A 57,671-nucleotide genomic window follows, 5' to 3' on the forward strand; every position below is an offset into this window, starting at 1 on the left:
TGAGCTGTACGATTTTGTTCTTGATGATGCTCTTGAGATCGGTCTGAAAAGGCAGGTGCAGCACGTACTCTTCGTTAACCGGCTTATCCGCCTCCGCCATCGCCCGGCGATAGCCGTTCGCGCGGCTCGGGGAGATCGGGCTTTCGACGCTCAGCAGCAGGATGTCCGAATGTCCGTTCTGCAGCAAATGCTTGGTCGCCAGATAAGCGCCCATCTCGTCGTCCATAACTACGGAATCGATGTCGGCGTAACCCGTGCGGTACATCTGGACGAGCGCGATATTCTGCTTCTTGAGGTTGCGAATAAACGAAGCGTGCTTAGACGTCGTCGGGGTGAAAATAATGCCGTCCACCCGCGACGAGGCGAGCAGGCTCAAATCCTCCAGCTCCTGCTCGGCATTCTCGTTGCTGTAGGACAGCAGCAGTCGGTAGCCGAGCCGCTTCAGCTCCGACTCGATGATTCTCGTAATAATCGAATAGAAAGGATTGTCGATATCGGAGATGACGAGCCCGATAATCCGGCTCTTCTGGCTCTTGAGACTGCGCGCCATGAGATTGGGCGTGTAGCCGAGCTTCTCCGCGGCGGCCAGAATGCGCTCCCGGACTTCGCGGCTGATGTATACGTCGTCCCGGAACGCCCTGGACACGCTGGATACGGAGACACCGGCCAGCTCCGCTACTTCGCGACTTGTCGCCATGAGTTCATCTTCCTTTGCTATGACTTCAGAGTAAATAATGCCGAACCGTCGGAGGTGTACAAGCCCAGTCCGCCGCCGCGTATATCCCGCAGGGGAACGGTCATCGTCACGCCGTTCACGAATACCTCCAGAATATTGTCCTGCAAAAATACAAGGAGGTCGGTGTCCCCGGCAGCAAGGCCCGGAACCGGTCTCTCGCACAAAATCCGCTCCCCGTCGAGCGCGGAGCCGTGAAACGCCCGAACTGCGCGATACCGCTCAAGCCGGAGCGTCCCCGCCCCGTAATCGAGGCCGAGCAAATAAGCGTTGTCCAGACGGTCGGAGGCGCGGAGCACGATGCCCGCGGTCCCCGTTCTCTCTTCCTTGCTTACGGTCAGACGCAGGGAAATATGCTCCTTCGCCTCCTTCTGCACAAGGGCGGCGAAGCCCGTCTCCCTAAGCGACGCAATCGATCCGTTCGGTTCTTCGTTCCATTCTCCGCATAAAGCGATGCATTCATTATAATCCAAATGATGGGATTTTGTAACGGAGGACGCATAGATGTCCGGACAAGCCAGCCTCAGCTCCCCGTTCTCCGCGCGAACGATCTTTCGCGGCGTGACGAAAGTGCCTCCCCACATCGCGCGCGGAGCGTCTTTGCCCTCTGCCAAATCCCCACACCAGCCGAACAAATAGCGATCGGCGCCGTCAAAGCAAGATTTGGCCGCATAGAAGAAATAATCTCCCGCATCGAAGTACGGATTGGCCGGTCTTGTCCAAGGCCCGTAAGGGGAATCCGCCATCCGGTATTCCGTGCGTCCGAATTGGGAAAACAACAGATACCATGTATCGCCCATCCGGAACAGATCCGGGCATTCAAGCGACGGATAGGCGTCCGGAGCATAGATCGGCGCTTCGAACCGCCAATTGCGCAGATCGTCCGAGACGGCCAGACCGATTACCCCGCGTCGGTTGCCGTTGACCGGATGGCGGCAGCCCGCGGTGAACAGCATCCAATACCGTCCTTCCTCCTCGTTGCGAAACACGAACGGATCGCGGAAGTCCTCATCGTAGCCGTAATGCTCCGAGCCGACCCGCAGAATCGGATTCGCCGGATTTTTCGCGAAAGCGATCCCGTCGGAGGACGTAGCGTGCATGATCTGCTCGCGCCCGTCCGGATGGCCGGGACTGAAGCCGGTATAAAAAATATGAACCGTCTCGCCTTCGCGATAGACCGAGCCGGTAAAGCAAGCTCCTCCGTCCGGCTCGGCCTGCGTTCCGGTTTCGAGCGCGTTCGGCAGCTCCTCCCACGCCATAAGATCCTTGCTGCGCAAATGCGCCCAAGGCGTATGATGCCGGGCCCAGCCCGTACCCTCCTGGAATCCTTTCAAGTAATAAGCGTGATAATATCCTTCATCGTAGAACGGAATCAAATCCGCTACCATGCGACCCGGTTCGGGCATATAGCGCAGCGCCATGTGCGGGCTACCTCCTCGTTTCTCTCAGCTGAGCGAATCCAATGTGACAACGTTGTCACTATAATCCGAATTATAACGAGTGATTGTCACAGTGTAAAGAGGCATAGAGTTTTATTTCCGCATTAGATGTAGCTAAATATTTCATGATAAATATAACGTTTTCCTCGTTGACACGGATTCGCGAGCGGGCTTATAATCGCCTCAGGAAATGTGACAACGTAGTCACAAACCAATCAGAAAAACAAACGGAGGGTTTCACGTATGAACAAAGTATGGAAAAGCGGGTCCGCCGGTCTGCTGCTTACGGCAATGCTTGTTGTGAGCGCTTGCAGCAGCAACGGCAACGAGGCGGGTTCCGCCTCGCCTTCGGCCGCCCCATCGACTCCGAGCGCAAGCGAGACCGGAAGCGCAGCTCCGTCCGCCGCCCCGCTCAAAGGCAAGATCAATCTGGTCATGTGGCACCAGCCGACGATCGACGCGGTCAACGCGGAGATCGAAAACTACAAGAAGCTTCATCCCGAGGTCGACATCGAGATCATCTTCTCCGCGTTCGACCAGTATTACACAACAATCCAGACCCAGCTGATCGGCGGCGGCGCTCCCGTCGGCATCGGCGTCAGCCCGGAGACGACCCAGATGCTCGCCAAGTACCTTGAGCCTCTGACTCCGTACTTTGAGGAAGAAAATCCGTACACGAAGCAGTCGTGGAAGCAGGATTACGTCCCCAACGCGTTCGAGATCGGCAAGAGCGGCACGAACGACGTCTGGATGGTCGGCGTAGCCGGCGCAGTCAACACGGGCGTCTGGTATAACAAAAAGATACTCGACGAAGCCGGAGTAGCCGTTCCGACGACATGGGAAGAGCTTATGGCCGCACAGAAAACGATCAAGGACAGCGGACAGATCGCCTGGAGCGAGCAGCTCGTCGCGAACTTTAAGGGCGATTGGTACAATTGGCAGTTGAACTACGGCTTTAACCTCGACGACTGGATGAAGCTGGACACGCTTGTTCCGGACGGACGGGTTTCGCAGATGGAAGTCGTGCGCGGCATCAAGAAGGGCGAGATCGACTTGAAGAGCGAGAAGGTCAAAGCGATGTTCGCGGAATGGAAAAAGTGGGTCGAAGCCGGCTGGCCGGAAAACTTCAGCTCCGACTGGGGCTGGTACGACGCGTTCGTCTCCGGTAAAGCCGCCTTCTTCCTGGGCGGAAGCTGGGACACTCCGGGCTTCGTTCAGAACATCAAGGATTTCGAATTCGGTCATTTCTCGCTTCCGAACCCCGGCAACCCGTCGGACCCGATCGACATGGCCAATCTCGGCGGAGCCTGGGGGCTGAACAAAGCGGCGACGCCCGAGCAGAAAGCGATCTTCATCGACTTCATGCGCTTCCTTTCCCAGCCGGACGTGCATAAGCGCGCCGTCGAGGCGCAGGGCATGCTGCCCGTCGTTCAGGGAGTCGAGCTGAGCGATCCCGTCATGAATGCCTGGGCGCAGGACGCCAAGTTCAACGTCTCCAAAATTCAGGCGATCTCTCTGGACAATGAGCTGGCCTCCAAATTCCTGAGCTATTCCCAAGCTTTTCTGACAGGCGGGGATTTGGACGGATTCGTCGACAAATACGCCTCCATCTATCAGGAAGCGGCGGAACGGCTCATCACGCAAAACAAATGGGACACGACTCAGTGGTAACGCAATAGCGGCTTAGAATGTGCACAGGCTCCTTGTCCGTCAGGGAGCCTGTGCATAAGCATCGATGAAGGGGTGGTCCCATGCAAGGCACTCGCGGCTTCTCGGCCGATGGCCTGCTGCGCAAGCTGGCCAAGAGCGGCAAAGGTTATTTGCTTATTCTGCCTACGTTCGCTCTGATTCTCGTTTTTTCCTATTATCCGTTCCTGCAGGCGCTGCACAAGTCGTTCTTCCATTGGGACGGCCAGTCTACGAGCTTCGCGGGGCTGGACAACTACAAGCGCATGTTTACCGGCGACGCCGAGCTCGGCAAAGCGGCGCGCAATCAAATCGTCATCACCGTCGTATCGATTCTGAAGATCGTAACACTCCCTCTGCTCGTCGCCAGACTGATGTTCGCGCTGACTTCGGGCTGGGCGACTCGAACCTACCGGATCATGCTGCTGCTGCCAATGACGGTTCCCTGGATCGTGATGGGCTACGTATGGAAAAACATGTACGCTCCGAAAGGTGTATTCAACACGCTGTTCGCCCAGCTCGGACTGGAATCGTGGGCGCACAACTGGCTGGGTGATCCGTCGATGGCGCTCGGCTCGGTGCTGTTTATCGGCTTTCCCTGGGCAGGCGGAATCGCCTTCCTGATCTATCTGGCCGGCTTTCAGGGCATCGACTCGTCCCTGCTTGAATCGGCCAGATTGGACGGCGCGGGGTTCTGGCGGCGTTTTCTCTCGATCGAGCTGCCGCTTGTCCAGACGCAGACGCGCATCCTGCTCGTGCTGACCGTACTCGACTCGCTGAAGAGCTACGGGTTTCTGATCTTCCTGACGAACGGCGGTCCCGCTTACGCCACTTTGTCTCCCGGGGTATGGATCTACCAAAACTCGTTTGTCTTCCTGCGGTTCGGCTACGCCTCCGCCATCGGCGTCGTGCTGCTGCTCGTATCCGCTCTGCTGTCCTGGCTCATGATCCGGCTGACGAAAAGGGGGGATCTCCATGACTAACCTGACCAAGCGACTGCTGCTCGGCGCCAACCACCTGACGCTGTGGATCATCTGTCTGCTCAGCGTATATCCTTTCGTATTTCTGTTCGTTTCCTCGTATAAGTCCGACGTGCAAATTTTCAGCAGCTGGTGGTCCGTTTTCCCCGGAGAATATTACTGGAGCAATTACAGCCATGCCTGGGACGTGATTGACAAATACATGGTCAATTCCGTACTGATCACGCTGCTGTCGGTCGTCGGAGTCGTCATCCTGTCCACGCTGACCGGATACGCCTTCGCGAAAATGTATTTCTGGGGCAAGGAGGTTCTGTTCGTTCTCCTGTTCCTGCTGATGCTGATTCCCGATATTTTGACGCTGGCCCCTTCCTTCGTGCTCTACAAATCGCTCGGGCTGCTTAACAACTGGCTCGTGCTTCTGATCCCGTATATCACCGGAGGACAGATCATCGGCATCTTCATCATGCGCAACTATATCGAGGGCATGCCTCGGGAGATTTTCGAATCGGCGCGCATTGACGGAGCATCCGAGCTTCAAGTGTTCTGGTCGATCATCCTGCCACTCACCCGCTCCATGGCCGTGACGGTTGCAATCTTGACCGCTGTCGGTGTGTGGAACGACTACGTCTGGCCGCTGATTACGATCAGCGAGGACGGCTTGCGCACGGTGGCGATCGGGCTGCAATATTTTACGACCCAGTATCAAACCAAAGTCGGCTATCTGATGGCGGGAAACGTCATTTCGGCTATCCCGATCTTGCTGCTGTTCGTATTCGGAACCAAGTATTTCGTCCAGGGCGTTATGTCCGGTTCGGTGAAGGGGTGACAGCATGAAAGCGCGTTTCGGCGCTTGCGGCGTTGCCTTGGCGCTCTTCACCTTTCTTTTGTCGGCCTGCAGCAGCGATACCAACGAAAACAAGAATTGCGACTCGGGGGACAAAACGCCCTTCCTCTTAGGCTCTCCCGCCTGGAAGTGGGAACGGCTCGGAGGAAGCTGGACAGAGCGGCAAGACGGCTCGTTCGGTCAGTCCGACTCGTCCGGTACGGCGATCTCGGTTGCCGGGGAGGAGATATGGGCGGACTACGAGCTCCGCTCCTCCGTCGCGCTGACCGGCGGCGAGTTTCAAGCCGGGATTCTGTTTCGCTACGCTTCGCCCGAAGATTACTACTATTTGATCGTCCGCAGCGAATCTTTCGTCTATCCGTCTCCCACGCTGGAGCTGTTTCGCAAGGTTCAAGGCATCGCAGCGTCCATCGGTTTCGCCGAGCTGAACGTACCTGATAGAGAAGCGCTGCCCCTCCGCATCGAAGCGGCCGGCGATCGCATTCGCGTGTATGCGGGCGACGGGGAGCAACCTCTCATCGAAACGAGAGACGCAGCCATTACACAAGGAAAAGCGGGGGTGCTCACATTGATGTCTGAAGCCGAATTCGGCCCGACCGAGGTTTCGCCGATCGTTCCGTTCTATACCGCTCCGCAGCCTGGAGAGGAAGCTGACGGAAAGCTCTGGAGCGTATCCCGATCCGGCGACGTCTACGATCGTTCTTTCACGGCTCCTTCGTCCGGGGAGCTCGACATTGCCGGAGATGCCGCCCTGCTGACGCATGGGAGCGCAGGTTCCTTCATTAAGATCAGCGTACTGTTGAACGATCAAATCGTATGGCCTTTAGCGGGGATGGAGGCCGCATGGCACGGCGAACAGTCGGAGCCCGAGGCTTGCGCGGTCCGGTTCCGACTGCCGGTCGAGGCCGGAGATCGCGTCACGTTCCGGATCGAGGGCGATTCCCCGGAGAAGAGCGTCTCATGGACTCCCTCTCTTTCTTACGGAGAGCTGCCAACCGTTCCGCTCCATTTCAGGCATTCCGAGCATGAGATCGGAGACGTCCATCCCTACTTCGCCGAGGACGGTACGCTAAACATGTACTATCTCCAGCCCGGGGGCGGCTACGAAGCGGCGCTGCTCACCTCGCGCGACATGCTGCGTTATGAGGAGGCTTCGCTGACGTTGAAAAGAGACGCTGCTGTCTCTCCGGTCAAGCCGTGGTTCGTTCTTGGCGTCTTCTACGACGAGCAGGCGGGCGTCTACCGCAGCTACTCCGGCACGGACGGCAATGTGATGCGCAGCGCCTACAGCACGGATCTGCAAACCTGGTACGCTGCCGGCTCGGAGTACGACATTCCTCCTCAGCCGGGATACGCGGTTCAACGCGATCCGTTCGTGTTCCGCAACGAGGACGACGGCCAATACTGGGCCGTCATGACCTGCCGCAAAGGCGGCGATCAGAACGGACCCGAAGGCTCCGTCTGCTATGCGGTGTCTCCCGATCTGAAGAGCTGGACCGGGATGGGCGATCTGTACGCTCCGGGAAATATCGGAGACCCGGAAGTGCCGCAGATGTTCAAGCATGAAGGAAAGTGGTACTTGATCTTCAGCGTATACGATCACCGAGTCGGTCCGACGACCAGCCTTGTCGCCGATTCGCCTCACGGTCCTTGGCTGGAGGCGGACAAGCAGCTGCTGGACGGAGAGGATTTGGCCGCCGCCCAGATCGCGTTTCCGAAGGGCGGCCATCCGCTGCTGTTCGGCTGGATTCCGCTGCGGGACGTCGAAACGATCGGCTACCAGCATTGGGGAGGCGACATTGCCCTTCCCCGAGAGCTCGTGCGACGTCCGGACGGTTTGTTCGACGTCAGGCTCCCCGATTCCGTCGGCCAAGCCATTCGCGGCGGACGCTTGCCGCTTCCTGCGACGCTAGATACGGCTCCCTCGGCCATTGGAAATTTGGAGGCCGCTTTTCCGGGGCGTTACGACCGCTTCGATCTCTCGTTTGAGTGGCAGCCATCGGACTCAGATGCCGTTGGAGGCGTGCGTATTGTGAGCGACGGCTCCGAGCGGCCGGTCACGGTCGAATTGGACCCGGCCGACGGAAAGCTGCGCATCCGCAGCGACGACGTCGTGCACAGCGAGCTGCAGCTTGAACTTGGTTCAACTGAAGCTGTACGGGCGCGGCTCATCGTGGAAAACGACATCGCGGAGCTGTTCGTCAACGAACGCTACGCTTTGGCCGCCCGGTTGATGGAGCCTGTTCGCCAAGCCACGCTCTCTCTTTTCGATTCCGGAGATGCGGCCGTCTCGCCTTCCGGGTCCGTTTTTAGCGCCGCCAAGCTTTACAGATTGCTAGGCCGGCAAGAGTTGGCCCAATAAATCGAAGATTCGGAGGAACGAATATGTTCGGTTACCGGAAAGCCATCAAGCTTCTTCTAGTTGCAGGTTTGGGCTTCTCCCTCGCTTCCTTCGCGCCCGAGCGCGTATCGGCAAGCGGATGGACGGGTCAAAGCTTTACGGCTTCGGATGCGTTCAGAACCGGAGTGCAGGGCGTTGACGGATGGATTTACGAGGATTGGAACGGGAGCGACTACGCTCCGATGGCTTACGAGGACGCAAGCTTTCGCGCCTGGCAGGGACGAAGCGGCTACAGCCTGATCGGGTGGAACAGCCCGGACACGCTGCATCCCGGCACGGCCACCGATACGGCGCTCACCTTCGAAGCGCCCGCCGACGGCCAGGTGTCGATCGCAGGCAAAGTGCGCAAGCGCGACCTGAACGGCGGGGATGGCGTGCAAGCGCGAATCTTGAAGAACGGGACGCAGATCTGGCCGACTTCGGGCTGGCAGAGCATCGCCTATAACGACGCCGTCGGCGTCAACCATTCGCTTAGTGTCCAGGTGACCCGCGGAGATCGGCTGCGCTTCGTGCTGAATCGCAACGGCAACATCAATAATGACAGCACCTATTGGGACCCTAACGTTGCCTATTCGTCCTCCGACGCTCCGGATCGTCCCGTAGTAACCGGCGTGGCAGACGGCGGCGCATATCCTTCTGCGGCCCCTTCCTGGACCGATCCGAACGGAACGACTTCGTACGCTACGTTGGCCAAGGATGGCGGCGCTCCCGCCGCCTTCACCAGCGGCTCTTCGATTACGGCGTCCGGAAGATATGTGCTGGAGATCGTCGCCGAACGAACGGTATCGGGGAACGTGTTCTCGTCTTCGGCCAAAATCCGCTTCAGCATCGGCACAGGGCTGAAAAGCCGGTTCGTCGCTTCCGAAGGTTATTCGTCCTCAATGCAAGGAACCGACCACTGGTTTTACCGAGATTGGGATGGCTCGACCTATGCGCCCATGACCTATGATTCTTCAGGTTTTCATGCCTGGCTCGGCCGCAGCTCCTACGCCTTGATCGGCTGGAACGGCGCGGACACCGTTCATCCCGGATCGTCCACCGATACGGTTCGCGCATTCGTCAGCCCGATGGAAGGGACCGTAAACATCACGGGAGCGATACGCAAACGCGACCTGAGCGGAGGGGACGGGGTGCAAGCCCGGATTCTAAAAAACGGGACGCAGATCTGGCCGGCCTCCGGCTGGCAAAGTATCTCCTACAAGGATAGCGTCGGGATCAATCCTGGGGTGTTGACCTATGTGCAGCCCGGAGATGAAATCCGCTTCGTGCTGAACCGCAAGTCGTCGATCGACAACGACTCGACGTATTGGGACCCCCAGATCGATTATCGATCGGGAGGTTCGGGAATCAAGCTGCATTACAAGCACCCCTCCCACTATATCGGAGACGTTCATCCTTTCTGGGAAAACGGAACGCTGTATCTCTATTATTTGAAGCCCGGCGCCTTCGAGCCTGCGCTGGTGACGACGACCGACTATAAAAGCTGGCAGCCGGTTGCCTTGACCCATTCGGGTTCCGCTCCCTACCAGAACTACTATGCGCTTGGCGTGTTCAAGGACGGCAGCGTCTATCGCAGCTATTACGGCAACGGTACCGAAATGAAGGGAAGCGAAAGCTTGGATCTGACGGAGTGGAGCAATGCTTCCTCAGCGTATGATATCGCCAACTCCATGACGCCTTATACGGCCGGAGCCCGCGATCCTTATGTGTTCTGGGACGCCGACGCCGGCGTCTACCGGATGGTCAGCTCGGTGTATCGCTCCAACCAGGATTGGGGCATAGGCTCGGGCATGGACGTGTCCATCGCACTGACCAGCTCCGTCGGCAGCTCGCTCACGAGCTGGGGAACCCAGACCGATCTGATCCGGTTCCCGAATACCGGCATCCCTGTCGGCTCGGCTCAGGAGCCCGAGGTCGCACAAATGTTCAAGCTGGGCAACCGATGGTACTTGATGGCCAGCATCGCCCGTCAGACCCCGCATTGGGTCGGCGGCCCGACGTACTGGATCGGCGATCCGAATACCGCCATCGACGCCGACGACTGGGCGTCCAAAACCGCCCATACCCTAGAAGGCGAAGACTTGGCGGCGGCGCAGGTGTTCTACGACGGCGCGAAATGGATTATGCTCGGCTGGATTCCGCAGCAGGCGACCGGCAACGCTTGGGGCGGACATATCGGCTTTCCGAGGGAGCTGTACGCCCTTCCGGGAGGCATGCTGGGCGTCAAGCTGGAAACGACCTTCTCTTCCGCGATCCGCGGCGGAGAGCTATACGGAGGCGTAAGCAGCCCTTCTGCGGAAACGGGAAGCTGGACGTTCGGCTCCGGCGCGTTCTCCTCCTCCGGCTCCGGTTTTTCCATTGCCAAGCTTCCGGGGGATTACAGCCGCTTCGACGCAGAGATGACGTTGTCCATGTCAGGCAGCGCCGACCGCGCCGGCCTTCTGATCGACAAAGGCGCGACGTCGCCTTACGGCTTTGAAATCTCCCTGGATAAGGCCAACAGCCTGATCAGGGTACGACGCGATACGACCGGAACGGGCAATTGGACGAACTTCAGCCAGATCCCGGTCGCAGCCGGAGACTTGGACGGCACGAATACGCTGCGCCTGATCTCCGAAGGCGACATCCTGGAAGTGTTCGTGAACGACAAGTACGCGCTGGCGGCCCGCATCTCCAAATCGCTCGACAGCTCCGATATCCGGCTGTTCTCTTCCGGCGGGGGAGCGACGTTCGGCAATGTCAAAGTCTATGAGCTGAATGAGTAAAAACGAGTCTCGCATATAAAAAAAGCTGTCTTTGAAGCGATCGCTTTCGCTTCGAGACAGCTTTTTTCGTCTAGGGCGTGTATGCAAACCCGCTCAGGGGCATCTTTCACCTCCCCTGCTTCGTCACTTTTGCTTGACGTACCCCGGTACGCCTTCACAAAAGTCCCTTGCATGGAACGAAAATTCGGCCAAATCTACTATCCTCGGAGTATGCATACACGCCCTAGAAAAATCGACAAATTTTTCTCCGAGAGCAGCTTGGCTATAGTAAAATAAACCAGTGACGCGCAAAAGCAGTCTATTCTATCTCGACAGGGGGAAAATCGTTAAATGAGAAAACGAAGTCCTTATGCGCTGACGATGGCGCTCATTTTACTGTTTACGCTCGCTTTTCCGACCTCGGCCTTTGCCATGCAAGTGTTCGTCAAGACGCTGACGGGAAAGACGATAGCCATTGAGACTGAGTCGAGTGATTCGATTCAGCAAGTGAAACAAAAAATCCAGGATAAGGAGGGCATACCAACCGATCGGCAACGGTTGATTTTCGCGGGCAAGGAGCTTGTAGACGGCCGTACTCTGGCCGACTATAATATCCAGAAGGAATCGACGCTTCATCTGGTGCTCCGGCCTAGTGTCGCGAATACGGAATTCGAGACGGAGAGGAACACGGATCTCGTCTTCCTGGCATCCGATTTTACGGCTCACTACGCTTCATCACTCACGCCCGCTATGGATCGAGTCCGGTTCGCAACGGTAACCGACGCGGTGTATGGAACGCTGTACTTAGACAGCGTAGCCGTTCAACTTAACCAAATAATTCCCGTTTCGGAGCTGGACGGGCTGATCTATCGTCCGGCTGCCGATACAAGCGACACCGCGACTTTCGAATGGTTCGGCGGAAACGGTTCGGCCGAGGAAGTGCCGGTGACATTCACCGTTCGTACGCTCCCCCCTCAACCAAGCTCCAATGCGGATCTGGAGAGCTTAACGCTGTCGTCCGGCGAACTCGTTCCCGCATTCTCGCCCTCTATCAAGGAATACGAAGCGACAGTTGCTTGCGCAACGAATTCTCTGATACTGACAGCCGCTACGGCCGATACCGGCGCCACCTTGGTGATCAACGGAAGATCGGCGACCAGCGGAGCCGAGGTATCCATCACCTTGACGAGCGAGTCTGTCGATATCCCTATCGTCGTCACGGCCGCGAACGGGGTCAAGACAAGCCAATATCACATCAAGGTTCGCAAAAACTGCGATGCACCCGTCTGGCCGGTTGGCTCTGTGCTCAGCTTCTCCGATATATCGAAGAACGGGGTTTCTTTAAGTTGGCCGGAAGCTGCCGATTCTTCTCCGATTGTCGGCTATCGGATTTACAAGGGCGAGTCGCTCGAAACGTCCGTAACCGGCAGCGTATATCGCTATAATGCCACGGGACTTACCGAGAGTACCGAATATGCCTTTGCCGTTGTCGCCTACGATAGTTACGGCAACGATAGCGCCGAGCTTAGAGGCACTGTCCGCACCAGCAGCAGTTCCTCGTCATCTCCTTCCGACGGCGGGACCTCTCCGTCGCCGGGAAGCGAACAACCGACAGAGACGGAACAACCCTCGACTTCCAAGCCCGAGAAGCCAAGTGAACCCGGCACGCCCGAACAACCTGGCGATCCCGGCTCTTCCGCGAAAACATTTTCGGATATTGCCGGACATTGGGCAGAAGTCGAAATTAAGCTAGCTGCGGCAATGGGCATTGTCCAGGGCTATCCGGACGGCTCTTTCCGCCCGGATCGTCTGATCTCGCGGGCCGAATTCATTGTTATGCTGATCAACGCCCTCGCTGCAGAGCTTCCCGAGCCGAGCCGCGACTCGCCGGCGTTCAAAGACCGGCAGCTGTTCGGCACCTGGGCGCTCACGGCTATCGACCGCGCCTACCTTGTCCGGCTGATCGAAGGCTATCCTAGCGGCAACTTCCGGCCTCGGCGCGAGATGACCCAGACCGAAATCGCCGCCGTAGTCGCCAGAGCTTTCCGGTTCCCGGCGAGTTCCGCCTCCGATACCGGATTCGCAGAGACGGCTCGAATTCCGGATTGGGCCCGCGATGCCGTACTGGCCGTCCTCCGCGAAGGCATCCGAATCGAACGAAACGGGACTACATTCGACCCTGACGGGAATGCAACCCGGGCCGAAGCCGTGGTTATGCTGTTGAATCTGCTGAATCGGCTAACGGAAAAAGCGAGCGAATAACTACTCATAATTCAGAACTTTACTCTGAAGGAAAAGGGGCTGTCTCATAGGGAACTTTTACTGCGGATCTATCTATTGCACACAAAAGTTTACGCAGGGAAATTAGCCGGAAAATCGTACAAAGTAACTTGAATCAGACTTAAAACGAGAATGTTTGTTCGGAAAATCGTACAAAGTAGCTTGAATCGGACTCAAATTGTGGAGGTTTGTAGGGAAAACGGTACAAAGTTGACCAAATTCAAGGGTTGTATGTCGCTTAAGCGTCGTCGATGATTATACGGATCACTACACTGCCTCATACGCTCCTGAAATCACATTGTAACGGGTTTACCCATTCAAATTTCAGGAGCGTATAGCATCAGAGGGAGGTTTATTATCGATTATCTTGCAGAGCAACTTAAAGTGCCTATGAGACAGCCCTTTACCTGATCTCTATTTCGTCCATAAAGCTCCAGGCGCCAGCGCTGTCGACTTCTATCCTGACGTAGCGGCCGGCAGTGTTGGACATACCTTGCAGCTTGTATTCGTAAGTCTGCGAATCCGTAGAGGCGTTGTCCGGCTTCGCAAGCTCTCCGATTTTCGTGAAGCTGGCGTTATCGTCCGAGACGAAGTAAGCGACCGATTGCGGTAGAATGATCCCTACCGGAAGATCCTGCAGAAACCCGACGCTCACCTCCGTCAAGCTCCTGAGGCTTCCCAAATCGACGGTGACGGAATACGGCTCGGCCAAGTATCTTCCCTGCCATGCGGCATGAGCGTAAGTGCTGTCGGCCCGAATGCCGTCAGTCAACTCCATGGCGTCCGTGTCCGGATAGTTGGCATGAGCCGGCTCGCTTGCCGAATAAGGCCGATTCGCCGCCAGATTCTCCAGACGCTGCGGCGTCGTTACGATTAAGCCGTCGGAGCGTTCCGATTCGTTGCCTGCCGCATCGACGGAACTCACTTGATACGTGTATTCGGTCTGCGGCTCCGCCGATCTGTCGGCAAAGAAGGTCGTCTGGTTCAAGGATGCGTTAAGCAGGACATCGTTACGGTATATTCGATAGCCGACTACCCCCGGATCTTGAACCGGAGACCATTCTAGCCTTACGGTCGCCGAGTTGTCCGTTAACGCCGACAGGTCTGCAGGGGCGGGAGGCGCTTCGAATTCCACAAGGCCGGTCCGAACGTAATTGACGTATGCCCGATGGTAGGCAGCCTTGCCGACGTTAGGGCTGTAATAATGGCTGTAAGCGAAAGTGATAATGCCGTCGACATAGGGCTGCACCCCCTTCAGTTGGTCCACGAAACGGGAGATCGGCGCGCTTGACCAGTCGCGATGATCGAATGTCTCCGCGTCGGACCAGAACTTCAGTCCTTTCTTCGTATTAACAGCTTGACGCAGCGCTTTGAACCATTCCGTAAAATTGTCCATGTTTAATCCGCCGGCCCCAACGCTGTCCTGCGGAGCGAAGATGTCGCCCTTGCGAAAATCCGTCATCTTGAACATGTTGATCCACATCTGCTTGTAGGCTTCCGGTTCCCCGATGGCGGCGTTCATGAAGGGACACAGCATGAAGGGCAGACGAGCGTTCAATTGGTTCACATGACGCAAATTGAGGTTGATCGCATCCGCCAGCGCCCGCTGATCCGCGCTCGTCGGGAAATTCAAATTGTCGACTTCCCACACCCAGTACCAGCCGTAGAACGCCTTCCGGTATTTACGGTAATATTTTTTGTACAGCTCGTCGGCAATCAGATTGCCCTCTTCCATTTTGGCGTTCAGCCATTGAGGGTCTCGCGCCGATTTGCTCCACCAGTCCCCGTCGAAGTTCAGCCCAAGGAAAACCTTGAAGCCCGCTTTCTCCGCGTTCCGCAAAATATTGTCGACCAGATCGGGATACCCCGGCTCCATTTCGAACCGATCGGACGGATAGATCGTCTGCGTCGGTCCGCCGCCTGAGCTGTAGCCGGTAGGCGCCAAAATGATATAGCGCATTCCCGCTTCCTTCAGATACTTGAACTCGCTTTGCCATCGGGCGTCATCCCACGTTCTGACCAGCTCTTTCTGAATGAACGTGCCTTGCGCGATCGGCCTGCCTTTCTTGCTTCCGGCGCTCGCGTATGAAGCATCGAAAAAAGACAGCGAAAGCAGAATCAATGTCAACATCGCCAAGATTGCTTTTTTCACGGACCTTCTCCCCCATCTCTTATCCTTGAATAAGTTTTGGTAAAGCCGCCATGCGCTTCGCTAGCCGTGCGATCGATCCTTCCGTGAACGTACCCATGCTCGTGATAATTTTGTCGCCAAAAGGCGCCAGCCAGCGTTGATCCAGCCCGTCGGGCCCGAAATAAGCGCCCAGAATCGATCCGGCCGTCGCGCCGAAGCTATCCGTATCGTTGCCCTGGCTAACCTGCTTGCAGATGCCGTCCCCGATGCTCTCTGCAAAGCGCAGCGTATTAATCAGCGTCCCGATTTCCTGATAAACGCAGCAGGCCGAATATTCCTTGTATTTGTTATGAACTCGGTAATAACCGTCTGTCCAGTCGGTCGCCCGGCCGATTTCCTCCAGCGAATCCGCGGCGATTTTGTAGAACCGGCTCCGCTGCGGCACGAACTTGAGGGCCGTCTCGAAAATACCGAGACGATCGGATACGACCGGCGCTGCCGCGATCGCCGCCGCGACGAACATCGTCCCGTAGATGCCCGTGCGCCGGTGCGTCCAGCTGGCGTCCCGCCAGGCCAATTCGGCGGCCAGCTCCGGCTTGCCCAAGCAGGCATAGCCGTAGGCGTCGGCCCTAATAAGCGCACCGCATAACTCTTCGCCGGGGTTCAGGAAATCGGGCCAATCTTCGACGTTCAGCTCCGGCTGAGGCTGCAAGGATTCGAGCCCCGCCTTCAGCAGCATGCCCCGCTCCGGTCCCCAGGTTTGATGGATCGGCAAATAGTCGAGCCACAGCTTACGGATGTCATCCTTGGAGAAACCGGTTCCGTGTTTTTCCAGCAGTAGCATGCCCATGATCGTATACGTAATGTCGTCGTCCGGCGCGACGAAGGCAATTCGCTCGCGGACGGTCTCCGTCCACGAGATGTTGCGGCGGCCATAGACGTCCAGCATGCGTTCGGAAATATAATCGTTCAGCGGCCATTCGCCGATCTCCTCCAGCGCTTGGCGGACATCGTCCAGCGTGGCGAACGGATATTCTTCGATCGGCTTGCCCAGCATGCAGCCGCACAAAGACGATAGAAATGCCGTCTCCGCGCGAGCCGCTCGCTCGGTCTCCGTCAATGAACCGATTTCCATGGGGCGCGACGGATCCGATTCGGCCCGGATCTTGTCCAGATCGCTCGGCTCCGAGTAGGGCCAATCCTCGCGAAGAGGGAGCTTGACGAGCTGCGCGGCGAATTCCGCCAATGCGTCGTAGCTGTCCGGCAGAGCCGCCAGACGGTCCAGCAGCCCTTCGACTTGGTGGCCTTGCTGCTGCTTGTTCGAGATAACGCCCTGTAGTTGGCCTCGCAGTATGGGGTAAGACGGAAGCATAGAGTCATCCTCAACCTTTCTCGGTTTATTTCGCAAGCGCACCGTTGATTTCCTTAAGCACGGCATCGACTTTAGGTTGTACGGATTTTTTCCAATCCGCCCATTGCGTATCGATATCTTTTTTCTCCAGAATCATCTGCGTGATCGCGTCGTCGATCGAAATATTAAATTTGTCCTTGTTCGGAGCGGACAAGAACATGACGTCGTAATCCGGCGGAATCAAGTCCGTAATCTTCTCTTTTACTCGGAACATCTTGACCGCCGTGTCCCTTACGCCGTCCGCCAAGGAAGGGTCGCGGGCCGACCAGTCGTCGGGCAGCACGATCTTCGTGTAGAAGAAGTAATAGGAAGGGTACAAGTCGCCCATATACTTGAAGTTGCCTTGTTCGTCCTTCTCCCGGGTAATGACCAGCTTATCTCCTTCCATCTTGTAGTCCTTGCCTTCTACGCCGGCAAAGATCAGGCGCTGTCCTTCATCCGTCGCGATGTAGTCGAGAATCGACAAGATCCGGTCGAATGTCTCGTCGTCAATCTTCGGATTAAACACTTCTCCCGCCCAGTAGTTCAGAATATTTTGCTGACCGTGGAATTTGCCGTCGGGCCCAACAATGGTCGCGAGTCCGATCGCTTCCTCCGGATTCGCGCCGGGATTGGCTTTCGCGAACGCTTGGTATCTTTCGTTGACATTCGCCGCAGAAGCCCCATCGATGAACATGCCGCTGATGCCGGTATCGAATTTGTCGTAATGCTCCTTGCTCTTGAACGTGTAGTAATCCTTATCGATGAATCCCTGTTTGAAATATTGGGCGAAGCTCTTGATTCCTTCGAACGTGGAATCCTCCGCGCTTCCCCATACATATTGACCGCTGTCGACTTTGTGAAACTGGTTGTAATAGGAGTTGTGCGTCTGAACGAAAGCGCTGTAAAGCTGGTACGGTTGAGACGAGAGCCCGATCGTGCGTCCCGCTCCGTTGCCGCCCGAATCTTGCTGGACGAATGCGTTGCCGAGCTCGGCGATTTGCTCCGCCGTGACGGTGTCGCCGAGCTGAATGCCCGCTTGCTGCGCCCAATCCTTGCGATAATACAGCACCTTCGCGTCCAGCACGAGGTCGGTCGTCTCCGTCACCGGCGTATTGTAGATGACGTTCGGAACCATATAGACCCTGCCTTCCGGGTCAAGCGTCTTCAGGTAATCCGAAAGGCCCGTCTTGGCCATGGCGCTGGCCAGATTCGGATATTTCCGCTCGTAATCGGCCGGCAGAGGCTTGATCAGTCCTTGCTTGGAGAAATTGACATAGTCCTTAAAATCGAAGTTCCAGAACATCATGTCGGGCATATCCCCGGAGTTGATCCAGATCCGGTCGCGTTCGACCCAATTATCCCAGCTAAGCGGAATGAGCTTGTACTCGAAATTAAACTTGGCGTCGAAAGCCTTGTAAATTTCGTCGTTCATATAGTTTCCGTCGTCGCTCAAATCGACGGACGTTGCGGAGAACGTAATCCTTTTCTCGAATTTGCCCGCGGCGTTCCCGTTGCCCGAACTGCCGGAAGACGTCGGCGTTCCCGTCGCCGAAGGGGATGACGACGCGTTCGGCTTGTCGGACGAACACGCTGACAAGATCGCGGCGAATGCGGTAACCGCGCAGCACATCACAGCCCATTTCCTGTAACTCTTCATCGATGTTGCCTCCTAGTGTTTTTGTCTCTCGGACTCACGATTTGACCGACCCGATCAAAATTCCCTTTATGAAGTACTTCTGTAAGAAAGGATACGTGAACATGATGGGTGCCATCGTAATAAACACGGCCGCCATCTTCACGCCGTCCTCGAACACCGTCTTGCGAATGGAAACGTTGCGGCTTCCGATATCGTCGATCGTGGACATGACGATGCTTCTAAGCACCAGCTGCAGCGGCCATTTCTCTCCTTCTCGAAGGAACAGCATCGCGTTGAACCATTCGTTCCAGCGGTCGACCGAGAAGAACAGGGTAACCGTCGCGACGATCGGCAAAGCCAGCGGCAACATAATCCGCAGCAGAATGACCAGATCGTTGGCCCCGTCGATTTTGGCCGATTCCTCCAGCGCTGCGGGGATTTCCAGGAAGTAGCTGCGCATAAGCAGCAGATAGAACGTATTGGCTCCGTATACAAGGATAACGGAAGCCAGGCTGTTCATCAGACCGAGATCCCTGACCAACAAGTACAGCGGGATCAGTCCTCCGCTGAAGTACATCGTGAACACGACAAGCGCCGTAATGGCTTTCTTTCCCGGAAAGCGGTCCCGCGACAGCGCATAAGCAGTGAAGGCGGTTGTCAGCATATTGAAGGGAACGCCGATCAGTAAAATGAGCAGCGTATTCCGATACCCGTGATAGATGCGCGAGCTGTTGAAAATATAGGTATACGCGTCGAACGTTATATTTTTGGGAAACAGCATAAACGGCGTCATCATATATTCCTTCTGCGACACCAGCGAAATAAGAATCGCATTGTAGAACGGATATAGAATGGTCAACGCCCACAGGCTTAATACCACGATGTTCAGGATGTAGAACCAGTTGATTTTTCTGACCTGCCCGCCGGACAATGGCGTATCGTTCACTTTCGTACCTCCTTATCGTCAGAAAATGCCTCGTTCGCCGACCGCCTTGGCCAGACGATCGAACACAATCAGCAGCACGAAGTTAATAAGCGATTTGAACAATCCGACAGCGGTGCTGAATCCGAAGTCCCCGGACGTCTGGAAGGTAATTCTGTAAATATACGTGTCCAGAATGTCGCTTACCGGCAAAACGGCGGGATTGTACATATTGAAAATCTGATCGAAGCCCGCGTTCATCGTATTGCCGACGGACAGCAGCAGCATCAATACAACGGCGGAGCGGATGCCCGGCCAGGTGATATACAACATCCGCTGGAAACGGTTGGCCCCGTCCATGTAAGAGGCCTCGTACAGCTCCGGACTGATCGAGGCGATCGTAGCCAGGTAGATGATCGCCGTCCAGCCTGCGCTTTTCCAGATATCCGAAATGTAAATCAGCGGACGAAACAAATCCTGGTTGGCCATAAACATCTGCTCAGACACGCCGAACAAGGACAGAAAATGATTGACAGCGCCTTCAGATCCGAAAACGTTCAGCACCATGCCCGAAACGATAACCCAGGAAAGAAAGTTCGGGAACGTAAAAATCGTTTGCAGCGTCTTTTTGTATTTTCCTTCCCTTAACTCGTTCAGCAGCAGCGCCAGTACGATCGGCACCGGGAATTGAAACAAAATCCGGCTGAAGCTGATGATGATCGTATTTTTGAACGCCCGCCAAAAATCCTGATCCTGAAAAATATACTCGTAATGCTTCAGCCCCACGAAAGGGCTTCCCCAAATGCCCGCGCTTGCCCGAAAATCCTTGAACGCGAGCTGGATGCCGTACATCGGCGCATAGTTGAACACCGCGTAATACAGCAGGCCGGGAAGCAATATCAAATAGATATACTTGTTCCTCGCGATTTCCCGGCCAAGCGATTTCATCGAACCTGGGGCGGCCAGCGCCCGTCCCGCTCTTTTCAACCCGTTACCCTCCCTTCTATCTCGTATAGACCGACTATAGCGCCCCCCAATTCCAACGCGAAAGTCTCTATATTTGCCTGCCACGGCGCGCAAAACACGAAACATCGGTACAAAAAAGGATAAGGCTGCACTTCATTGCAGATCCTTATCCTCTTCCTCTTCTTCTTTCTTGACTGGCTGTCCGCCATGCAGTCTGTAATCGTTTCTGTATTTGCCCGGAGGGACGCCCGTAATCTGCTTGAACACGCGGGTGAAGTTCTGGCTGGTCGTATATCTAAGCTTGTCGGAAATTTCCTTGATCGACATCTCCGTATACACCAGCCATTCCTTCGCTTTCGAAATCCGGAAATGGACGACGTAGTCGACGAAATTGACGTTCATCGCCTGCTTGAAGAAACGACTGAGCTGCGAGGAAGACACTCCGAACTCTCCCGCAAGCTGCTGCAGAGAAAAATCCTGATCGTAATGCTCATGGATATACTTCAAGGTTTCGTCGGCAATCCGGCGGCTTTTGTCCTTCGTCATCCGGTCAATATGCTGTTTGATCGTTGGAAAGAAGCGATTGGCGAACCACTTATGCGCGCTGCCCAGGGAATTCTGCTGATACAGCTCCGTGTACGGGTTCCAGCCGAGCAGATCCTGAAGCGTCAGCCCTTGCACATCGCACACCAGCTGATCGATCTCCTCCAGGAAGTAAGTCAGAATTCCCTTGATCATCCTGAAGTCGGGCAGATGTCCGGGCAGCGCGGCGAACATCTGGTTGAACTGCTTCTCGGCCAGCGCGATGTCTCCCTCCGACATGCTGGTCAGAATCCGCTTGTACCATTTCGCCGTAATCCGGTCGGCCGGCTGTATCCGGTCCGACTGCACGACATCCTTGCGGGTAATCGTCACGTCGCTGCCGAGCAGATGCCGAAAGCCCAAGTATTCCTGCGCCAATTGGTAGCTCCTGCCGATTTCGTGCAAATAACGGACAGGCGGCGCAATCGCAGCCGTGACGGTAAACTTGAACTGCTCGCGCGTCTTTCGGCGGATTTCCGAGCCGATAGCTCCAATCGCCTCCTCCGTAGCCGTATCCGTCCTTCCCGTCAATACGATAAAAGCGATCCGGCCCGGCTGAGGATTGACTGTAATGCATGTATAGTTCGCTTCGAATACTCCGCGAAGCATCGCCTGCAGTTCGTTCAGCATTGAGGTTCGGTCTTTCTGCTTGTACATTTGCATGAATTCGTGCAGCGAATCGATCTCGACAATCCCCGTGAAAAACCATTCTCCTTGAAAAGCCATATCCAATTGCTTCATTCGTTCCAGCAATTCGGACTCGGACAGATTGTCGTGGAGCAATTGGAGAATTACGCTTTCCTGCATCAGCGGCAGCTGCTCCAGCAGTTGGCCGCTGAGCCGCTGGTTCGTCTCCAGCATGTCGCTGACGTACGAATCGATAATGCGGACGCTGTCTTTCTTGGTCCCCGCCACAGGCGTCAGCTTCATGGAGATTCGCCGGATCGGAGAATACATGCGGAGGTAGCCCACGAACGCGATGCATCCCCATACGGCGACGATTACCGCCACCATCGTCCAGGTCAGACGCTCCATTTTCCAGGCTTTGGCGTTCAACTCCCGGCTCGGCGTCATGGCCACGTACGTCCATGCGTTCTGGTCGGACTTAAACGACGTTACGCTGTACTTTTCTCCCCGAAGCTCGGAAATCCCGGAGGTCGCTTCCGGACTGGTCCAGTACGCATATAGACTTGAAGTGCTCGATAGCCGCGCTCCAATCTCTTCCGCGTGCGGGCTGAGTACGATACGTCCTTGTCCGTCCACGACCAGTACGACCGTGCTGCCGATGTCGATCCGGCGAAGATATTCATAAAACTTGGTAATATCCACATGCAGGACCACGATGCCGTCAATCGCGTTCTCGATCGATACCGGCTTGAGGATCAGCAGGTCTTTTTGATTCTCGTACGTATAGGGCGAAATGATCGTAATTCCCATGTAGCCGGGGTCGATCACTTTCATAATCGAGCTGTAGTACCGGGCATCGATTCCCGACAAACCGGTTTGCGTAGAATAGGCCTGGCGATGGTTCGGATACAGAAGCGTGACGCCGAACGGAATTCGGGTCACGCTCCGATATTTTTTCAACGTATCGATCATGCTCATCGTAGGACGGAAGGCGCTATGGGAGATGCCGGCCAGAAAAGAATCGCGCACAATCAAATCCTCGGATATTTGCAAGGTGGACACCTTCAGATCGGAAAGAAAGGCGTTCAACTGATACTCGATTTGCTCGAGAATGATTCGGTGGTTGTTGTCCACTTCCTCCTGAACGCTTCGGACCGACAAATAAGAGGATGCATAGCCCAGAAGCAAGACCGGAAACAGACTGAGAAACAAAGTGACGGTCAGCAGCTTGGTTTGATAGCTCATGCTGCGGAAGAAACGAAGCTTCCCGAACACCCGAAGCCCCCCTTCCATTTCTCTATTTTTCGCTTGGATTGGAAACGATTGCAAAATTGTCCGTACAGCCTTGCTCTCACGTTACATGCTCTATTGTAGCTATCCGGCTTTTCCCGGTCCAATCCGAATGTTTCCAGCAGCTCAGGCGCAAGCCGACAAGCTGACCGACACTCCTCGATCCTGCGTACCCGCGTCACAACAAGCTTATCGACCGGAAGGGTTAATGAGAAGTTTCAAAATTTATGGCCCGATCCGTCATAGGAGGAAACATCGATGCAAACGAGGATACAGGGCAGGGCAAACATGAATGCTTGGATGACGTGAAGTGTGCTTCGAAAGCTGCCAAAACAGGCCAAACGCGCCTTTTGTATGACCCTCTTCTGCAGCCCCGTATGACATTTTCCATATCCCCCCTATTGACATCGGATAACCTTCGTCTTACAATGTCTTTTGTGATTATGAGAATCATTCTCAATTTAAGACTGAGCTATACTAGGAATAGGTTGTAGCTCATACCCCTTATGTTCCGAAGAAATTTGTCATAGAAAAGGGAGAGATCCATTCGATGAAAAAAATGTTCGTTCCGTTGGCAGTAGCCTTGATGCTTGTTATTAGCGCATGCGGAGGCAAAGCAGCCGAGTCGGGAAGTTCATCCAGCCCTTCCGCGCAGCCGTCCTCCGTCGCCCCGTCGGAGTCCGCATCCGCTTCTCCTTCCGACTCGGCTCCTGTCGAATCGGGAACGATTACTTACCAATCCGAAAACGGCCCCATCGATGTTCCCGCTAACCCGCAGCGCGTCATCGTGCTGTCCTCGTTCGCGGGCAACGTTATGTCGCTTGGCGTGACGCTTGTCGGCGTAGACGAATGGTCCAAGAAAAACCCCCGCTTCGACGCCACGCTTAACAACGTCGAAGCGGTTACCGACGAGGATCTGGAGAAGATCATCGAGCTGGAGCCCGATCTGATCATCGGTCTCTCGGACATCAAGAACGTCGACAAGCTGAAGGAAATCGCCCCTACCGTCACTTACACCTACGGCAAGGTCGACTATTTGACGCAGCAGCTCGAAATTGGAAAGCTGCTGAACAAAGAAGCCGAAGCCAAAGCATGGGTGGACGACTTCAAAGTCCGCGCGGCCAAAGCCGGCGAGGACATTAAGGCGAAGATCGGAGCGGAGGCGACCGTATCGGTCATCGAAGCATTCGATAAGCAAATTTACGTATACGGCGACAACTGGGGACGGGGAACCGAAATTCTCTTCCAGGAGATGAAGCTCGCCATGCCGCAGAAGGTCAAAGACACAGCGCTGAAAGAAGGCTATTATGCGCTCTCGTCCGAGGTCGTGCCCGAATTCGCGGGCGACTATATCATTTTCAGCAAGTTCCCGGGTTCGGACTTGTCGTTCACGGAAACGGAGACATACAAGAACATTCCGGCGGTTAAGAACAACCGAGTATTCGAGGTCAACGCCGAGGAGTTTTACTTCAACGATCCGCTGACGCTGGACTTCCAGCTAGATTTCTTTATCAAGAGCTTCTTGGGATAAACAAAGGATGAGAGACCGATGACCAAAACGCATACGTCCGCATTCGCCTACAAGCTTGGGGGCAGCATCGTCTTTTTTGTTCTGTGCTTCGCGGTCTCATTGCTATTCGGCGCTGCGGATACGACCTATCCCGATTTGTGGCATGCGATCACCGGCCGCGATATGGGAGATAAAGCGCTCATGCTGCGTGAAATCCGCATTCCCCGAGAGGTCGGCGCGATTCTCGTCGGCTCAGCCTTCGCCGTGTCCGGCGCCGTTATGCAGGGAGTTACTCGCAATCCGTTGGCCGATCCCGGTCTGCTCGGACTGTCTTCAGGCGCCTATCTCGCGCTGGCGGTCGGCATTGCGTTCATCCCCGGCTTGAACTACTTCGGGATTATGACAGCCTGTTTTATCGGAGCCGCCTGCGGGGCCGCTCTCGTTATCACGCTCGGCTCTATGCGGCGGGGCAGCCTGTCCCCGATTCGCCTCGTGCTGGCCGGAGCAGCGGTCTCTGCCTTCTTGTACGCTATTGCGGACGGCCTTGGACTTCTATTCAAAATATCCAAGGACGTTTCCATGTGGACGGCGGGAGGTTTAGTCGGCACGACGTGGGGGCAGCTTCAGGCAATTGCTCCGGTTATTCTCGTCGCTCTCATCGTGACCTTGTTTATGTCCAACCAAGTGACGCTGCTCAGCCTAAGCGACGAAGTCGCCACCGGCCTCGGGCAGAAGCTCGTGCAGATCAAAGCGATCATGTTCGTCCTGATCGTCCTGCTAACCGGCGCCTCTGTCGCGCTCGTCGGCAATATGGCGTTCGTCGGGCTTATGATCCCGCATATCGTTCGCAGATTCGTAGGCACGGACTACCGCTACATTCTTCCCTTTTCGGTATTCGCGGGAGCTTCGTTCATGCTGCTTGCCGATACGATCGGCCGCACGCTTAATTCCCCGTACGAGACACCCGTGGTCGCCGTCGTTGCGATGTTGGGCTTGCCCTTCTTCTTGTTCGTCGTACGCAAAGGAGGCAAAGCTCTCTCATGACCGCTTCTACGCATCCCGTCCGCAGGCTGATTCGCATTCTGCTGATCGGCGCGGCGCTCATCGCCGTTACAGCCGCTATCGGCATGGGGATCGGACGCTCATCCGTATCCTTCGACCGATTGCTTCCCACTCTGTTCGGACAAGGAACGTTTAAGGAACATTTCGTCGTATTTTCTCTTCGAATGCCGCGCGTCGCGATCACCCTGCTAGCCGGAATGGCGCTGGCGCTGTCCGGTTCTATTCTGCAGAGCGTTACCCGCAACGAGCTGGCCGATCCGGGCGTGATCGGGATCAACTCGGGGGCAGGCATCGGCGTCGCCCTCTTCTTCCTGTACTCCCCGATCGACGTCGGTTCGTTCGTCTATATGCTGCCGCTGGTAGCCTTCTTATCCGCGGTCATTACCGCGATTCTTATTTACGCATTCTCCTACAGTCGCTCGCGAGGTCTTGATCCGATCCGGCTCGTGCTTGTCGGCGTCGGCTTCTCCTTGGCCCTGTCCGGGATGATGATCGTGCTGATCTCCTCCACGGACCGGCAGAAGGTCGACTTCATCGCCAAGTGGCTTGCCGGCAACATTTGGGGCACGGACTGGCCGTTCGTATGGGCGCTGCTTCCGTGGCTCGTCCTGCTCATCCCGTTCACTTTGTTCAAGTCGGTTCGGCTGAACCTGCTCGGACTAAGCGACTCGTCGGCCATCGGCGTGGGGCTGCGGCTGGAGCGAGAGCGCATCGTGCTTCTGCTGGCAGCCGTCGCTTCCGCCGCAGCGGCCGTGTCGGTCACCGGCGGCATCGCGTTCATTGGTTTGATGGCTCCGCACATTGCCAAGGCGCTGGTCGGTCCGCGCAACCAGTTTTTTATCCCCGTGGCCGTTCTGCTGGGCGGGTGGCTGCTGTTGTTAGCGGATACGATCGGACGCAATCTTGTCGATCCTGCCGGCTTGCCCGCAGGCATCATCGTGTCGCTGATCGGAGTGCCGTACTTCGCTTATCTGCTGCTTAGAAAATGAGGAAGAATCGCAAGGAGCCGAGAGGCTCCTTTTTTTCATGCGCGACGCAAAAAGTGTACCGGAAATCCTTAAAATAGTAGACCCGCTCTCTTCTATAATGAGGCTATGAACGCCAAGAGGCCCATTTTACAGAGAAAGAGCGTGACAGTACTCATGAAATCCATATGCGTAATCGGAAGCTTGAACTTGGACATAGTCGCGGCCGTCGAACGGTTCCCGCAGCCGGGCGAAACGCTGACCGCAGACGGTTATTCCGTTTTCTTCGGCGGCAAAGGAGGCAATCAAGCGATCGCTCTGGGCCGGCTGGGCGCCAGGGTGAAAATGGCGGGCAAAGTCGGGGACGACATTCATGGGCACGATTACATCCGTCATCTGCGCATGAACGGAGTCGACGTCAGCGGAATCAGCGTTGAAAAAGGAGCCGCGACGGGAACGGCCATGATCTGGGTCGACCGGCAGGGAGAAAATCAGATCGTCGTCTCGGCGGGAGCCAACGGTCTCCTGCAGCCCTCCGATATCGATGCCATGTGGGAGGAACTCGTCCATTCGGATATTTTTCTGTTCCAGTTGGAGATCCCGATCGGGACGGTCGCTTATGCAGTCAAACGCTTGAAGCAGGCCGGAAAAACGATCGTGCTCGATCCGGCTCCCGCTTCGTTATTGCCGGACGCTATTTTTCGCTATATCGATTATATGACGCCTAACGAAACGGAAATCCGCTACTATGCCGGCAGACAGGAGCGCTACGTTTACCAGTTGAAGGAAGCCGCCGGTTCCCTGCTGCGCAAAGGAGTCGGGACGATCGTCGCCAAAGCCGGAGAAGAAGGCGCTTATTGGATTCGAGAAGCGGAGATGACGCATATCGAGGCTTTCCCTGTGCAGGCGGTCGATACGACGGGAGCCGGGGATTCCTTTAACGCCGGGTTCGCCTACGCGTTGGCTTCGGGGCTGGATGTCGAGGATGCGGTGCGCATCGGTAACGCCGTAGGGGCGCTGTCGGTGCGGCAGGTGGGGGCCCAGTCGGCCATGCCTACGCGCGAGGAATTGGAAAGATTTCTGGAAACTCATCAAAGGGGGATTACGCTATGAGCAGGAGTGAAAAGCTGATTTACCAGCCTTCGGACACGCCCGTGCCGATTCTGCTGGACACCGACATCGGTCCCGATTGCGACGATGCCGGAGCCGTTGCCGTGCTGCACGCGTTGGAGAAGTCGGGTCGAGCCCGCATCGTCGGCATGACGCATTGCACGGCCAGCCGTTGGGGCGCGGGTTGTCTCGATGCGCTTAACGTTTATTACGGGCGGGGGGACATTCCGGTCGGCACTTTGCGGCGCTTGCCCGGTTTTCTCGACGATGACGACGTGTTCGGCAAGTACAACAAGCTCGTCGCGCAGCAGTATCCGAACCGCTACGAGCATGGAGAGATGGCCCCCGATGCGACGGAGCTGACGCGCGAGCTTCTCGCCGCGGCGGAAGACGGCTCGATCGTGTTCGTGGCGATCGGACCGCTGGTCAACTTTATGCATTTGCTGCAATCCGAGCCCGACCGGCATTCGGACTTGAATGGAAGAGAGCTGGTCGCGCGCAAGGCCAAGCATCTGGTCATTATGGGAGGGTTGTTCCCCGAGGGCAAAGAGTGGAATTTTGAGATGCACCCTCAAGCAGCCGCCTACGTGACAAAGCACTGGCCGACCGACATTACCTTTACCGGCTACGAGATCGGAGCGGAAATCCGCACCGGACGCCGGCTTCACATTGATGCCCCTGCCGACCATCCGGTGAGACGAAGCTACAACGCCTGGTACGGCGGCGAAGGCGGCATTCGCGAGAGCTGGGATCTGACGGCCGTGTTGTACGCTGCGGAAGGAGCCGCCGACTACTGGGACATCGTCCGCGGCACGATTGAGGTGGATACCGAGAGCGGCGCCAACCGCTGGCTCCCGGATACGGACGGACGCCACGCCTACCTCTCGCGCAAAATGGACCCCGAGAAGCTGACCGAGCTTCTGGATGAGCTTCTCGTTCGCTATTGAGGCTTAAGGTGGGGGGGCTTTGGCCGGGCGCGAGCGCAGCTCGTTCTCGTGCATCAGCTTACCCACCGTACGCTCAGAGACGATCCAGCCCTCCTGTCGGAGAAGCTTGGTGATAGTGGGGCTGCCGTAACGTTTGTCGGCGTCTAAAAATAGCCATGTAATCCGTTCCAATAGGGCATAGCGGCGCTTTTGGTAGTTGTTTTCATTCGTTTTTTCTTGGCACCACTTGTAATAGCCGCTCTGGGATACATCCAATAATTCGCACATCTTCTCCATTCGAAACTCGGAGCGATGATTTTCGATGAACTGGAACCTCAGTTTTTTTCTTTGCCGAAGATGTGCATAGCCTTTTTTAGAATGGCGATCTCCTCTTTGAGATCCTTGATAGTGCGCTCTTGTTCCTGCAACTGACGATCCCTTTGACGTATCGTTTCGCGATCTACGAGCGGCTCATTCTCAACCTTGCGGAACCTCGTCTGCCATTGGCGTATCGTACCTTCTGGCACTTTAAATTCTTCTGAGATCTGTGACAGTGTCTTCGTCTGCTCCTGAATGTAACGAACGACTTGCTCTTTAAATTCTTCGCTGTAACGCTGTCTCTTGTTACCCAAGCCAGACACCTCTTTTTCTTGTTGTCTTCATTATCTACCCTCGCTTGTGAGAGTTGTCTACTTTTTAATCTAGCTCCAGCAGGGCCGTTAGAGCGGGCTACTTTGCCCGAAACTGGCTTCTTACGGTCTGCCGGACCGTTAGAGCGAGCTACTCCGCCCATATCTGGCTTCTTACGGTCTGCCGGACCGTTAGAGCGGGCTACGCCGCCCATATCTGGCCTCTTACGGTCTGCCGGACCGTTAGAGCAAGCTACTCCGCTCATATCTGGCTTCTTACGGTCTGCCGAACCGTTAGAGCGGGCTACGCCGCCCATAACTGGCTTCTTACGGTCTGCCGGACCGTTAGAGCAAGCTACTCCGCCCATATCTGGCTTCTTACGGTCTGCCGGACCGTTAGAGCGGGCTACTTTGCCCGAAACTGGCCTCTTAAGGTTCCCCCGACCGTAAGAGATTGTGCGGCTTTTCCCTCACCCCTCAACCTGACGCTGGCGAAAATCCGCCGGAGTGAAGCCCGTCTCCTTCTTAAACACTTTATAAAAATACTTCGTATTCTCGTATCCGATCATGACCGAAATGCGGTCGACCCGATATTTGGTTGTAAGCAACAGATGCTTAGCCCGCTCCATGCGAATTCGGCGCAAGTAGTCCTGAAACGTCTCTCCCGTCTTCTCCTTGAACATGACGCTCAAGTAGACCGGATGAAGGAAAAAGCGATCCGCCACCTCCTCCAGCGTCAGCTGTTGGGCGAAATGGCGATCGATATAGTGCTTGATCTGCTGCGCCAGCTCCGCCCCTTTGGCCGTTCGGCTCGGCACTTGGGCGACCGTGTCGCGCACGAGCTGCAGGAAGTGCCTCTCCAATGCTTGGGCATCCGGCTCGTAGCTCAGCAGAGACAGCGTCTCCAGACCGGAATCCGGAGTGATCCGATGCACCTCGCCCAAGTGCTCGACGATGCGATGGTATAGCGTCCGGCAGATCTTCCTGACCCGCCGCATCGTAAAAACCTCCATGCTGCGGAATTCGGCGAACAGCTCCCCTGCAAGACGAAGCGCCTGTGCTTCGTTGCCCTCCTCCAGTTCATAGAGGAAATCTTCGACACTGGACCAGCGCCATTCCGCTCCTCCATCCGCTTCCTTCCCGCCATCTCCCCGCCCCACCTCCGCTCGTTGGATGCCTGCCGTTCTTCCAAATGGCAAGCTTTCTAGCAGTGACACCGCCTCGCGATAGGCTCTGGGCAGAGCTTGGACGGACGAGCACTCGCTGCTAATGGCGGCAACGACGCCCTCTTCACCCGCTAAGCAGGCATACAGCTTGGAGGAGGCCGCTTGCCTTCCGACAGAAATGTCCGAGCAGACGAGAACAATCGTGCCAGGCATGTCCGGGTGGAGAAACCGAACACAGCCTTCCGGCACCCGAACGGCAGCCGCGACAGAGCCAATCGCGACGGCAGCTGCGACAGAGCCTGCCGATAGCAGACGCCGCATGGGCTCGGACGAATAGGCTTCCATACGCAAAGACGTCTCGTCGTCGGAATTCCGGCACAGCCAGGTTGCGAAGCGTACAAGATCAAGCTCCAATTCGATGCCCGTCGCGTTTCTTCGGCTCAGACGGGTCTGCTCGATCCGTTCGATCGCCTTCGTCAACGCCTGACGCAGCTCGCCGTCGTCAAAAGGCTTCAGAATGTAACCCGCCGCGCTGGAGACGATTGCCTCTCTCGTGTATTCGAAATCCGAATAGCCGCTAATGACGATAAGCTGCGCTTCCGAGCGTCTCTCGGTAACGGCTTGAAGAAACTGAACGCCGTCCATCACCGGCATGCGCATATCGGTCAGGACGATGTCGGGTTTCTCCCGCTCGACCAGCATCAGCCCCTCCTCCCCGTCCTCGGCTTCTCCGACCCAGGCCAGCGGCAGCTCGAGGGAGGAAATTTTTTTAATGATCGCTTTGCGAATAAGCATCTCATCGTCGATGACCACATATCTGTACATAGCTATGATGCCCCTTTCGGAAAGTGATCGGATGAGCCGCTTCGCTCTGCGGGGAGCCTGCCGACGCCAGACTCCGGCCCGGGCAGCCGGATCAGCACGGCCGTTCCCCGGTGCTCCTCGCTGTCTACCTCTATCCCGTAGTCGGGCCCGTAGTACAGCGCGATTCGCGCATGAACATTGTACAGCCCGATGGATCGAACGTCGTTCGTCCCAGGATTCAGCTCCTCGAACTCGGCCGTACGACCAAGCATGGCCCGCACCTCCTCCAGCCTGTCCGCCGGAATGCCGACCCCGTCGTCTCGCACCTCCACGCGAATGCCGTCCTCCTGCTCCCAGGCCCGGATACTTACCGTGCCGTAACCTTTCTTTTTCTCGATCCCGTGGTACACCGCATTCTCTACGATCGGTTGAAGAATCAGCTTCAGTACTTTACACTCTTCCAGTTCCTTAGGGATGTCCGTTTCCAGACGTATTTTATCGCCGTAGCGGAACGATTGGATCGTCATATAGTTGTGAACGTGGCCAAGCTCCTCGCTCAGCGCAACCAGATCGCGGTTGATTTTGATGCTGTAGCGGAACATGTCGCCGAGCGCCTTGGACATGACAGAGAGGCTGTGCACTTCCTCCAGCACGGCGATACTGTTCATCGTGGCCAGCGTGTTGAACAGGAAGTGCGAGTTGATCTGGGCCTCAAGCGCCTTCATTTTGGAGGACATGGCGATAAATTGATTGTGATATTTTTCCCGGATTAATGTATCGATCTCCTGCAGCATCGTAAAATAACGATTATACAAAATGCCGACTTCGTCCGTTCTTCGTTCGTACCGCTCCTGCCTCGGGGGCAGATGACCTGTCGGATAACGCTTCATCATCTGTGCCATCCGGTTCACCGGCTTGGAGAAGGCGTTCGCGATCCATAGCGACAAACCGACGGCTAGAACCGCCCAGATGATCCCCAGCCACAAGGCAAAGCGCGAGGTGTCGCGAATCTCTCCGGTGACCGCATCAAGCGAAACCGCGATGACCATGTGCCAGTCGTATTCCGAAAATGTATTATGAAGAACAAGCATATTGGTCCTGGAATCTACCCGGCTGCCGATGCCGACGGCCGACGCCGCCCATTCCTCATCCAGCTCGCCTTCGCCGTACAGCCGATTGCCGATTCCGTTGAGCAAGTAGATCCGCTGCTCCGCCAGCATCCCCTCGCTCAATTCGTCGAACAGGCTCAGACTGCAATTGATAAGCAGCACGCCGATTCTTCGGTTCGTCGACGGCTCGTACAGCGCCCGCGAGAAGGCGATAGACGGATTGCCGGACAGCAGGAAATCCTGCTGCTGAACCTCTCCGACGATCATCTTGCCCTGAGTGCGAATCGTGTCCCGATACCACGCCGAGGAAAGGGGAACATAGTCGGGCTTAAGCTCGGAGCCCTTCGTATTGGCGAACACCGTGCCGTCTTCCGCGAAAACGTACAACCCCTCAATATAGTCGTGATTCAGCAGCAAGCTTTCCGTCGCCTTTTTGAACTCGCGAGTATGACTCAGCCGGTCGTATGTGTCGACGCTCCCGTTCTCCGCATGTTGGCCGAGAAACGACAAAATCGTATCGGTATCGGACATTTGCTGGTAGGCCAAATAAGCGGATACGCGGCCGATCTCCTCCAGGCGGTTCGTCATCCTCAAGGAGGAACGGTCCAGCAGGTTCATGGACACTTCCCGCACCTGATTCTCTACGAGGGCGCCGTAATTCCGGTTCGTCACGACAACGACGATCGCGATCGGAATCAGAGACAGCAGCAAGAGCGCGACGAGCAAACGATTTTTGAGTCCCCAAGCAAACTTCATTCGCATCTTCTCCGAGATCGCGTTTTTATTTATAATAGTAGCATACTTCAACTGGGCCGAGGTGACACGATGAAGCGAATAAGACGGATGGGTCCCCCTTTACTTCTGGCGCTGATCGTCGTTTCGGGCTGTGCAAGGCCCTTCGCCGCGGTACAACCGACGCCGGACCCCGTAACTTTGAAATATATGCATATGGGTGTAGCTTCCGACGGCAGGGATCATAACCGCTACGTCATGCAAGCGTTTCCAAATTTGGTTGAAGAACGCTATCCGGACATTCGCATCAAGACGGAAATGCTGCCCGAAGACGCCTATACCAAATCTATGCTCATGCAGCTTTCCGCCGGCGAAGGCCCCGATTTCTTCGAATGGTGGCCGATGCGGCAGCTGGAGGAGCTTGTCAGAGCCGGGTACTTGCAGGACCTTACCGGCATGGATATTCTAGATTCCTTCTCTCCCGAAGCTCTCGAAGGGTTTACCGTGAACGGCCGGGTATACGGTCTCCCCAAAGGCTTCAGCATGATGGGAGCCTGGTACAACAAGGACATGCTAGAACAGCATGGCTACCGAGAATGGCCGCAGGACTGGAACGGATTTCTTGAGCTGTGCGAAACACTGAAACGCGAAGGAGTAACGCCGATCGTCATGCCGGGTAAAGACTGGTGGTTCCTGCAATTCGGACTGTACCCGCTGGCGGCGTCGGTGGTCTATCCCGAGGATCCCGACTTCGACAAACGTCTTCTGGAAGGTACAGCAACATTCGCCGGATCGAAATGGCGCGACGTACTGCACATGTACAAGCTGCTGTACGACCAAGGCTATATCGCTCCCGATTCCTTGGAGACCGGGGCGGCGCAAGCGGCTGCTTGGTTTAACGACGGGCGCGCGGCTATCGTCTTTGGAGGCAACTGGGATTACGACAGCTTAACCGTATCGGACCGCTCCTCATTCGAACGAGACTTCATGCCCTTACCGGGCAACGCTCCGGGAGAGCCTTTGTTCCTATCCGTAGGGCCCGCCGGAGGAACGGTCATCAGCAAAAATACCCGCAATCTGCCGGAGACGCTGGACGCGCTGGCTTACCAGTTTGATCCTTCTACTCCCCTGTACGAGGAGTTCAAGCGGCAATACCGCGTGTTTCCGATGTTTGCGGGAGAAGAATTAGGCATAGCCGAGTTCGCCGAATATACGTCGCTCATGCGCAACGGACGGTCCGTTCCGTTCAGCAACCAGGCTTGGCCGGTGGGCGTCGCGGAAGCGCTGTGTACCGGCCTTCAGGACTGGCTTGCGGGCAAGGGAGACGCCGATGCAATTCTTGCGGCGATGGACCGGGCGTTGCTCAGAGCACGCTGAGAACGACCTTTGGAAAGTATACTTCAACTCCTTAAAAGAATAGACTCCCCGCCTTCTATAATGATGACCATAAACACATCGACGTGTTTACGGTCATCTTTCCGTTAGACGGGGTCACAACCATTCCACAAAACACAATGGAGGTAACGGTATGAAAGGACAAAAGATTCGCGGCATGGCAACGGCATCTCTGGCATTCCTGCTCGTATTCTCGACCGCATGCTCGCAGAAGGAGAACGGTGCGTCCACAGAGCCGTCCGCGGCGGCGCAAACCGGAAGCGCTTCCCCAAGCGCGGAGCAATCGCAACAAACGAATGAGGATCCGTTCGGCAAATACGATCCTCCGATCGAGGTGTCGGTCGTCAGCTCGACGGGCACGAACGTGCTGTTCGCGGACGGCGAGAGCATCAACGACAACATCATGACTCGCACCTACAAAGATATCCTCGGTATTCAGTTCGTGAACAAGTGGGTGTCCGACGCTTCCCAGACCGTCGAGAAGATGAACCTGTCCATCAACACCAACAATCTTCCCGACATCTCCAAGGTCGATCTGAACCAGTTGCACCGCATGATCAAGCAGGATCAGTTGGCCGACCTGACCGAGGTTTACGAGAAGTACGCTTCTCCCCTGCTGCGCAAGGCGATGGAATACGGCGGCGGAGAAGGCTTTGAAGCTGCGAGCCTGAACGGCAAAATCTTCGGAATGCCCGTTCCGGTCGACTATTACGAGAACGTAGCGATCATGTACATTCGTCAAGACTGGCTGGATAAGCTGAAACTCCAGGCGCCGAAGACGATCGACGAGCTGGTGAATGTCGCTACCGCCTTCGCTCAGCAGGATCCCGATGGCAACGGCAAACCGGACACGTACGGCATTGCGCTGGATAATGCGCTGGGCATGGGCTTCGACGGCATATCGGCCGCCTTCAAGGCATACAAAGGCCTCTGGATCAAGGATAGCTCCGGCAAGCTGGCCTATGGCAGCGTTCAGCCGGAGATGAAGGACGCTCTAGCCAAGCTGCAGGAGCTCTATAAGACGAAGGCGATCGATCCCGAATTCGGAGCCAAGGATTGGGGCAAGACGGCCGACGATATCGGCGCGGGCAAGGGCGGCATCTACTTCGGAGCTTTCTGGCAGCCGCTATATCCGCTATCTACGACGATGACTCATACGCCGAATTCCGATTGGAAGGCTTACCCGATTCCTGTCGGAGCGGACGGCACCGTCGTGCCGAAGCGAGCGACAAACGTCTACAACTGGATGGTCGCCCGCAAGGATATGGAACACCCGGAAGCACTCATTAAATCGATGAATTTATGGGCGGAAATGTGGATTGAAGGCGGCAAGTACAACGATCTGTTCTACAAAGAAATTCAAGGCAGCGAGAAATACAAAGGCAAGGAAATTCACCAATACGCCAAGCCTTACTTCTTCGACGATCCGGGCAAAAACATGGTCATCGGCAAACAGTTCAAAGCAGCCTTGGAAAAGGACGATGGCTCGCTCGTTACTCATCCGGACGGACAATGGAAGTGGGAAGCGTATAAGAACAACGAGCCGAACGGCTGGGCGTTCATGAAGTACTTGTCCGAATCCGAATCGGTGCTGGAGCAATACGGAGAAAATTACGTCCATCAAGCGTTCCTCGGAGCGCCGACGGACACGATGGTCAAGCGGCTCGCCAATCTGAACAAGATCGAGTCGGAGACGTTTACGAAGATTATTATGGGCAATGCGGGCATCGACGAATTCGATAAGTTCGTCAAGCAGTGGAACCAGCTTGGCGGTGAGAACATCACGGAGGAAGTCAACGCCTGGGCGGCATCCAAGTAACAGGGTCAAAGCGCGGAGCTTCGCCTGACAGGCAAGTTCCGCGCCTCTCTGGCGGAGGTACGGAAACATGAAAATTACGAGGAAAGACCGGACATTCTTCCATCTGCTGCTGGCGCCGGGCATGCTGATTCTGCTCTTGTTCGCCTATCTGCCGATGATCGGCATCGTTATCGCTTTCCAGGAGTTTAATCCGATGCAAGGCTTCTTCAAATCGGAATGGGTCGGATTGGAGCATGTACGCTTCCTGTTCGAGCTTCCGGATACGATGCAAACCGTACGCAATACGGTTGAAATTTCTCTGATGAAAATCGTAGCCGGACTGGTCGTCCCGATCTCATTCGCGCTGCTGCTTAACGAGGCCCGCATCGTGTGGTTCAAACGCACGGTGCAAAGCCTCGTCTATTTGCCCCATTTTCTATCCTGGGTCATTCTCGGCGGCATTCTGATCGACGTCCTCTCCATTAACGGAGGCGTATTTAATCAGATCGCGGCCTCGCTTGGCCTCGACCCGATCTTCTTCTTCGGAGATGAAACATGGTTCAGAGTCATGCTGATCGTTACCGACGTCTGGAAGGAATTCGGCTTCTCGACAATTGTTTATTTGGCGGCTTTGACGGGTATTAATCCCGCGCTGTACGAGGCGGCCTCAATCGATGGAGCGAGCCGCTGGCAGCGGGTCGTCTACATTACGCTGCCCGGCATCCTGCCCGTCGTCGTACTGATGTCTACCTTAAGCCTCGGCAACGTGCTCAACGCCGGCTTCGACCAGATTTTCAACCTGTACAATCCGATGGTCATCGGCACCGCGGATATTATCGACACTTATATTTATCGCATGGGTCTCATTCAGGCGCAATACGGGCTCGCCACGGCTATCGGACTGATGAAATCGATAATCGGGTTCGCGCTGATCGTCACCTCGTATCGGCTGGCTTACCGCTATGCGAATTACCGCATTTTCTAAAGGACGGAGCGACGCTATATGAGAATACGCCTGCACCGCTTCCAGGCTTTCGACCTCTTGAATTACGTCTTGCTGGCCGCCGTGTCTCTGCTCTGTCTCGTTCCGATCTGGCACATCGCCATGGTCTCCTTGAGCGGGGAGGGGCCGGCCAATCAATACATCGTCGGATTGCTCCCGATCGAATTCAACTTCAACTCGTATGTCAGCATTTTGCGGCTGGACAAATTTTGGGACGCATTCGGCGTGTCGACGACGCGGGTGCTGCTGGGCGGCTTGATCAATTTTCTGCTGACCGTTATGATGGCTTACCCGCTATCCAAGGAAAGCAGCTACTTCCGAAGCCGCAGCATCTACATCTGGGCGCTTGTCTTCACGATGCTGTTCAGCGGCGGACTCATTCCGGCGTACATGGTAATCAACGAGCTGCATCTTATCGATACGATCTGGGCGCTTGTTCTTCCCGGGGCCGTTCCCGTGTTCAACGTCATTCTGATGATCAACTTCATGCGGCAGCTGCCCAAAGAGCTTGAGGAAGCCTGTCTCGTCGACGGAGCGTCGCAATGGGCGATCATGACGCGGATCTATGTGCCGCTGTCGCTGCCTGTCATCGCGACCGTTACTCTGTTCAGCGTGGTCGGCCACTGGAACTCCTGGTTCGACGGGCTGATCTACATGAATCAGACGTCGAACTATCCGCTGCAAACTTATTTGCACGTCGTGCTTGCTTCCCGCAATCTGGTGAACGCCGACCAGAATTCGGTCATGGCTTCGCTGACGAACCGGTCCGCGATCTCGGCGCAGATCATCTTGGCATCGCTGCCGATTTTGATCGTTTACCCGTTCCTCCAGCGCTTTTTTATCCATGGAATCGTGATGGGCTCGGTGAAGGAATAGAACCTTCCGCGGCTCGGACGCCTCATTAGGGGGTTGTCCGGGCCTGCTCGCTTTTGGCCGTTATGATATGGTATGTGCCGCTCTTCTCCTCATATATCAATCGGCGGTTCCGATTGAAGAGGCAGCGCAAGAAATGAATGGCAATCGCCAGGTTGAAAATGAACAGAACTAGCGCGAACAGCATCATGAGGATCGGCGAGATCGCATGTACGCCCGACCGAATAAACGCGACGTTGGCTCCTCCCGCCAATAAGTAGAGGAGTCCGTACCTCGCTGTCAGCTCCCGCAAGGAGATCCGGTCCCCTTGACCCTTCAGCCGAATCCGCACCAGCCACTTTCCCGCCGTCAACCCGTTGGTCATATAAGGAAGCACAATAAAGTACGAGACGACAATTAGAACGTAGGAATAGGGCACGTGCACAACGGACAGCACGGCAAAGGGCGGAAGCAGAATGGCCCAATCAAACAGGAAGGCGATCCCCCTCTGTGTGTAGGAGACCCGTTTCTGGGACAGGTTCGTATGCTCGTCCAGCTTGTCGATCCGAGGCAGCCACCTGCCGAGCCACTCGGCAAACACGAAGCCGATCATTCCCCCCAGCGCATTCATCATCAGATCATCGACGTCGAACAAGCGGTACGGGTAGTCATAAATCCCGTAAATTCCGGTAACCTGAGTAATTTCGAAAAACAGCGACAGCCCAAACGTGCACAGCAGACAAACCGCCCAGCGCGTGCGAAAATAATGCCGCATGAACATGCCGAACGGAACCGTCAGCAGCACGTTGAATACGACCTGGAGGAAGGCTCTCTCCTTCAGCAGATGAATATAGGTGCTGGGACTGGCCAGCCTCACCGCGGTTTCCCTGACAATATCCGTGACAAAATGGAACGGAATCCACTGCGCATACGATTCCGCCTTCGGCGGGGAGTTGTGGATCGATTCGGGAAGGGGCAGAATAATCAGGTAAAAGGCGTTCATCAGATACAGCAAAAACAAATACAGAATCAACGCTCTGTATTTATGGATGTACCCGTGACGCCGGTATTGCACGATCAGAAAAGGCAGCGTGAACAGCGCCGCCGCGATCGGAAACGTATAGAACGCATAGGAAATCGGAAACAAGTAAAAATCCAGCATCGACACAAGCTCCTGCCATAAGGAATAGGGAATCTTTCTACTAATCTACCTTTTCCAAATTATGAGGAAGCTATGCGACTTTTGCAAATGGATTTGAGCGCAGAAAAACAAGAGGCTGTCTCATAAGTAGGGTCGTACAAGATGATCGCTCAAGAAAAAGTGCATGTATCTTCTGGGGGGGTGTGGGGGGCCAAAAATGTGCCTCGGCGGGCCGGCGGCGGATACGGGGAGACCATTCTTATGAGACAGCCCCCGAGGGCTCAATACACTCTTACGCCGGATTTGAACGTATGCTCGATTTCCGCGCGTCCGTCAAGCGAACGGCGAAGCAGTACCAGATCGGCCGGGGCGCCGGGGGTCAGTCCGAAGGCGGAAGGCAGACCCATCAGCGCGGCGGGGCGAACCGATGCCATATTCCAGACTTCCGGCCATTCGGCGAGACCGCCGTTCGTCAGATGGGCGACGCCGGCCGTCAGCATCGAGGCCGAGCCGGCCAGCATCAACGGATTGCCGGCCAAATGCAGCCTGCCTTCCGGCGTCAGAACGACTCGGCCGCCTACGGGCGTCTCGTAGCCTCCCGGCTCCATGCCCGCCAATGCCACGGCATCGCTGACGAGCAGCGCTTTATGTCCCTTGACTCTCAGCGCAACCTTCAAAAACTGCTCCGGCAGATGGAATCCGTCGGCGATCAAGCAGCACCACAGGCGATCATCCGCCAATTGCTCCCATAGGTAATTGGGATGGCGAGGCAGCATCAAGTGTGCCCCGTTGCCCAGATGTGTCGACATCCGCGCTCCGGCTTCGACCGCTTCCCGGATTTGCTCCGACGTCGCCGACGTGTGGCCGATGGACGCGATGACCCCGCTTGCCGCGCAGCGGCGAATAAACTCCCGGCTCTCCGGCCATTCGGGCGATAGGGTGACGATCTTGATCCGGCCGCCCGAGGCTCGCTGCCAACGGCTGAACAGCTCCCAATCCGGCGGGCGGACATGCCGGCGGTCATGCGCTCCCCTCGCCCCGTCCTCCGGGGAGATAAACGGACCCTCCAGATGGATGCCCGCGATGCAGCCGTTCATCAACGGGTCGCTATCGCATGCGTCCGCAATCGCCGCCATCGCTTGTTCGATCGCATCGGCATCATTCGTGATGACCGTCGGATAACAGGCCGTTACCCCTTGCGCCCATAACAGACGAATACACTCGGAGACGGAGGCGGCGGATAGCGGGAGTTGGTTGAAGTCCCGCCCTTGGTAGCCGTTGATCTGCAGATCGACCAAACCGGGGGCGGCTATCGGCAGCTCCTCCGGTGCGTCCGCTCCGCCTTCGGGGACGGCTTCTATGGCCGTGATGACGCCGCCCTTCAGCCGGATCTCGATCGCTTCGCCCGTCGCATAGTGGATCGCCCTTATCATTGCGGCGCCCCACCGTAGGAATCAAGGTCCAAATAAAGCGTACAATCTGTATGCCTCCGAAGCACCGATGACGGGCATTCGACCGTCATCGGGCCGTTCAGCGTTTGCTCAACCGCCCCCCGCTTGGTCGGACCCGGCACAATGCAATAGAGGTGCGAAGCGGACAGAAGTATCGGAATCGTCAGCGTCAGCGCATGAGTCGGCACGTCGCCGATCTCCGCGAAGCAGCCGTCGTTCACCTGCTGTCGGCGACAGGCTTCGTCCAGTTCGACCGCTTTGATCGTATACGAATCTCCGAAGTCCGCGACCGGAGGATCGTTAAAGGCCAAATGCCCGTTCTCCCCGATGCCCAGGCAGACGATGTCGATCGGCGCCTCGCGAAGGAGCTCCCCGTATCTCTCGCATTCCCTCTCGATCCCGCCGGAGCTGTCGATCAGATGAACGGCCTTGAACCCGACCCGGTCGAACAGCCTCTCGGACAAATAACGGCCGAACGCTTGCGGCGCTTCCTTCGGCAGACCGATATACTCGTCCATATGAAAAGCCGAAATCCGCGACCAATCGATAGAAGGGTCGCCCGTCAAGCCGGCCAGCAGCTCGTTCTGCGAAGGAGCGGCGGCGAAGATCATCCGCAGCTCCGTCTTCGAAGCCAGCAATTGCTTGATTTTCTTGGCAACGGCCTTGGCCGCTGCAGTGCCCATCGCTTCCCGATTGTTGTACACCCGCACTCGAAGCTTGTCAACCGTCGCGCTATGACGCAAAGCGGACTCGCTCACGGCAAATTCCTCCTTCTCTTAGCCGAGCTTCACCTCGGCGCGTTGTCGCGAAGATTCGTACGTACCCAGAATAATAGCCAATGAGTGAATGCCTTCTTCGCCTGTGACGACGGGGTACCGGTCTTCCCGCACCGCCAACGCCATATCGCGGATCTGGATGCGATGCCCGTCTGGGAGCACGTTGAATGACTCGAATGTCGGCAGCTCAACCTTCTCTCCCTGAACCTCCAACAGCTCGATGCTATCCTCGCGGTAGATGACCGTTCCTTTCTCCCCGTGAATCTCAAGCCGTTGCCCCTGATCCGGGTAGACGGTCGTCGTCATATTCAGCACGCCCATCGCCCCGCAGCGATACTGCAGCAGAGCCAATGCCGTATCCTCCACTTCGATCTTGCGCTGAAGCGCGCTCGCCCGGCCATACACCGATTCGACCGGACCGACCAGCCATTGGAGCAGATCGACCGTGTGAATCCCCTGGTTCATCATCGCCCCGCCGCCGTCCATCGCCCAAGTGCCGCGCCAGCCGGCGCTATCATAATATTGCTGGCTTCGGTAGATCTTGACGAAGGCGTCGCACAGCGTAAGTCGGCCGAGGCCGCCTCCGTCCAGAAACGACTTGAGGAATCGGGCCGAAGGCGCCATCCGCCGCGGGAACACCGTCGCCAGCTTCACTCCCGCCTTGCGGCATTCCTCAATGATCAAGCGCGCGTCCTCCAGCCGGATCGCCATCGGCTTCTCGCATATCACATGCTTGCCCGCTCGCGCAGCCATAACGGCTTGTTCGGCATGCAGCCCGCTCGGCGTACAGACGTTGACGACTTCGACCTCGGGCGCGGCGAGCAAATCCTCAAGCCGTTCATAGAAAGTCGCGCCGTATTTGTCCGCGAATGCCCGGCCCTTCTCGGGGTTGGCATCGCATACCGCGACCAGCTCCGCCTCGTCGACCTTGGCGATACCTTCGGCATGCACTTCCGCGATGACGCCGCAGCCAATGATTGCGAACCGGACCCGATTTCCTGCGCTCATCCGTTAAACTCCCTTCATCTCGCTCGTCGTATAGACAGCCCGGCTGTCGGCGACAATCGCGGCCTCGCTCGCTTTGAGAATGCACTCGTGCGTCAGAATCGAGGAATAGCCGTCGATCCTGCGGACGAAATCCTCGGAGATCGTCCAGGGAGGCGCTTCCGACGGGACCTTGGCCCATTCGGCTTGGTCCGTCACTTCCAGCAGCAGCGCTTCCTTCCCCAGCAGCGGATCTCCTTCCAGCCGCAGTTCCGCAAAGCCCTTCGTTCCCGTTACGAAAATCCGGCCGTCTCCCCAAGTCCAGTTTTTCTCCGGCGTATGCCAGTCGGCGTACAACTGCATGACCGCTCCATCCTCCATGACGACCTGCAAATTGACCGTATTGTAGAAGGTCGGATGCTGCGGCAGCATATTTTTGTCCACGACGCCGTCTATCCGCTTAATTTCCTTGCCGGTGAGCCACCTCAGCAGGTCGAAATCGTGAACGAGCAGATCGATCAGGATCCCTCCGCACTGTTCCTTGACGAAGAACCAATCCGGACGGGAAGAGGCATTTAACCGATGCGGCTTGCGCGTGCCGATTCCGACAATGTCGCCCAGCCTGCCTTCATCGATATGCTTCTTGACCGTATGGATCGACGGGCGAAACCTTTCGGTCAGCAGCATGCCGACTTGAATCCGGCCTCGCTCCACGACCCGCTTCAGCCGCTCCAGCCCCGCTTCGTCGACGACCGCCGGCTTGTCCACCATGACGGATTTACCGTGGCGCTCGCACAGCTCGATCACATCGATCTTCTCGCTGTTGATCGACGCGCAGCCGACGATACCGACCTCGTCGCCGAGCAGCCGTTCGCAGTCTTCGACAAGCGGAATGCCGTATTTACCCGCAATCGCCTCGGCAAGCTTGCGGTTATCCCGCTCGTACAGGCCGATACAAGCGAAACCGAGCTCCCGCATCTCCTGAATAAATATTTCAATATGCCCGTGCTGACAACCGATAATTGCATACGTTTTGGCGTTCATTCCGCGGCTCCTAATTGTTTTTCTCGAACACTTTGTCCGCTTGGCTGCGGAATTCCGCAACCGCCTGGTCAATGGTCGCTTGGCCGAACTGCTGCTTCTGCACGATCTGCTCGAACAGCTTCGTCACTTCCCCGGCGCCCTTCGGACCCGGATCGTACCAAGCCGGTTCGATGCCCGAGACGTGCTCCAGCATGGCGATCATTTTCTTATCGCGGTCCGTAAACTTCGGACTTAAATACTCGCGAACTTTCTTGTTCTCCGGAAGGCCGCGCTCCGTCTCGAGAAGATCGGCCGCTTCCTCGGTATTCACCAGGAAGTCGATCAGCATCGCCGCTTCCTTCGGATGCTTGGATCTGGCCGAGGCCGACAGGAACATCGAGGTTTGCAGCACGCTGCCCGTCTTCTGGCCGCGAGGATAGGAGATCATATCGACGTTGTCCTTCATGATGTTCTCGTAAGCAGGCAGAGTCGCGATCCAGGTCGGTCCCATAATGGCTACGCTGCCTTTCAGCAGGGCGTCCTTATTCGGGTCAGCGTTGCTGAGCGGCAGGAACGAAGCCGTCAGGTTGGCCGGAGGGGCGAGACCTTCCTTGCGGGCGTCCTCCCACATTTGCAGCCACTTCTTCAAGTTGTCGTCCTGATAGCCGAGCTTGTTGCCGTCGTACAGCTTGTCGCCTTCCGAGAACAGGTAGTACATAAACGCTTCCAGCGATGGAGCCGAATCGAACACGCCGTACACGTTGCCGCCGAGCTTCGCCTTCAACTTTCGAGCGGATTCGAAAATTTCTTCCCAGGTCGAGTCCAGCTTAGGCAGCTCTACTCCCGCCTGCTGGAAGATCCCTTTGTTGATCAACAGAACGGAAGCGTTGTCCGCCATCGGAATGCCGGCCAGCTTGCCCCCTACCGTGCCTTGATTCGCCAAAATATCGGCATTCAGGTCGGCTACGCCCAGCTCCTTGCCGGCAAACGGATTCAGATCGGCGAGAATGCCGCGTTCGGAGTATTCCTTAATATACAAAACGCTCATCTGCATAACGTCCGGCTCGTTGTTTGCCGCCACCTGCGTGGACAGCTTCTCCCAGTAGCCGTCCCAAGACGAGTACTCCGGCTTAACCTTAATATTCGGGTGCAGCTCCTCGAACTTCTCGATCGCTTTCATCGTCCGATCATGCCGTCCTTGGCTTCCCCACCAGGAGAAGCGAAGCTCCACCTTGTCTCCGCTCGAGACTTCCGCCCCCGCGCCGCTTGCGCCTGCCGACGCGACGGCCGAACTCGAAGGCGATACTTCTGTATTGCCTCCCGATCCGCACCCGGCGATCAATCCTGTAATGAGGGCCATCGGCAGAGCAAGGGAACACCATCTGGACAGCTTGGTCCTTCTATTCATCATTCGCGAAACACCCCTTAAGTTTGAATGACTGGCTCTACCTCTCATTATAGGAATCCCGTTTTCGATAAAAATAATAGAAATCTATAAAATGTACCGCAAATATATGAAGTATGAGAGAATGCCCCCGCTCCTATCCGAACTCGGACGGATTGCAGCCCCAATAGCGTTTGAACTGCTGGCTGAAGTAAGCATTGTTCTTGTAGCCTACCAGAAGCGCGACTTCATACAGCTTGTATTTGCCGGATGCCATAAGCTCCTTCGCCTTTTCCATACGAACTTGGGTCAAGTATTGGTTGTAATTGTCTCCCGTAACCTGCTTGAAAATCTGACTCAAGTAGTTGCGGGTCAAATACACCTTGTCGGCAATGACATCAAGCGTCAAATCCTCGGCATAATGCTGCTGCACGTAGCGCTTGATAAAATCGACCGTTTTCCGGTGCTTGTGCGTTCCCCGGCTGCTCATGACCTCGGCGACCGGCACCGTCATCTCCGTCAGCCATGCTTCGAAATCCCGAAGGCTTGTCATCCGCTCGATGTCCTTGTACACATACAAGCCCGGATGGATCGTCTCCATCTGAACTCCGCTTTCGTAGAGGGAGATCGCAAGCATGCCCATCAGATCGATGGCCATGTCGCGCAGCGTTCCGATCCCGGGCGCCCCCTGCTCCAGCAGCAGTTCCGTCAACTCCCGAATACGTTCGGGGACCCACTCGACTTGCCCCTGCACGACGGCTTCGACGATCTTCTGATAATGATCCAGCGGACGGCGCATTGCCCTGTTCCCTCTGCCCTGCAGCTCGTCTTCACTGAGCAGCCAGGCATCGCCCATCGCATCTTTGTCCGCCAGAAGGAGGCCGGCCTCCCGGTAGGAGACTGGGATTTGCTGCACGGAGTCCACAGGCTTGCCGACCGCTGCCCACACCTGGAGCTTCAAGAAGCTTCGGATATTGTCGGCATACTCCCGAGCCGTCTGTTTCACGCGAGACAGGACGAACTCCTTGCGGACCTCCGCAGGTACGGACACGAGCAAAACGATAACCCGAGACTGCATATCCGCCAGTTGAACGCCGGGTCTCGTCCGATTCATCTCTTCGACGATATTTTTGACACCGTACGTGAATTTGGGCAGGTCGCTCGCCTTGTAATCGGCCCGCTCCCGGGTGACGGCATATTCGAGCATGATGACGGCAAAATATTGGCGGGCGAAATCGAGCTTTAACCGCCGGGACACCTTCGTGAAAAAAGCGGTCTCGCTAAAGCCCGGCTCCAGCAGCCCCTTGAACAGCTGCTTCCGCGTCTCGGGCAAGTGAATGTCCAGCAGCTCGCGCAGTTCCCGCTCCTCTTGCTCGCTGCTGCGCTTGCTCCGGATTTGCTCCACCGCCCCCCGCAGCACTTCGCCGATCTCGCCCAATGTCGCGGGCTTGGACATATAATTGAACACCTGAAGCTTAAGCGCGGCCTGGGCCACCTTGAAATCCTCGTAGCCGCTCAGAATGATCGCCACGGCCGTATGTTTCCTCGCCCGCATCGCCTCCAGCATCTGAATGCCGTTCATCACCGGCATGTAAACATCGGTCAAAATCAGATCGGGACGATGGAGCTCGATCAGATCCAAGCCTTCCTGTCCGTTCATCGCAACGCCAACTAGCTCGATACCGAATTCTCCCCATGGAACCGATCTCTGCAACCCGTATAGCGTTGTCATATCGTCGTCGACAATGACTGCTCGAATTTTCACGCTCCCCCATCTCCTTCCCGAGATTTCCCCTCGACATTAATCGGCTCCCGATCGAGCATCGGCAGGCTCACGACAACCTTCGTACCCGCCCCCGGCCGGCTATCCACATCGATTCCATATTCGAATCCGAAATAGAGCTCGATTCGCTCCCTTACGTTCCTAAAGCCGGTATGCTCCCGAGCCGCCGGCAGTGCGGCGGGGTCCATTCCGTGACCGTCGTCCTCCACCGTAAAAATGAGCTTGCCTTCCTCCGCCCTGCCGGTCACGCGAATCGTTCCCCGCCTTCCGGAATGGAAGCCGTGAATGAGCGCGTTCTCGACGAACGGTTGGAGCGTAAGCTTCGGCATGTAATAATCGTTCAGCGATTCCGGAAGATCGAACTCGAAGCCGACGTGATTGCGGTAACGGATCTTCTGAAGCTCGGCGTAGCAGTGCAGATGCTCCAGCTCCTTGGCGACCGTAATGAACGAGGCTCCGCTGGACAGGCCGATCCTCAGCATTCTTCCGAGAAGCGACAGCATCCGGCTGATCTCGTCTGCGCCGGATTCGATCGCATGCCAGTTCATCGTGTCCAGCGTATTGTAGAGAAAATGCGGGTTGATCTGCTCTTGAAGCACCCGCATCTCCGCTTCCCTTTTCCGCCGATTCTGTTCATTGACCTCCTCCAGCAATTGCGCCAGGTTCTGGGTCATTTGATTGAAGTTTTTGTTTAAGTAGCCGAACTCATTCTCGTAATCGTTCTCGACCCTCAAGTCGAGATGCCCCTGCTTCATCCGGTTCATCGCCTGAATGAGACGGCGGATCGGCCGAACGAACTGTCTGGAGAGGAAGAAGGCCATCGTAATGGCCAGAACGACGCATAGGGCGACGGCGAGACCGATCGTCTGCTGAATTCTTCGACTGCCCTGCGTAATCTCGTTCCATGGAATGACGTCCATCGTGGTCCAGCCGGTACGCTGCTGCTTGCTCCAGATGAGCAGCCGCTTGGCGCCAAGCTCGGCGACGGCATAGTTCGCTCCTTCCGCTGCCCCGTCCATAATCCCAGGCAGTCGGTCGGCCAATTCGTCATAAGGAACGGCATGCTCCGCTTCGGGATCGGAGTCCACCATCAGCCGCAAGCTCGTATCCAGTACATATCTGGCTCCGTCCGCCGTATCCCCCGACATCAGCTGCCGGAAGTAAGACAGCTTCAGGTTAAAGGAGAGAATGCCGATCTCCTCCCCCTTGGACGAGAGCACCTTGCGCATGAAGCTGACGACGCCTTCCTTCCCGACCAGGTAGCCTGCGACCTCCAGGGGCCGGGCTCCGAACCACGCCGAATCGGCGTTGCGAATCGTTTCGTAGGAGGGGCTATTCTTCAAAATATCGTAAGCGAACACGCCGTTGGCGCCGATGTGCGTGCTGACCGTCGTATTGACGGCATAGAGCTGCACGGAGTGAACCGCTTCGTTCACATAGCTGTGTCGGCTGAGCAGATCAATGACCTCGGCGTTCTGCTCGATCCGTTCAAAAGAAGATTCGCTCTTCTGCAAATATTGAATGACGACCGGGTTGCTGGAGATGACCAGGGAATCGTTTTCCACCGTCTGTAGCTGCAGCTCGATCTGCTTATTTATCTCGTTCAGGAGCAAACGACGAGAAGAGATCGTCTTGTCAACGACCTCTTGGTTTGTAATATAGTAGCCCGTACTGCCAAGCAGCGCGATGAGCACGGCGGATATGAACAGAAACGAGGTGAAAAAGGTGACGGAAAAAGAGAAGGTTTTAAAAGGATTTCTCATGAGGTTCACCTGCCCAGGTTGTTATTAACCTTAGCATAAGCCGCGATATCCGGTTGTACAAGCGTCATTAGCCTTTGATCCCCGTCGTCGCGATCCCTTCCACGAAATACTTCTGGGACACCAGGAACAGAACGAAGCTCGGAATGACGGACAGTACCGACATGGCGTACATTGGCCCCCATGTCACGGCCGAGGAATTGTCGAGAAACAGCCGGAGTGCCAGTGGAACCGTATATTTGGCCGTGTCCGTCAAATAAATCATTTGCCCGAGAAAATCGTCCCATGTCCAGATGAAGCTGAACAGCGCCGTCGTGATGAGCGCAGGCATACACAGCGGGAGCACGATTCGAAACGCGATTCCGAGCATCGAGCAGCCGTCGATCTTGGCCGATTCGTCGAGATCCTTCGGGATGCCGCGAATGAATTGGACGACCAGGAAGACGAAGAACGGGCTGACCGCCAGAAAGTGCGGAACGATCAGAGGCAGCGTCGTCCCGACCCAATCCAGATTTTTGAACAGAACGTATTGCGGTACCAGCGTCACTTGCGTCGGAAGCATAAGCGTCAGCATGAGGATGCCGAACCATAAGCTTTTTAACGGAAAGTGGAGACGGGCAAAGCCGAACGCGACGACTGCGCTCGAGAGCACCGTTCCGACGACCGACAGCCCCGCGACAAAAAACGAATTGTAGAAAAAGTGGCCGAACGAGAAGCCGGAAATCGCCGTCCACCCCTCGGCAAAGTTAGCCCAGCGCAGCGTAGACGGAATCAAGTTCGCTAGCGGAATTTCCTCGTTCGTCTTGAGCGAGCTGCCGACCAGCCACAGGATCGGATAGATCATCAGGAAGCTGCCTGCGATCAGCACCGCGTAACGGGACAAGAGCTTGTACTTGTTGGCGATCAAAGTCATCGGAGGTTCTCTCCTTTCGGATTAATTTTCATAATGTACCCAACGCCGGGAGCTTCCAAAGATGATCCATGTCGACAGGGCGATCAGAATGAGCAGCACCCACGCCAACGCGCTCGCATAGCCCATATCGAAATAGGCGAAAGCTTTCTGGTACAAGTAGAGCGCGTATACCAGGGTCGAGTTGATCGGCCCGCCCTGCGTGACGACGAACGCTTGAGTGAACATCTGGAAGCTTCCGATCGTCTGCATGACAAGGTTGAACAAAATAATCGGAGTCAGCATCGGCAGCGTAATTCTAAAGAAGGTTCGTATCCTCGACGCCCCGTCCACCGAGGCGGATTCGTACAGATCCTTCGGAATTTGCTTTAATCCCGCCAGGAAAATGACCATTGAAGAACCGAACTGCCACACCGCCAGCATGACGAGCGTATACAGTGAGGTGGTCGGCAAATTGATCCAGTCCGTCGCGGGAATACCGATCAACGAGAGCGCCTTGTTCACGATGCCGTCGATACCGAACAAATTCCGCCAGATCGCCGCGATCGCCACGCTGCCCCCAACCAGAGACGGCAAGTAGAAAATCGCGCGAAACAGCGTCATGCCGCGGATCGCCTTGTAGAGGAGCATGGCCACCAGCAGGGCGAAGATCAGTTTAAGCGGAACCGACAGCACCACATAGGTAAAAGTGACCTTAATAGCTTGCACGAATGTTTGATCTTCCATGAAAATTTCGCGATAGTTCGCCATCCCCGCCCATTTGGGCGATTCCAGCAAATTATAGTGGTTTAAGGAGTAGTACAGCGATTGAAGCATCGGCCACAGGGCCAACGCCAAAAATCCGATTAACCACGGCGAGATAAACGCGTATCCCCACACAGATTCCGCATGCTTGCTCAGCTTGCGGCCCCCGCCGGCCTTAGGAGCCGATTCCGATTTTACTGCCATAGCGCACGCACTTCCTTTCTTCGGTCCAATTCCCTCCATCGAATAAGTTCATTTTAGCCAGCTAGCCGGTTCGCCTAAATAAGAGAAATCTATAATTTGTAACGGATATATACGAAGTTGAAAGTACGGGGAGGAGCTAGCGATAAAAAACAACCATCGACGACTGGGATCGTCGTCAATGGTTGTTGGGAGCTTGATTCGATGGGGTTACTTGTCGATCAGTTCGCTTGTTTTCAGCAGTCTTGCTATCCGATTTAACGCTTGCGGGCGACCACTGCTAGCCGACCGTTTTCGGTAGAGTATTCGCAGGTAGACAGTACAATAAGCCGATCGCCGTACTGGGCGGTCACACCCGTATCATAAAGCGCGAGTTTTTTTATGTTTTCAACATAGGAATCGAACTCGTCGGGTGTTCCTGCCTTCTCAACCTGATAGTACTTGAAAACGTCGTCCGATTTGCGGTACACCTCTGAGAGAATAACGCCCACAATCTCGTATTCCGCTTTCTCGTAAAGGGTGTTGAACTGGATTGTAGAATGCTCCTTATAGTAGCTTTCTTTTTTGTAATTCAGCAAATCCGCAAACATCAGGCCGCTTTTCATGTTATGGCCGTGAAGCAGTAGAATGTCCGATTCGTCTATCCGGTTCTGGGCGTCCAGGAAGGGAAGTCCGTTTTTGTTATCTTTCTTATCGAAATCATGATCCAGATAGTACTCCTCGTCTTGCGGGTTTTGCATGACCGGATAGTCGATCCGGGTGTTATCAATGGTTAGCCAACCGATCATGTCCGGGTTTCGCTCGTAAAGCTCCTGATATTCCGAAAGCATGACCGGCTCGCTCGCCTGCTTGATAGAAAGCGGGGGTGTTTGAACATCCCCACCCGTATCCGATCTTGCCTTTTCCAACTGCTGCGTCAACTCGTCGATCTGTTTCTGTGCCTGATAATCCCGTATGAGATTCCTCGCAAGACCTGCCACAGCAAAGACCAGCAGAAGGACGGAAAAGGCGATAAGAATTTTTTTTGGTTTTGTCATCTCTTATCGCCGCCCCCGCATTAGTTGATCTTTTTCTTTCTGAATGGTATTGCGATTAGGAGTCCGATCAGGGCCATCAGCGCCAGCGCCATGTAGAAGGTCGAAGATGCGCCGCTGTCTCCTGTTTTCGGAACGTTGTCCAGCTCGTCATCTTCAGGCGGTCGGGCATCAATTCCCTTGCCAGATCCGTTGTTGCCGCCAGGCGGGTTACCGTTGTCGGTTCCGTTGTTGCCGCCAGGCGGGTTACCGTTGTCGGTTCCGTTGTTGCCGCCGCCAGGTGGGTTGCCATTGTCGGTTCCATTGTTGTCGCCGCCAGGCTGGTTGCCGTTGTCTGGGACGGTGTTGCCGCCAGGCGGGTTATCATTGCCTGGCTTGGTATTGTTATCAGGCGGGTTGCTGGTACCCGGGTTGGTTCTAATCGGCTTCATCGGCACATCATATCTGACGATATCGAAATCAACACCGATCGTTTTGCTCGTATGCTTCTCGTATCCGTCCTTCGTTACGACAAGATAGTAATCCGCTTCAGGAAACACCATGAATGCATAGAAGCCGTTAGCGTCGCTTTCCTGATCCGGGCTCTCGTTATCGCGCGGCGGGAAATTCGGAACCGGAGGAAGCGTTACTTCCGTACCCGGAGTGCGCCCGTTATCTCTATTCCGTTGCGTATCTGCATAATACAGCGTAACCTTGGCTCTTTCAATCTTTTTGCCGGTGATTGCATTTCCGGTTGTCTCGTCGTACACAGTACCGTAAGGGTCTACTAATTCCTCCGAAATATTTAATTCTCCATCTTTCTTCACTTTCAACTGTGCGACCTTGAAGAGCACTTCTTCGCCGTTGTCCGCTTGATAGCGAACTTGCATCGTGTACGTCTGCTCGCTCAGCCCTTCTACGGAGAAGGTGCCGTCCGGCCCCATCGGAAACGCCTTGGGGTTGCCATTGCCATCCTTGATGTAGTTCCCTTGGGCATCCCTTAAATAGATATACATATGGCTAGAAAATTCATTGTCGAACAGCGCTGTTGTCCCGTCCAGCTGCTTGAACAGAACGATCCCAACTGCCGTAATGTCCGCCGGAACGGTCTCGTCTGTGACTGCGCTGTCCACATTGGCCTTCTGTGTGAATGGAATCTCGACATCCTTGCCGCCGACCTGATACACCTTCGTATACGTGATCGTATAATCGGTATCCGCTTTGGCAGGGACGGAATATTCCCCATCCCCATTGGTCCAAATCTCCTCGGTTCCGCCGGTCTTCTTATTCGTCACAATGATTTTCGCATTCGGAATGATTTCGCCTGTGTTGTTGTTACGCAGCACGCCTTCCAAATACGGACGGGTATTAACAAAAGGAGCTTGGGCTTCTTCCTTCTCCGGGATGCTGCCCGTGTGAACGAGCCCTTCGGGATCCGTCACATAGCCCTCCGTCGTATAGTCCTCCTGAGTCACCTTATACTGAAGATTCGTCGGAAGTCCGTGCACAACGAACGTCTGCGCATTTGTAAGCTGGAAGGTGTCTCCACTCTCGATTGTACCCTTGCTTCCGTCCGACTTCTCATAGTCGTAGGATCCGTTCGCTCCCTCGCCTGTGAAAATGATCGTGTACTTGAACGGCTTCGTCTTGTCGTTATCTTTGCCTTTCACCTTGTTGCTGATGAGCAGGTCGCCCTTCACCACTCGCGTGTTCGTGAATGGAGCTTCCTCATCCGTGCCTTTCATGACTCCCTCAGATGACAATGCGGGAGTGGTCACATACTCCTCATCTGTATAGCTCTTCTGAGTCACGGTGTATTTCAAATCCTTAGGCAGACCCAAAATATCCAGCGTCTCTCCATCCTTGAGCTTGAAGGAGTATCCGGACTGGATCTTGTTCGCGCCCGTGCTGCCATTCTTCGCATACGAGTAGCTTCCGTCTTTGCCTTTATCCGCAAAAGTTACGGTATACTCGAACTCCTTCGTCTTGTCTCCGCCATTTCCCATGACCGTATTGCTGATCGTCAACTTGTTGACGGTCCGATGATTGACGAAGTCCGCATTGCGATCAGCCCCCGCCATGACTCCCTCATGAGACAATGCCTCAGGGGTGGTCGCGTAGCCGTCGTTCTTGTAGCCATCCTGGGTGATCGTATACTCCAAGTTGTCGGGAAGATCCTTAATTTTAAAGGTCTCTCCATGCTTGAGCTTGAAGGAATCGCCGGATTTGATCTTGCCCGGCGTAACCGTTGTGCCGACTACGTGCTCATAATCATAGACTTGATCCTTACCTGCGCCATCAAACGTTACTGTGTAGTTGAACGGCTTGTCCGATTCTGCGCCGTCCCCCGTGACGGTATTGCTGACGGTCAGATTGTTAAGGTATCGTTTGTTGACGAAATCTGCCTTGTGGACGCCTATATTCTCGATTGTGCCAGAATACTTTCTCGTTTCCGGAACGGTCGTGTAACCGTCAGGAGTATAATTTGTCTGGATTACTGTGTAAGTCAGACCGGCAGGTAGCGCCGGAAACTCGACAGCTTCCCCATGCTTGAGTATGATCTTGTATCCATTGATAATCTTGCTAACGCTAATTGCATCGTCTGACTTCTTGTAGACGTACTCTCCGCCCTCACCCTCGCCGTCGAAAGTAACGGTGTATTCGAAATCCTTGGTCGTGCTGCTTCCGTTGCCTTCCACCTTATTGCTGATGGTCAGCTTGCCTTGGGCCGGTGTGGGCACGACCAACGGATTATCAGAGGTTACTTTCACACCGTCAACCCAGATAGGCTTGCCGGGCGTATTTCCTACATACACCTGATAAATTTTCGTAGTGGGCAACCATGTCGTTGTATCAATATAGGTTTGCTTAAGCTCATAAAAGCCAGGATTCGGGAACAACAGATTGCGTTTGCCGTCACTTCCGGTTTTCCCTTTGGTAATTTCCGTTCCGTCATCTTTCTTATACAGTGTAAACTCTACACCCTCCAGCGGATTGCCGCTCGGGTCCACCTTTTTCAAGGGCAGCAGGGCATTGGAGCCTGAGCTGCCGGCTACGTCCGAGCTGTCCAGCGTGCTTTCGCTTTTGGCGCTTACCGATTTCAGCTTGTCATCGCCCATCAGCTTGACCTCGTTGCCCATCTTGTCGCCAGCCTTCGCTATGGAAGGGTCAATTTCGCTCTGGTACACAAACTGGTAGAACTTATTCGGGTCGGTCATCGTGAATTTTAGAACTGTCGTGCCGCCCACGCCCGGTTCGGCTTCAACCTGAACTTCACTATTCGGGCCGCCGAGATCCAGCGCTTCGCCGTCTCTTTCCAAAGCGCCGCTCGCGGTCAGCTTGGCACGGTAAACCGCCATACTAGGCGCCGACAGTACGAGATTGCCGCTTTCATCCTTGCGCAGGTTCATCCCCGCCCCAAGAGTGTCCTGCAAATAAACGCCTTGCTCCATGTTATATGGCGGATAATAGTTCACCGTCCATTCCAGTACGCCTGGAAACGGCTTTGAAACCGATTTGCCCAGCGCCTGAACAGGCACAATGACCTTGCGCTGTTCGGTGAGAACCTTTTCCACTCCGCCCCATGTCATATGGAGGTCGACTTTGTTAGACAGCATCTGCTTGCTCGTACCGTTAGTGGTGTATTCCTCCAAATACTTCTCCAGAGCCGCATTGGAAGGTCTTGCTTTTACCAGAATGACATAGGGGCTTTCCAGCTTGGAGAACGTGAAGGTGCCTACGTTCCCGCTATGGGAAAAGCTGACCACATGAGCAGGGGCGTTCGGCTCGATGATTGCCTTGGCGTCATTTCGAACCCCATAGCCGGTGCCGCCGCCATTGTCTGAATAACCTTTCCACAGCTCAAAATCCTTCCCCTCGGAAAACGGAACAAACTCCCAGTCCGCCGGCAGGGTATCCACAAGCTTCACATTGGTGATGACCCGACTTCCGCCGTCTTTCGCCATCTCGACCGTGTTGTACCCCGGCATATTTACCCCTAAGCGGAAGGTAACGGTCTTGGTTGTCCGGTCATAGGCCGAGATCGTCCACGCCTCGTTGTCATCGGTGGAGATGTAGCTGCCGACGCTATTCGGAGTCACGTTTTCAGGCGTACCATCTATCTTCAATGGCCTCGACGCAAAGAGCATATCCTTGTTCAGCATACGCAGGTGAAGGTTGGCGCTGTGTTCCGCTCGTTTTACGGCTTCGCCGTCAAAGAGCAATGCCCGATTCCAGCGTGTTTTCTCTGCGTTAAAATCCTGCCTGAAGAGGATAGCCGGGTTGGTCTCAAGCCCACGAAAGCTGAAGGATGCAGCCTTGTCAGTCGTGTAGCCCGTCACTTTAATCAAATCCGCTACGACTTCACCATTTACGGTTAATGGGATAGCCTTCAACGTCAAGCCGTTCGCACTCTTGAGCGTACCTTGATGATACTGCTTCCACAGTTGCGCTGTATTTATATTCGATTTTATTTTTGCAATGGTTTCTGCGCTAACCTCGCCGGTTGTATCCACAGCGTTATTCAAGACGTTCAAATCTCCGCCATGCACCAGAACATCGTATACTACCGCATCTGGCAAAGCATATTGCGGAGTCAGGCTAACCGTCCACGTAAGAGCGCCAAGATTGTAATCCTCCATTGAAAGAGAAGCGCCTTTTGTGAACGTATGTGCACCGATTGTAACGATAGCCTCGTCTGTCACTGCGGCGGGTCTTGTACCGGTTATTACATCGTTGTTCTGTATACCATCTGGTGTATCCAAATCCCAGTTGGCACGAGGATCGATTCTGAAGCTGGAGCCGCTGTTCACTTTGGACTTAATGATCAGTTGAACTTTACCGTCAATATTCCCGAAGGAATAAACTCCGTTTTCATCCGGAGTAATCTGTTGTGCTGCAGATGGCACGTTGTTCGCCCATGTCTGCCATGTGGCCGAGGTAAACTCCAGCCCTGCAGGCAGCACATTGGTGATGGCAAAGTTCTTTAACCCTGGTTTGTTATATTGGTTCACAACGATTGTCCATGTAATGGTTTCATTCGGATGGTCGTATGAGGCGGATGCTTGAATCCAGTCTGGCGCAACCCACGTTTCCCGTGATGCACTGGCTTTGGCAGTCGCACTCGCATCCCTCAGTTGTACGCTTGGGTTTAAATTCTCTCCTCCATTACGACCGGGATCTAATGCCACGCCCCGATACTCTTTGTAATACCAATCCTTAAGAAACCATGCTTGATACTCGACTTTTGGGTCCAGCCCTGTTCCTTCAGGGAAGATGTAGCTCAGACTGCCGTCTGCATCAAGGGTTGGCTCTACCGCAGTACCGTTTACCTTGAAGGAGCCAGGTACATAGACCATACGGTAATCGGAAGGCTTCGTATAGAACGTCATCCCGTCTAGCGGAAGTTTGATTGTTGCATCAAACAAATCAAAAGAGGATGGAGTGGACTGGAAAGTCAAATAACCGTCTTGATAGGCTGGCACAGTCAGATACCACCAAGTCCAGCTTCCATTCTTTGGCCAGTTGTTTCCTGTCAAGCTGATGCTGTATGCCGGTGTGACGTCCGGATTTTTGAGCTGGTAAGCTCCACCAAAAATCGTGATCGGCTTGGACTCGCCGTAATTTAAACCTGTTAAGTCCGAATTGGCGGTGGTTTCAAAGCTGAACGTAACCGCTCGTCCCACACCATTGAAGAAACCTTCATCTCCGTCAAACACAACCTTGATGCTGCTTGGAGTGAAATAGGCGGTGCCCAGCCTTTTCGGGCCGGTTTCCGTCTGCGCCATTAAGGACTTGGTGGCCGTTGGCAGCACCACTTCTTGGAAATGTTCTGTTCTCTGCAGTTCGATCCAGTCACCCTGCTGAATGTACAGGCTGTAATCAGCATTGGTCGGATTAGGATCATCGCCATTCACCGGCACCTTGAGACCTTCAGACTTAAGCGTAAATTGCTGTCTACCCTGGATTGTGCCGTCAGGGTCAACAACAGCGTTATTTTGCTTCACTTCCAGCGGAAAAGTTGAATTCGCTCCCATGAATATAGTCGTTTTATCCTCCGGTCCCGCCCGCAGCATCATTGGAAGGACCCCCTCCGGGTCACCATACACCGCCTCGGTTACCGACGACTCGGGAGCCGTAATTTCGGGCTCTTCCAGTTGATTCGCGGAAGCGGTAAAAGTCACAGTCTGCAAGGCCAGCAAGATCGCCAAACAGAAGGACAACACCGACTTGTACAAGATTGGTTTTCGTGTTAGGTTTCGTTTTCGTGCCATCCTCATTTCATCCTCTCCTTCGCTTTTTCCGCCTTCTTTTAGTCGTAAAAACGACAAAGAACGGCATTATTCCGCAGATTATTTTCAGTCTATCACCCCGACCTAGACAAAAACTCTACAAGCTCCCCGTGACTAGAAACACGCCTTACGGCGGCCTACGGACAAGTATCGCGTGCGAAAGGTGATCTGATCTCTCCTGTGATTAAGCCATTTCGTTACACGCCAACTTTAGATGAAATTCCGTACAAAGCTCAGAAAGAAAGAACTCGAGTTGTCCAAACTTATAAAGTCTATAGCGACAAAAAAGACCGCTCAACAAGGGAGCTTAATTCCTCCCCTTGCCGAGCAGTCCATCAATTCGTCTGCCGGATTATTTTTCCGGGACAACAAACGATACTGTCGTTCCTTCGCCGAGCCGACTGTCGATCGACAGCCCCTTCCCGTATAGACGCGTTAATCTGTGATGCGTGTTCGCCAGACCAACGCCTCCAGCCTTCTCCTTTTGCGCGGAATG

The 57,671-nt window shown here is 55.4% G+C and carries 40 protein-coding genes (2 of these 40 running past the window's edge); 15 read left to right on the forward strand and 25 right to left on the reverse strand.

What is annotated here, in order from left to right; genetic code table 11:
* Both J4772_RS34735 and J4772_RS34740 read right to left on the reverse strand, forming a co-directional pair.
* Nucleotides 1–697 carry the 5' portion of a LacI family DNA-binding transcriptional regulator gene (locus tag J4772_RS34735; RefSeq protein WP_209073366.1) on the reverse strand. 299 nt of this gene lie to the left of the window's left edge, so 697 of the gene's 996 nt are visible here — the first part of the coding sequence; its start codon is at nt 695–697; its stop codon lies beyond the left edge, outside the window.
* Nucleotides 698–714: 17 nt separating this feature from the next.
* Nucleotides 715–2,154: a glycoside hydrolase family 32 protein gene (locus tag J4772_RS34740; RefSeq protein ID WP_209073367.1), complete on the reverse strand. Its 1,440-nt coding sequence runs from the start codon at nt 2,152–2,154 to the stop codon at nt 715–717.
* Between the two features lie 261 nt (nt 2,155–2,415).
* On the opposite strand from J4772_RS34740, the gene J4772_RS34745 reads away from it, so the two are divergent.
* The 6 genes from J4772_RS34745 (at nt 2,416) to J4772_RS34770 (ending at nt 13,089) form a co-directional block, all read left to right on the forward strand.
* Nucleotides 2,416–3,843 (forward strand): ABC transporter substrate-binding protein, encoded by a 1,428-nt coding sequence (locus J4772_RS34745; protein ID WP_209073368.1) that lies wholly within the window; start codon nt 2,416–2,418, stop codon nt 3,841–3,843.
* A gap of 80 nt (nt 3,844–3,923) precedes the next feature.
* Nucleotides 3,924–4,841: a carbohydrate ABC transporter permease gene (locus J4772_RS34750; protein WP_116064756.1), complete on the forward strand. Its 918-nt coding sequence runs from the start codon at nt 3,924–3,926 to the stop codon at nt 4,839–4,841.
* Complete coding sequence (locus tag J4772_RS34755; protein WP_116064755.1) at nt 4,834–5,664, forward strand: carbohydrate ABC transporter permease; 831 nt, start codon at nt 4,834–4,836, stop codon at nt 5,662–5,664. The genes J4772_RS34750 and J4772_RS34755 overlap by 8 nt, the downstream gene beginning before the upstream one ends.
* A gap of 4 nt (nt 5,665–5,668) precedes the next feature.
* Nucleotides 5,669–8,044 (forward strand): glycoside hydrolase family protein, encoded by a 2,376-nt coding sequence (locus J4772_RS34760; protein ID WP_209073369.1) that lies wholly within the window; start codon nt 5,669–5,671, stop codon nt 8,042–8,044.
* Between the two features lie 23 nt (nt 8,045–8,067).
* Nucleotides 8,068–10,848 (forward strand): GH32 C-terminal domain-containing protein, encoded by a 2,781-nt coding sequence (locus J4772_RS34765; RefSeq protein WP_209073370.1) that lies wholly within the window; start codon nt 8,068–8,070, stop codon nt 10,846–10,848.
* A gap of 330 nt (nt 10,849–11,178) precedes the next feature.
* Nucleotides 11,179–13,089, forward strand: coding sequence for a ubiquitin-like protein (locus tag J4772_RS34770; RefSeq protein ID WP_209073371.1), 1,911 nt, complete (start codon nt 11,179–11,181; stop codon nt 13,087–13,089).
* Between the two features lie 421 nt (nt 13,090–13,510).
* Here the strand turns inward: J4772_RS34770 and J4772_RS34775 are convergent, their stop codons facing one another.
* The 6 genes from J4772_RS34775 to J4772_RS34800 all read right to left on the reverse strand — a co-directional run bounded on the left by J4772_RS34775 (nt 13,511) and on the right by J4772_RS34800 (nt 22,639).
* Entirely contained in the window at nt 13,511–15,259 is a 1,749-nt protein-coding gene (locus J4772_RS34775; RefSeq protein ID WP_209073372.1) for a DUF4434 domain-containing protein, read from the reverse strand.
* 19 nt (nt 15,260–15,278) lie between these two features.
* Entirely contained in the window at nt 15,279–16,610 is a 1,332-nt protein-coding gene (locus J4772_RS34780; protein WP_209073373.1) for an ADP-ribosylglycohydrolase family protein, read from the reverse strand.
* Between the two features lie 25 nt (nt 16,611–16,635).
* A complete protein-coding gene (locus J4772_RS34785; RefSeq protein WP_209073374.1) occupies nt 16,636–18,288 on the reverse strand; it encodes a type 2 periplasmic-binding domain-containing protein in 1,653 nt (550 codons plus the stop codon).
* A gap of 34 nt (nt 18,289–18,322) precedes the next feature.
* Complete coding sequence (locus tag J4772_RS34790; RefSeq protein WP_209073375.1) at nt 18,323–19,213, reverse strand: carbohydrate ABC transporter permease; 891 nt, start codon at nt 19,211–19,213, stop codon at nt 18,323–18,325.
* A gap of 18 nt (nt 19,214–19,231) precedes the next feature.
* Nucleotides 19,232–20,176, reverse strand: coding sequence for an ABC transporter permease (locus tag J4772_RS34795; RefSeq protein WP_247740934.1), 945 nt, complete (start codon nt 20,174–20,176; stop codon nt 19,232–19,234).
* A 132-nt stretch (nt 20,177–20,308) separates the two neighbouring features.
* Entirely contained in the window at nt 20,309–22,639 is a 2,331-nt protein-coding gene (locus J4772_RS34800) for an AraC family transcriptional regulator (RefSeq protein WP_209073376.1), read from the reverse strand.
* A gap of 565 nt (nt 22,640–23,204) precedes the next feature.
* On the opposite strand from J4772_RS34800, the gene J4772_RS34805 reads away from it, so the two are divergent.
* The 5 genes from J4772_RS34805 to J4772_RS34825 all read left to right on the forward strand — a co-directional run bounded on the left by J4772_RS34805 (nt 23,205) and on the right by J4772_RS34825 (nt 28,248).
* Nucleotides 23,205–24,185, forward strand: coding sequence for an iron-hydroxamate ABC transporter substrate-binding protein (locus tag J4772_RS34805; RefSeq protein WP_209073377.1), 981 nt, complete (start codon nt 23,205–23,207; stop codon nt 24,183–24,185).
* 18 nt (nt 24,186–24,203) lie between these two features.
* Nucleotides 24,204–25,208: a FecCD family ABC transporter permease gene (locus J4772_RS34810; RefSeq protein ID WP_209073378.1), complete on the forward strand. Its 1,005-nt coding sequence runs from the start codon at nt 24,204–24,206 to the stop codon at nt 25,206–25,208.
* Entirely contained in the window at nt 25,205–26,215 is a 1,011-nt protein-coding gene (locus J4772_RS34815; protein ID WP_116064744.1) for a FecCD family ABC transporter permease, read from the forward strand. Before J4772_RS34810 ends, J4772_RS34815 begins: the two co-directional genes overlap by 4 nt.
* A gap of 153 nt (nt 26,216–26,368) precedes the next feature.
* Nucleotides 26,369–27,304, forward strand: a complete 936-nt coding sequence (gene rbsK, locus J4772_RS34820; RefSeq protein WP_116064743.1) for a ribokinase — start codon at nt 26,369–26,371, stop codon at nt 27,302–27,304.
* Nucleotides 27,301–28,248 (forward strand): nucleoside hydrolase, encoded by a 948-nt coding sequence (locus J4772_RS34825; protein WP_209073380.1) that lies wholly within the window; start codon nt 27,301–27,303, stop codon nt 28,246–28,248. The genes rbsK and J4772_RS34825 overlap by 4 nt, the downstream gene beginning before the upstream one ends.
* Before the next feature lie 3 nt (nt 28,249–28,251).
* Here the strand turns inward: J4772_RS34825 and J4772_RS34830 are convergent, their stop codons facing one another.
* The 4 genes from J4772_RS34830 to J4772_RS34845 all read right to left on the reverse strand — a co-directional run bounded on the left by J4772_RS34830 (nt 28,252) and on the right by J4772_RS34845 (nt 32,691).
* Nucleotides 28,252–28,524 carry an IS3 family transposase gene (locus J4772_RS34830; RefSeq protein WP_209073381.1) on the reverse strand — a complete coding sequence of 91 codons (273 nt, stop codon included), beginning with the start codon at nt 28,522–28,524 and terminating at the stop codon, nt 28,252–28,254.
* A gap of 38 nt (nt 28,525–28,562) precedes the next feature.
* Nucleotides 28,563–28,859 (reverse strand): transposase, encoded by a 297-nt coding sequence (locus J4772_RS34835; RefSeq protein WP_209073382.1) that lies wholly within the window; start codon nt 28,857–28,859, stop codon nt 28,563–28,565.
* Between the two features lie 467 nt (nt 28,860–29,326).
* On the reverse strand, nt 29,327–30,847 hold the full coding sequence (locus J4772_RS34840) for a response regulator transcription factor (RefSeq protein WP_209073383.1): 1,521 nt from the start codon (nt 30,845–30,847) through the stop codon (nt 29,327–29,329).
* A gap of 2 nt (nt 30,848–30,849) precedes the next feature.
* Nucleotides 30,850–32,691, reverse strand: a complete 1,842-nt coding sequence (locus J4772_RS34845; RefSeq protein ID WP_209073384.1) for a cache domain-containing sensor histidine kinase — start codon at nt 32,689–32,691, stop codon at nt 30,850–30,852.
* Nucleotides 32,692–32,760: 69 nt separating this feature from the next.
* Here J4772_RS34845 and J4772_RS34850 point away from each other — a divergent pair, with 69 nt between their 5' ends.
* The 4 genes from J4772_RS34850 (at nt 32,761) to J4772_RS34865 (ending at nt 37,739) form a co-directional block, all read left to right on the forward strand.
* Complete coding sequence (locus tag J4772_RS34850) at nt 32,761–34,044, forward strand: ABC transporter substrate-binding protein (protein ID WP_209073385.1); 1,284 nt, start codon at nt 32,761–32,763, stop codon at nt 34,042–34,044.
* Between the two features lie 151 nt (nt 34,045–34,195).
* The gene (locus J4772_RS34855; protein WP_209073386.1) at nt 34,196–35,881 is read left to right on the forward strand and encodes an extracellular solute-binding protein; all 1,686 of its coding nucleotides are present in this window, start codon (nt 34,196–34,198) and stop codon (nt 35,879–35,881) included.
* 67 nt (nt 35,882–35,948) lie between these two features.
* The gene (locus tag J4772_RS34860; RefSeq protein WP_116064737.1) at nt 35,949–36,845 is read left to right on the forward strand and encodes an ABC transporter permease; all 897 of its coding nucleotides are present in this window, start codon (nt 35,949–35,951) and stop codon (nt 36,843–36,845) included.
* An 18-nt stretch (nt 36,846–36,863) separates the two neighbouring features.
* Nucleotides 36,864–37,739 (forward strand): carbohydrate ABC transporter permease, encoded by an 876-nt coding sequence (locus J4772_RS34865; protein ID WP_116064736.1) that lies wholly within the window; start codon nt 36,864–36,866, stop codon nt 37,737–37,739.
* Between the two features lie 25 nt (nt 37,740–37,764).
* Here J4772_RS34865 and J4772_RS34870 read toward each other — a convergent pair whose 3' ends face one another.
* The 13 genes from J4772_RS34870 to J4772_RS37260 all read right to left on the reverse strand — a co-directional run.
* The gene (locus J4772_RS34870; protein ID WP_209073387.1) at nt 37,765–38,877 is read right to left on the reverse strand and encodes a VanZ family protein; all 1,113 of its coding nucleotides are present in this window, start codon (nt 38,875–38,877) and stop codon (nt 37,765–37,767) included.
* A gap of 260 nt (nt 38,878–39,137) precedes the next feature.
* A complete protein-coding gene (locus J4772_RS34875; RefSeq protein WP_209073388.1) occupies nt 39,138–40,289 on the reverse strand; it encodes an N-acetylglucosamine-6-phosphate deacetylase in 1,152 nt (383 codons plus the stop codon).
* Entirely contained in the window at nt 40,286–40,990 is a 705-nt protein-coding gene (locus J4772_RS34880) for a glucosamine-6-phosphate deaminase (RefSeq protein ID WP_209077623.1), read from the reverse strand. Before J4772_RS34880 ends, J4772_RS34875 begins: the two co-directional genes overlap by 4 nt.
* A gap of 93 nt (nt 40,991–41,083) precedes the next feature.
* The gene (locus J4772_RS34885) at nt 41,084–42,091 is read right to left on the reverse strand and encodes a Gfo/Idh/MocA family protein (RefSeq protein WP_209073389.1); all 1,008 of its coding nucleotides are present in this window, start codon (nt 42,089–42,091) and stop codon (nt 41,084–41,086) included.
* Nucleotides 42,092–42,094: 3 nt separating this feature from the next.
* Nucleotides 42,095–43,111, reverse strand: coding sequence for a Gfo/Idh/MocA family protein (locus J4772_RS34890; RefSeq protein WP_209073390.1), 1,017 nt, complete (start codon nt 43,109–43,111; stop codon nt 42,095–42,097).
* Between the two features lie 10 nt (nt 43,112–43,121).
* A complete protein-coding gene (locus J4772_RS34895; RefSeq protein WP_209073391.1) occupies nt 43,122–44,501 on the reverse strand; it encodes an ABC transporter substrate-binding protein in 1,380 nt (459 codons plus the stop codon).
* Between the two features lie 130 nt (nt 44,502–44,631).
* Nucleotides 44,632–46,239 (reverse strand): response regulator, encoded by a 1,608-nt coding sequence (locus J4772_RS34900; RefSeq protein WP_209073392.1) that lies wholly within the window; start codon nt 46,237–46,239, stop codon nt 44,632–44,634.
* Complete coding sequence (locus J4772_RS34905) at nt 46,236–48,020, reverse strand: cache domain-containing sensor histidine kinase (protein ID WP_209073393.1); 1,785 nt, start codon at nt 48,018–48,020, stop codon at nt 46,236–46,238. The genes J4772_RS34900 and J4772_RS34905 overlap by 4 nt, the downstream gene beginning before the upstream one ends.
* Nucleotides 48,021–48,087: 67 nt before the next feature.
* A complete protein-coding gene (locus tag J4772_RS34910; protein WP_116063910.1) occupies nt 48,088–48,930 on the reverse strand; it encodes a carbohydrate ABC transporter permease in 843 nt (280 codons plus the stop codon).
* 21 nt (nt 48,931–48,951) lie between these two features.
* On the reverse strand, nt 48,952–49,875 hold the full coding sequence (locus J4772_RS34915; RefSeq protein ID WP_209073394.1) for a carbohydrate ABC transporter permease: 924 nt from the start codon (nt 49,873–49,875) through the stop codon (nt 48,952–48,954).
* 254 nt (nt 49,876–50,129) lie between these two features.
* Complete coding sequence (gene srtB / locus J4772_RS34920; RefSeq protein WP_209073395.1) at nt 50,130–50,909, reverse strand: class B sortase; 780 nt, start codon at nt 50,907–50,909, stop codon at nt 50,130–50,132.
* 20 nt (nt 50,910–50,929) lie between these two features.
* Entirely contained in the window at nt 50,930–57,157 is a 6,228-nt protein-coding gene (locus J4772_RS34925; RefSeq protein WP_209073396.1) for a DUF7601 domain-containing protein, read from the reverse strand.
* 370 nt (nt 57,158–57,527) lie between these two features.
* Nucleotides 57,528–57,671, reverse strand: the 3' portion of a protein-coding gene (locus J4772_RS37260) for a response regulator (RefSeq protein ID WP_371822926.1). It continues 990 nt past the right edge of the window; only the last 144 of its 1,134 coding nucleotides appear in the window; its start codon lies off the right edge, out of view; the stop codon is at nt 57,528–57,530.

The sequence above is a fragment of the Cohnella sp. LGH genome (assembly GCF_017671885.1).
Taxonomy (GTDB): Bacteria; Bacillota; Bacilli; order Paenibacillales; family Paenibacillaceae; genus Cohnella; species Cohnella phaseoli.

Excerpts from the sequence above, each read along its gene's own strand:
- J4772_RS34850 (WP_209073385.1), top strand. The coding sequence starts at position 32,761 with ATGAAGCGAATAAGACGGATGGGTCCCCCTTTACTTCTGGCGCTGATC.
- J4772_RS34745 (WP_209073368.1), top strand. The coding sequence starts at position 2,416 with ATGAACAAAGTATGGAAAAGCGGGTCCGCCGGTCTGCTGCTTACGGCA.
- J4772_RS34750 (WP_116064756.1), top strand. The coding sequence starts at position 3,924 with ATGCAAGGCACTCGCGGCTTCTCGGCCGATGGCCTGCTGCGCAAGCTG.
- J4772_RS34760 (WP_209073369.1), top strand. The coding sequence starts at position 5,669 with ATGAAAGCGCGTTTCGGCGCTTGCGGCGTTGCCTTGGCGCTCTTCACC.
- J4772_RS34865 (WP_116064736.1), top strand. The coding sequence starts at position 36,864 with ATGAGAATACGCCTGCACCGCTTCCAGGCTTTCGACCTCTTGAATTAC.
- J4772_RS34925 (WP_209073396.1), bottom strand. The coding sequence starts at position 57,157 with ATGGCACGAAAACGAAACCTAACACGAAAACCAATCTTGTACAAGTCG.
- J4772_RS34860 (WP_116064737.1), top strand. The coding sequence starts at position 35,949 with ATGAAAATTACGAGGAAAGACCGGACATTCTTCCATCTGCTGCTGGCG.
- J4772_RS34840 (WP_209073383.1), bottom strand. The coding sequence starts at position 30,847 with ATGTACAGATATGTGGTCATCGACGATGAGATGCTTATTCGCAAAGCG.
- J4772_RS34780 (WP_209073373.1), bottom strand. The coding sequence starts at position 16,610 with ATGCTTCCGTCTTACCCCATACTGCGAGGCCAACTACAGGGCGTTATC.
- J4772_RS34785 (WP_209073374.1), bottom strand. The coding sequence starts at position 18,288 with ATGAAGAGTTACAGGAAATGGGCTGTGATGTGCTGCGCGGTTACCGCA.
- J4772_RS34890 (WP_209073390.1), bottom strand. The coding sequence starts at position 43,111 with ATGAACGCCAAAACGTATGCAATTATCGGTTGTCAGCACGGGCATATT.
- J4772_RS34855 (WP_209073386.1), top strand. The coding sequence starts at position 34,196 with ATGAAAGGACAAAAGATTCGCGGCATGGCAACGGCATCTCTGGCATTC.
- J4772_RS34905 (WP_209073393.1), bottom strand. The coding sequence starts at position 48,020 with ATGAGAAATCCTTTTAAAACCTTCTCTTTTTCCGTCACCTTTTTCACC.
- J4772_RS34845 (WP_209073384.1), bottom strand. The coding sequence starts at position 32,691 with ATGAAGTTTGCTTGGGGACTCAAAAATCGTTTGCTCGTCGCGCTCTTG.
- J4772_RS34830 (WP_209073381.1), bottom strand. The coding sequence starts at position 28,524 with ATGGAGAAGATGTGCGAATTATTGGATGTATCCCAGAGCGGCTATTAC.
- J4772_RS34810 (WP_209073378.1), top strand. The coding sequence starts at position 24,204 with ATGACCAAAACGCATACGTCCGCATTCGCCTACAAGCTTGGGGGCAGC.
- J4772_RS34740 (WP_209073367.1), bottom strand. The coding sequence starts at position 2,154 with ATGGCGCTGCGCTATATGCCCGAACCGGGTCGCATGGTAGCGGATTTG.
- J4772_RS34870 (WP_209073387.1), bottom strand. The coding sequence starts at position 38,877 with ATGCTGGATTTTTACTTGTTTCCGATTTCCTATGCGTTCTATACGTTT.
- J4772_RS34805 (WP_209073377.1), top strand. The coding sequence starts at position 23,205 with ATGAAAAAAATGTTCGTTCCGTTGGCAGTAGCCTTGATGCTTGTTATT.
- rbsK (WP_116064743.1), top strand. The coding sequence starts at position 26,369 with ATGAAATCCATATGCGTAATCGGAAGCTTGAACTTGGACATAGTCGCG.
- J4772_RS34915 (WP_209073394.1), bottom strand. The coding sequence starts at position 49,875 with ATGGCAGTAAAATCGGAATCGGCTCCTAAGGCCGGCGGGGGCCGCAAG.
- J4772_RS34815 (WP_116064744.1), top strand. The coding sequence starts at position 25,205 with ATGACCGCTTCTACGCATCCCGTCCGCAGGCTGATTCGCATTCTGCTG.
- J4772_RS34880 (WP_209077623.1), bottom strand. The coding sequence starts at position 40,990 with ATGGGCACTGCAGCGGCCAAGGCCGTTGCCAAGAAAATCAAGCAATTG.
- J4772_RS34910 (WP_116063910.1), bottom strand. The coding sequence starts at position 48,930 with ATGACTTTGATCGCCAACAAGTACAAGCTCTTGTCCCGTTACGCGGTG.
- J4772_RS34895 (WP_209073391.1), bottom strand. The coding sequence starts at position 44,501 with ATGATGAATAGAAGGACCAAGCTGTCCAGATGGTGTTCCCTTGCTCTG.
- J4772_RS34875 (WP_209073388.1), bottom strand. The coding sequence starts at position 40,289 with ATGATAAGGGCGATCCACTATGCGACGGGCGAAGCGATCGAGATCCGG.
- J4772_RS34755 (WP_116064755.1), top strand. The coding sequence starts at position 4,834 with ATGACTAACCTGACCAAGCGACTGCTGCTCGGCGCCAACCACCTGACG.
- srtB (WP_209073395.1), bottom strand. The coding sequence starts at position 50,909 with ATGACAAAACCAAAAAAAATTCTTATCGCCTTTTCCGTCCTTCTGCTG.
- J4772_RS34885 (WP_209073389.1), bottom strand. The coding sequence starts at position 42,091 with ATGAGCGCAGGAAATCGGGTCCGGTTCGCAATCATTGGCTGCGGCGTC.
- J4772_RS34770 (WP_209073371.1), top strand. The coding sequence starts at position 11,179 with ATGAGAAAACGAAGTCCTTATGCGCTGACGATGGCGCTCATTTTACTG.
- J4772_RS34825 (WP_209073380.1), top strand. The coding sequence starts at position 27,301 with ATGAGCAGGAGTGAAAAGCTGATTTACCAGCCTTCGGACACGCCCGTG.
- J4772_RS34765 (WP_209073370.1), top strand. The coding sequence starts at position 8,068 with ATGTTCGGTTACCGGAAAGCCATCAAGCTTCTTCTAGTTGCAGGTTTG.